Origin of the sequence: Photorhabdus sp. RM322S (assembly GCF_042879395.1) — a bacterium.
Lineage (GTDB): Bacteria > Pseudomonadota > Gammaproteobacteria > Enterobacterales > Enterobacteriaceae > Photorhabdus > Photorhabdus khanii.
The window spans coordinates 1-57,671 of the sequence record NZ_JBHFKW010000005.1 but is presented as its reverse complement, the minus strand read 5'-3'; the positions used below and the strand labels follow the sequence as shown (position 1 = coordinate 57,671).

55 protein-coding genes and 5 pseudogenes are annotated in these 57,671 nt (G+C 42.2%); 33 read left to right on the top strand and 27 right to left on the bottom strand.

Annotated features, from left to right (window positions below):
* Positions 1–267: 267 nt before the first annotated feature.
* On the bottom strand, positions 268–1,128 hold the full coding sequence (locus tag ACGF63_RS04625; RefSeq protein WP_036847490.1) for a MurR/RpiR family transcriptional regulator: 861 nt from the start codon (positions 1,126–1,128) through the stop codon (positions 268–270).
* A gap of 346 nt (positions 1,129–1,474) precedes the next feature.
* Here ACGF63_RS04625 and zwf point away from each other — a divergent pair, with 346 nt between their 5' ends.
* The 4 genes from zwf to ACGF63_RS04605 all read left to right on the top strand — a co-directional run bounded on the left by zwf (position 1,475) and on the right by ACGF63_RS04605 (position 4,868).
* The gene (zwf, locus tag ACGF63_RS04620) at positions 1,475–2,950 is read left to right on the top strand and encodes a glucose-6-phosphate dehydrogenase (RefSeq protein ID WP_036847487.1); all 1,476 of its coding nucleotides are present in this window, start codon (positions 1,475–1,477) and stop codon (positions 2,948–2,950) included.
* Between the two features lie 506 nt (positions 2,951–3,456).
* Complete coding sequence (gene mdtJ, locus ACGF63_RS04615) at positions 3,457–3,873, top strand: multidrug/spermidine efflux SMR transporter subunit MdtJ (protein ID WP_036847484.1); 417 nt, start codon at positions 3,457–3,459, stop codon at positions 3,871–3,873.
* Position 3,874: 1 nt separating this feature from the next.
* A complete protein-coding gene (mdtI, locus tag ACGF63_RS04610; RefSeq protein WP_036847482.1) occupies positions 3,875–4,207 on the top strand; it encodes a multidrug/spermidine efflux SMR transporter subunit MdtI in 333 nt (110 codons plus the stop codon).
* Positions 4,208–4,481: 274 nt separating this feature from the next.
* Positions 4,482–4,868 carry a hypothetical protein gene (locus ACGF63_RS04605; RefSeq protein ID WP_387629093.1) on the top strand — a complete coding sequence of 129 codons (387 nt, stop codon included), beginning with the start codon at positions 4,482–4,484 and terminating at the stop codon, positions 4,866–4,868.
* Positions 4,869–4,985: 117 nt separating this feature from the next.
* Here ACGF63_RS04605 and ACGF63_RS04600 read toward each other — a convergent pair whose 3' ends face one another.
* Positions 4,986–5,117, bottom strand: a complete 132-nt coding sequence (locus ACGF63_RS04600) for a helix-turn-helix domain-containing protein (protein ID WP_387629090.1) — start codon at positions 5,115–5,117, stop codon at positions 4,986–4,988.
* Between the two features lie 94 nt (positions 5,118–5,211).
* Positions 5,212–7,143, bottom strand: coding sequence for an ATP-dependent DNA helicase (locus ACGF63_RS04595; RefSeq protein WP_162524084.1), 1,932 nt, complete (start codon positions 7,141–7,143; stop codon positions 5,212–5,214).
* 99 nt (positions 7,144–7,242) lie between these two features.
* Here ACGF63_RS04595 and ACGF63_RS04590 point away from each other — a divergent pair, with 99 nt between their 5' ends.
* On the top strand, positions 7,243–7,587 hold the full coding sequence (locus ACGF63_RS04590) for a RidA family protein (RefSeq protein ID WP_036847475.1): 345 nt from the start codon (positions 7,243–7,245) through the stop codon (positions 7,585–7,587).
* 448 nt (positions 7,588–8,035) lie between these two features.
* Positions 8,036–8,275 (top strand): annotated as a pseudogene (locus tag ACGF63_RS04585) (transposase); the annotation flags it as partial.
* A gap of 168 nt (positions 8,276–8,443) precedes the next feature.
* Here the strand turns inward: ACGF63_RS04585 and ACGF63_RS04580 are convergent.
* The gene (locus tag ACGF63_RS04580; RefSeq protein ID WP_083335216.1) at positions 8,444–9,391 is read right to left on the bottom strand and encodes an aspartate carbamoyltransferase; all 948 of its coding nucleotides are present in this window, start codon (positions 9,389–9,391) and stop codon (positions 8,444–8,446) included.
* A gap of 3 nt (positions 9,392–9,394) precedes the next feature.
* Entirely contained in the window at positions 9,395–9,763 is a 369-nt protein-coding gene (locus ACGF63_RS04575) for a hypothetical protein (RefSeq protein ID WP_036847467.1), read from the bottom strand.
* A gap of 90 nt (positions 9,764–9,853) precedes the next feature.
* Here ACGF63_RS04575 and ACGF63_RS04570 point away from each other — a divergent pair.
* The 3 genes and pseudogenes from ACGF63_RS04570 to ACGF63_RS04560 form a co-directional block, all read left to right on the top strand.
* Positions 9,854–10,068, top strand: a pseudogene (locus ACGF63_RS04570) (Tn3 family transposase); the annotation flags it as partial.
* A 289-nt stretch (positions 10,069–10,357) separates the two neighbouring features.
* Positions 10,358–11,053, top strand: coding sequence for a tRNA (adenosine(37)-N6)-threonylcarbamoyltransferase complex dimerization subunit type 1 TsaB (tsaB, locus tag ACGF63_RS04565; protein WP_036847464.1), 696 nt, complete (start codon positions 10,358–10,360; stop codon positions 11,051–11,053).
* A gap of 112 nt (positions 11,054–11,165) precedes the next feature.
* Entirely contained in the window at positions 11,166–11,747 is a 582-nt protein-coding gene (locus ACGF63_RS04560) for a Slp family lipoprotein (protein ID WP_036847462.1), read from the top strand.
* Between the two features lie 85 nt (positions 11,748–11,832).
* Here the strand turns inward: ACGF63_RS04560 and ACGF63_RS04555 are convergent, their stop codons facing one another.
* Positions 11,833–12,138: a hypothetical protein gene (locus tag ACGF63_RS04555; RefSeq protein WP_387629085.1), complete on the bottom strand. Its 306-nt coding sequence runs from the start codon at positions 12,136–12,138 to the stop codon at positions 11,833–11,835.
* A gap of 354 nt (positions 12,139–12,492) precedes the next feature.
* On the opposite strand from ACGF63_RS04555, the gene fadD reads away from it, so the two are divergent.
* Positions 12,493–14,181, top strand: coding sequence for a long-chain-fatty-acid--CoA ligase FadD (fadD, locus tag ACGF63_RS04550; RefSeq protein WP_036847457.1), 1,689 nt, complete (start codon positions 12,493–12,495; stop codon positions 14,179–14,181).
* 89 nt (positions 14,182–14,270) lie between these two features.
* Positions 14,271–15,398 carry a ribonuclease D gene (rnd, locus tag ACGF63_RS04545; RefSeq protein WP_036847454.1) on the top strand — a complete coding sequence of 376 codons (1,128 nt, stop codon included), beginning with the start codon at positions 14,271–14,273 and terminating at the stop codon, positions 15,396–15,398.
* Between the two features lie 158 nt (positions 15,399–15,556).
* Here rnd and minE read toward each other — a convergent pair whose 3' ends face one another.
* Genes minE through minC form a run of 3 tightly spaced genes read right to left on the bottom strand, consistent with a single transcriptional unit; the run spans position 15,557 to position 17,349 of the window.
* A complete protein-coding gene (minE, locus tag ACGF63_RS04540; protein WP_023045613.1) occupies positions 15,557–15,826 on the bottom strand; it encodes a cell division topological specificity factor MinE in 270 nt (89 codons plus the stop codon).
* Positions 15,827–15,829: 3 nt separating this feature from the next.
* Positions 15,830–16,642, bottom strand: a complete 813-nt coding sequence (minD, locus tag ACGF63_RS04535) for a septum site-determining protein MinD (protein WP_152962139.1) — start codon at positions 16,640–16,642, stop codon at positions 15,830–15,832.
* 23 nt (positions 16,643–16,665) lie between these two features.
* On the bottom strand, positions 16,666–17,349 hold the full coding sequence (gene minC, locus ACGF63_RS04530) for a septum site-determining protein MinC (protein ID WP_387629081.1): 684 nt from the start codon (positions 17,347–17,349) through the stop codon (positions 16,666–16,668).
* 139 nt (positions 17,350–17,488) lie between these two features.
* Here minC and ACGF63_RS04525 point away from each other — a divergent pair, with 139 nt between their 5' ends.
* The 4 genes from ACGF63_RS04525 to ACGF63_RS04510 all read left to right on the top strand — a co-directional run bounded on the left by ACGF63_RS04525 (position 17,489) and on the right by ACGF63_RS04510 (position 19,888).
* Positions 17,489–17,761 carry a YcgL domain-containing protein gene (locus ACGF63_RS04525; protein ID WP_036847446.1) on the top strand — a complete coding sequence of 91 codons (273 nt, stop codon included), beginning with the start codon at positions 17,489–17,491 and terminating at the stop codon, positions 17,759–17,761.
* Between the two features lie 174 nt (positions 17,762–17,935).
* Positions 17,936–18,592 (top strand): fumarylacetoacetate hydrolase family protein, encoded by a 657-nt coding sequence (locus ACGF63_RS04520; RefSeq protein ID WP_036847443.1) that lies wholly within the window; start codon positions 17,936–17,938, stop codon positions 18,590–18,592.
* 21 nt (positions 18,593–18,613) lie between these two features.
* Positions 18,614–19,048, top strand: coding sequence for a YcgN family cysteine cluster protein (locus ACGF63_RS04515; protein WP_387629077.1), 435 nt, complete (start codon positions 18,614–18,616; stop codon positions 19,046–19,048).
* 201 nt (positions 19,049–19,249) lie between these two features.
* A complete protein-coding gene (locus ACGF63_RS04510; RefSeq protein ID WP_036847440.1) occupies positions 19,250–19,888 on the top strand; it encodes a hypothetical protein in 639 nt (212 codons plus the stop codon).
* A 184-nt stretch (positions 19,889–20,072) separates the two neighbouring features.
* Here ACGF63_RS04510 and hslJ read toward each other — a convergent pair whose 3' ends face one another.
* Positions 20,073–20,498, bottom strand: a complete 426-nt coding sequence (gene hslJ, locus ACGF63_RS04505; RefSeq protein ID WP_036847438.1) for a heat shock protein HslJ — start codon at positions 20,496–20,498, stop codon at positions 20,073–20,075.
* Positions 20,499–20,520: 22 nt separating this feature from the next.
* On the bottom strand, positions 20,521–21,525 hold the full coding sequence (locus ACGF63_RS04500) for a 2-hydroxyacid dehydrogenase (RefSeq protein ID WP_036847436.1): 1,005 nt from the start codon (positions 21,523–21,525) through the stop codon (positions 20,521–20,523).
* A 241-nt stretch (positions 21,526–21,766) separates the two neighbouring features.
* Here ACGF63_RS04500 and ACGF63_RS04495 point away from each other — a divergent pair, with 241 nt between their 5' ends.
* Positions 21,767–21,928 carry a hypothetical protein gene (locus tag ACGF63_RS04495; RefSeq protein WP_152962137.1) on the top strand — a complete coding sequence of 54 codons (162 nt, stop codon included), beginning with the start codon at positions 21,767–21,769 and terminating at the stop codon, positions 21,926–21,928.
* 25 nt (positions 21,929–21,953) lie between these two features.
* On the opposite strand, the gene ACGF63_RS04490 is transcribed toward ACGF63_RS04495, so the two are convergent.
* Entirely contained in the window at positions 21,954–22,556 is a 603-nt protein-coding gene (locus tag ACGF63_RS04490; protein WP_036847435.1) for an FMN-dependent NADH-azoreductase, read from the bottom strand.
* 265 nt (positions 22,557–22,821) lie between these two features.
* Here ACGF63_RS04490 and hrpA point away from each other — a divergent pair.
* Positions 22,822–26,553, top strand: a pseudogene (gene hrpA / locus ACGF63_RS04485) (ATP-dependent RNA helicase HrpA); the annotation flags it as partial.
* Positions 26,554–26,590: 37 nt separating this feature from the next.
* On the opposite strand, the gene ACGF63_RS04480 reads toward hrpA, so the two are convergent.
* The 3 genes from ACGF63_RS04480 to ACGF63_RS04470 are packed head-to-tail and all read right to left on the bottom strand — an operon-like array spanning position 26,591 to position 27,402.
* Entirely contained in the window at positions 26,591–26,746 is a 156-nt protein-coding gene (locus ACGF63_RS04480; RefSeq protein WP_387629073.1) for a hypothetical protein, read from the bottom strand.
* Positions 26,747–26,770: 24 nt separating this feature from the next.
* Complete coding sequence (locus ACGF63_RS04475; protein WP_387629070.1) at positions 26,771–27,115, bottom strand: DUF86 domain-containing protein; 345 nt, start codon at positions 27,113–27,115, stop codon at positions 26,771–26,773.
* Positions 27,112–27,402, bottom strand: a complete 291-nt coding sequence (locus ACGF63_RS04470) for a nucleotidyltransferase family protein (RefSeq protein ID WP_166286180.1) — start codon at positions 27,400–27,402, stop codon at positions 27,112–27,114. Before ACGF63_RS04470 ends, ACGF63_RS04475 begins: the two co-directional genes overlap by 4 nt.
* A 324-nt stretch (positions 27,403–27,726) precedes the next feature.
* Here ACGF63_RS04470 and ACGF63_RS04465 point away from each other — a divergent pair.
* Positions 27,727–27,813: pseudogene (locus ACGF63_RS04465) on the top strand (hypothetical protein); the annotation flags it as partial.
* Positions 27,814–27,872: 59 nt separating this feature from the next.
* On the opposite strand, the gene ACGF63_RS04460 reads toward ACGF63_RS04465, so the two are convergent.
* From ACGF63_RS04460 to ACGF63_RS04445, 4 genes are all read right to left on the bottom strand, one after another.
* Positions 27,873–28,865, bottom strand: a complete 993-nt coding sequence (locus tag ACGF63_RS04460) for a fimbrial protein (protein WP_036847432.1) — start codon at positions 28,863–28,865, stop codon at positions 27,873–27,875.
* A 19-nt stretch (positions 28,866–28,884) separates the two neighbouring features.
* Positions 28,885–31,425 (bottom strand): fimbria/pilus outer membrane usher protein, encoded by a 2,541-nt coding sequence (locus ACGF63_RS04455; protein ID WP_152962135.1) that lies wholly within the window; start codon positions 31,423–31,425, stop codon positions 28,885–28,887.
* Between the two features lie 42 nt (positions 31,426–31,467).
* Positions 31,468–32,142, bottom strand: a complete 675-nt coding sequence (locus ACGF63_RS04450) for a molecular chaperone (protein ID WP_051477405.1) — start codon at positions 32,140–32,142, stop codon at positions 31,468–31,470.
* A 123-nt stretch (positions 32,143–32,265) separates the two neighbouring features.
* A complete protein-coding gene (locus ACGF63_RS04445) occupies positions 32,266–32,796 on the bottom strand; it encodes a fimbrial protein (RefSeq protein WP_036847424.1) in 531 nt (176 codons plus the stop codon).
* 571 nt (positions 32,797–33,367) lie between these two features.
* Here ACGF63_RS04445 and ACGF63_RS04440 point away from each other — a divergent pair.
* Positions 33,368–34,207 (top strand): alpha/beta fold hydrolase, encoded by an 840-nt coding sequence (locus ACGF63_RS04440; protein WP_036847421.1) that lies wholly within the window; start codon positions 33,368–33,370, stop codon positions 34,205–34,207.
* Positions 34,208–34,437: 230 nt separating this feature from the next.
* Here ACGF63_RS04440 and ACGF63_RS04435 read toward each other — a convergent pair whose 3' ends face one another.
* Positions 34,438–35,829, bottom strand: a complete 1,392-nt coding sequence (locus ACGF63_RS04435; RefSeq protein WP_132354837.1) for an amino acid permease — start codon at positions 35,827–35,829, stop codon at positions 34,438–34,440.
* A 939-nt stretch (positions 35,830–36,768) separates the two neighbouring features.
* On the opposite strand from ACGF63_RS04435, the pseudogene stlC reads away from it, so the two are divergent.
* The 3 genes and pseudogenes from stlC (at position 36,769) to stlE (ending at position 39,185) form a co-directional block, all read left to right on the top strand.
* Positions 36,769–37,717, top strand: a pseudogene (gene stlC, locus ACGF63_RS04430) (stilbene biosynthesis aromatase StlC).
* Complete coding sequence (gene stlD / locus ACGF63_RS04425) at positions 37,718–38,866, top strand: beta-ketosynthase StlD (RefSeq protein ID WP_036847412.1); 1,149 nt, start codon at positions 37,718–37,720, stop codon at positions 38,864–38,866.
* A 76-nt stretch (positions 38,867–38,942) separates the two neighbouring features.
* Positions 38,943–39,185 carry a stilbene biosynthesis acyl carrier protein StlE gene (stlE, locus tag ACGF63_RS04420; protein ID WP_036847409.1) on the top strand — a complete coding sequence of 81 codons (243 nt, stop codon included), beginning with the start codon at positions 38,943–38,945 and terminating at the stop codon, positions 39,183–39,185.
* A 78-nt stretch (positions 39,186–39,263) separates the two neighbouring features.
* On the opposite strand, the gene ydgH is transcribed toward stlE, so the two are convergent.
* Complete coding sequence (ydgH, locus tag ACGF63_RS04415) at positions 39,264–40,217, bottom strand: DUF1471 family protein YdgH (RefSeq protein ID WP_387629061.1); 954 nt, start codon at positions 40,215–40,217, stop codon at positions 39,264–39,266.
* A 415-nt stretch (positions 40,218–40,632) separates the two neighbouring features.
* Between ydgH and pntA the strand changes: the two genes are divergently transcribed.
* Together pntA and pntB are read left to right on the top strand one after the other, a co-directional pair.
* The gene (gene pntA, locus ACGF63_RS04410) at positions 40,633–42,162 is read left to right on the top strand and encodes a Re/Si-specific NAD(P)(+) transhydrogenase subunit alpha (protein WP_387629059.1); all 1,530 of its coding nucleotides are present in this window, start codon (positions 40,633–40,635) and stop codon (positions 42,160–42,162) included.
* 10 nt (positions 42,163–42,172) lie between these two features.
* The gene (gene pntB, locus ACGF63_RS04405; protein ID WP_387629056.1) at positions 42,173–43,561 is read left to right on the top strand and encodes a Re/Si-specific NAD(P)(+) transhydrogenase subunit beta; all 1,389 of its coding nucleotides are present in this window, start codon (positions 42,173–42,175) and stop codon (positions 43,559–43,561) included.
* A 151-nt stretch (positions 43,562–43,712) separates the two neighbouring features.
* Here pntB and ACGF63_RS04400 read toward each other — a convergent pair whose 3' ends face one another.
* The 3 genes from ACGF63_RS04400 to ACGF63_RS04390 all read right to left on the bottom strand — a co-directional run bounded on the left by ACGF63_RS04400 (position 43,713) and on the right by ACGF63_RS04390 (position 45,394).
* Complete coding sequence (locus ACGF63_RS04400; protein WP_036847396.1) at positions 43,713–44,009, bottom strand: type II toxin-antitoxin system RelE/ParE family toxin; 297 nt, start codon at positions 44,007–44,009, stop codon at positions 43,713–43,715.
* Positions 43,997–44,281 (bottom strand): CopG family ribbon-helix-helix protein, encoded by a 285-nt coding sequence (locus ACGF63_RS04395; RefSeq protein ID WP_132354843.1) that lies wholly within the window; start codon positions 44,279–44,281, stop codon positions 43,997–43,999. Before ACGF63_RS04395 ends, ACGF63_RS04400 begins: the two co-directional genes overlap by 13 nt.
* A gap of 99 nt (positions 44,282–44,380) precedes the next feature.
* Entirely contained in the window at positions 44,381–45,394 is a 1,014-nt protein-coding gene (locus ACGF63_RS04390; RefSeq protein WP_387629052.1) for a HoxN/HupN/NixA family nickel/cobalt transporter, read from the bottom strand.
* Positions 45,395–45,756: 362 nt separating this feature from the next.
* Between ACGF63_RS04390 and ACGF63_RS04385 the strand changes: the two genes are divergently transcribed.
* The 7 genes from ACGF63_RS04385 to ACGF63_RS04355 all read left to right on the top strand — a co-directional run bounded on the left by ACGF63_RS04385 (position 45,757) and on the right by ACGF63_RS04355 (position 51,326).
* Positions 45,757–46,059 carry an urease subunit gamma gene (locus tag ACGF63_RS04385; RefSeq protein ID WP_011146425.1) on the top strand — a complete coding sequence of 101 codons (303 nt, stop codon included), beginning with the start codon at positions 45,757–45,759 and terminating at the stop codon, positions 46,057–46,059.
* Between the two features lie 92 nt (positions 46,060–46,151).
* On the top strand, positions 46,152–46,541 hold the full coding sequence (locus ACGF63_RS04380; RefSeq protein ID WP_132354845.1) for an urease subunit beta: 390 nt from the start codon (positions 46,152–46,154) through the stop codon (positions 46,539–46,541).
* 84 nt (positions 46,542–46,625) lie between these two features.
* Positions 46,626–48,341, top strand: coding sequence for an urease subunit alpha (locus ACGF63_RS04375; RefSeq protein WP_387629049.1), 1,716 nt, complete (start codon positions 46,626–46,628; stop codon positions 48,339–48,341).
* A gap of 75 nt (positions 48,342–48,416) precedes the next feature.
* Positions 48,417–49,013, top strand: coding sequence for an urease accessory protein UreE (ureE, locus tag ACGF63_RS04370; RefSeq protein WP_387629046.1), 597 nt, complete (start codon positions 48,417–48,419; stop codon positions 49,011–49,013).
* A complete protein-coding gene (locus ACGF63_RS04365; RefSeq protein WP_387629043.1) occupies positions 49,010–49,696 on the top strand; it encodes an urease accessory protein UreF in 687 nt (228 codons plus the stop codon). The genes ureE and ACGF63_RS04365 overlap by 4 nt, the downstream gene beginning before the upstream one ends.
* A gap of 32 nt (positions 49,697–49,728) precedes the next feature.
* Positions 49,729–50,364 (top strand): urease accessory protein UreG, encoded by a 636-nt coding sequence (ureG, locus tag ACGF63_RS04360; RefSeq protein WP_036847376.1) that lies wholly within the window; start codon positions 49,729–49,731, stop codon positions 50,362–50,364.
* Positions 50,361–51,326: an urease accessory protein UreD gene (locus ACGF63_RS04355; protein WP_387629040.1), complete on the top strand. Its 966-nt coding sequence runs from the start codon at positions 50,361–50,363 to the stop codon at positions 51,324–51,326. Before ureG ends, ACGF63_RS04355 begins: the two co-directional genes overlap by 4 nt.
* A 77-nt stretch (positions 51,327–51,403) precedes the next feature.
* Here ACGF63_RS04355 and uspE read toward each other — a convergent pair whose 3' ends face one another.
* The 3 genes from uspE to ACGF63_RS04340 form a co-directional block, all read right to left on the bottom strand.
* Positions 51,404–52,348 carry a universal stress protein UspE gene (gene uspE / locus ACGF63_RS04350; protein ID WP_132354850.1) on the bottom strand — a complete coding sequence of 315 codons (945 nt, stop codon included), beginning with the start codon at positions 52,346–52,348 and terminating at the stop codon, positions 51,404–51,406.
* 252 nt (positions 52,349–52,600) lie between these two features.
* A complete protein-coding gene (locus ACGF63_RS04345) occupies positions 52,601–53,323 on the bottom strand; it encodes a DUF4158 domain-containing protein (protein ID WP_387629036.1) in 723 nt (240 codons plus the stop codon).
* 160 nt (positions 53,324–53,483) lie between these two features.
* Positions 53,484–54,470 (bottom strand): GlxA family transcriptional regulator, encoded by a 987-nt coding sequence (locus tag ACGF63_RS04340; protein WP_387629033.1) that lies wholly within the window; start codon positions 54,468–54,470, stop codon positions 53,484–53,486.
* A gap of 121 nt (positions 54,471–54,591) precedes the next feature.
* On the opposite strand from ACGF63_RS04340, the gene ACGF63_RS04335 reads away from it, so the two are divergent.
* Both ACGF63_RS04335 and ACGF63_RS04330 read left to right on the top strand, forming a co-directional pair.
* Positions 54,592–56,496, top strand: a complete 1,905-nt coding sequence (locus ACGF63_RS04335; protein WP_387629031.1) for a beta-ketoacyl synthase — start codon at positions 54,592–54,594, stop codon at positions 56,494–56,496.
* Positions 56,497–57,205: 709 nt separating this feature from the next.
* Positions 57,206–57,352 (top strand): hypothetical protein, encoded by a 147-nt coding sequence (locus ACGF63_RS04330; RefSeq protein WP_387629342.1) that lies wholly within the window; start codon positions 57,206–57,208, stop codon positions 57,350–57,352.
* The last annotated feature ends 319 nt before the right edge of the window (positions 57,353–57,671 follow it).

Below are 57,671 nucleotides of genomic sequence, written 5' to 3'. Positions count from 1 at the left end.
CTTTTTTTATATAATTGTTGGTAATGAAGATCCTGAGGCTGGGTGGCCGGATAAATATTTGAAAATTATTTCTCACACTATTCATTTTGGTGCTTTTTTCAGGGTGATTATTATTTTATTAGATTAACCCGGTGATATACATTTTTCCTCCCATGACTTTATAATTTCTCTTTTAGGTGATCGTATTAAACAACGTTTCAAAAATAGTAGCTCACTTGAGGTGAGCTCAGTCCAATTTTTGCGATTTATTCAATAGCTATAGGGCTTTCAGATTGGGGGAAAGTCAATTTTATCAAAACGTGAATCTCGCAGCGCTTCTTTAACTCTTTTTAAGTTATCTCTAAACTTTGCGCCACGGCGCAGGGTAAAACCGGTAGCCAGAACATCTATGACGGTTAATTGGGCAATTCTTGATACCATTGGCATGTAAATGTCCGTATCTTCCGGTGCATCCAGAAGTATCGCCAGGGTTGCTTCGCGGGCGAGAGGGGAATTGTGAGAGGTAATGGCGATGACTGCCGCGTCATTTTCCCGCGCAAGCTGCGCCGCTTCAACCAGGCTTTTGGTTCTGCCAGTATGGGATATCAGCACGACCACATCACCTTCGGCACTGTTAATACAGCTCATTCGCTGCATTACGATATCGTCAAAATAGATAACCGGAATGTTGAATCGGAAGAATTTATTCATCGCGTCATGAGCAACGGCGGCAGAAGCCCCTAAACCAAAAAATGAAATTTTCCGCGCCTGAGTCAATAAATCGACAGCTCGGTTAACGGCTGCGATGTCCAAATTGTTTTTTACCGTGTCCAGCGTCGCCATGGCCGATTCAAAGATCTTATTGGTATAGGCACTGACTGTATCGCTCTCTTCAACATTACGGTTTACATAAGGCGTGCCATTGGCAAGGCTTTGGGCCAGGTGGAGTTTGAAGTCAGGAAAACCTTTGGTATCCAGACGGCGGCAAAAACGGTTAACGGTGGGTTCACTGACTTCCGCCATTTTTGCCAGTGTTGCGATACTGGAATGAATGGCAGTTTGTGGTGAAGCCAGGATTATTTGCGCCACTTTTTTTTCTGACTTGCTCAAGTATTCAATACTGTTTTGGACTCGTTCCAGTGTATTCATAAAACGCAGTGACCTGTGATTTTAGCGATTTCATTCAGAGGAGAAATCTATGTAAGTTTTATGAAAATATATTACTAGCAATAAATTGAAGCTGGCAGCGGGAAGTCACAATAATCCAATATTTTTCATAAAAGTATGACAAGTGTCTAATTTTCATATTGGTAACTATATTTCATGTAAGTTGGAAAATTACATAAAATTATCACTAGTTTAGCTGCGGTGGTACAGGTCGCTAACATGAAGGCGAGGGTTATTTGCTATAGCTGTTTACGCGATATAGCCAAAAGGGTACATTATCGGTTAAGGCTGTAACAAAATTACAATATCCCGCAATGAGGAGATACATATGGCGGTTACTTCTACGGCTCAGGCTTGTGATTTAGTTATTTTTGGCGCTAAAGGGGATTTGGCTCGCCGGAAATTATTACCCTCCCTTTATCAGCTTGAGAAAGCGGGTTATATCCACCCAGAAACCCGGATTATTGGTGTTGGCCGGGCTGATTGGGATAAAAAAGCTTATACCCAGGTTGTTGAAGAAGCTCTGAATACATTTTTGCCGGAAAAACTCGATCCAGAATTATGGAAGGCATTGAGCGCGCGTCTGAATTTCTGCAATCTGGATGTTAATCAAAAGGAAGATTTCACCAGACTGAAAAAAATTCTTAAGCAAGATAACCGGCCTGCAATCCACTATTTTGCCATGCCACCGAGTACTTTTGGTTCTGTCTGCCACGGATTGGGGCTGGCGGGGCTGAATAAAGAGCCAAACCGGGTTGTCATGGAAAAGCCTTTAGGTACCGATCTTGAATCATCCAGGGCCATTAATGATGAAGTTGCCAAATATTTTAATGAGTGTCAGGTCTATCGTATTGACCATTATCTGGGTAAAGAAACCGTATTGAATTTGCTGGCACTGCGTTTTGCCAATTCATTGTTTGTGAATAACTGGGATAACCGGACCATTGATCATGTTCAAATTACGGTAGCGGAAGAAGTCGGTATTGAGGGCCGTTGGGGTTATTTTGATCAAGCCGGGCAGATGCGCGATATGATTCAGAATCATCTGTTGCAAATCCTGACGATGATTGCCATGTCTCCTCCGGCAGATCTGACTACGGACCATATCCGTGATGAAAAAGTGAAAGTATTGCGTTCCTTGCGCCGTATTGATCACACCAACGTGCGGGAGAAAACAGTACGTGGTCAATATACTGCCGGTTTTGTTCAGGGGAATAAGGTGCCAGGTTATCTGGAGGAAGAGGGGGCGAACCAATCCAGTAGGACAGAAACTTTTGTCTCTATCCGGGTCGATATTGATGATTGGCGTTGGGCTGGGGTTCCTTTCTATCTGAGAACCGGCAAACGTTTGCCAACTAAATGTTCTGAAGTGGTGGTTTATTTTAAAAAACCAGCGTTGAACCTGTTCTCTGAATCCTATCAGCAACTGCCGCAGAACAAGTTGACGATTCGTCTGCAACCGGATGAAGGTATTGATATTGAAGTGTTGAACAAAGCACCGGGGCTTGAGCATAAACATCGTTTGCAAACAACCAAACTGGATCTGAGTTTCTCTGAAACGTTCAACCATATTCTGCTGGCGGATGCTTATGAGAGATTGTTGCTGGAAGCAATGCGAGGTATTCAGGCGCTGTTTGTTCGTCGTGATGAGGTAGAAGAAGCCTGGAAGTGGGTTGATTCCATTATGAATGCATGGGCTGCGGATAATGATGCGCCTAAGCCTTATCAGGCGGGGACATGGGGGCCGGTTGCTTCTGTTGCCATGATCACCCGTGATGGCCGCTCGTGGAATGAGTTTGAATAACGGGTAATGAGCGTGGGATTGTAAGAGTCCTTATATTGAGGCCCAAGCTGCGTTGTGAGCGGCTTGGGTTGGTGTCATCAAGATATAGAATACCCCAATTTTTTCGCTTATTTGTGCCTTCAGTCAAGAAAAGAATAAAATTGAGCAGTTGCTTTCTATTATTCTATATGGTAGAAGTAATAGGCTAACTAACACTATAACTATGAGGATTCTTAGTATATCGTGCGGAATATCAGTGCGATGAAAGAATGAGATATCATGAACAGCGCCAAAAGCGTCCGGTTTCAAAGATCTACCCACATGCTTTTCCTTTCTGCCATTTTATCCAGTGAGCACTACTGGTGCGGTGCGTTATAGCGTCTTACTCCTGTTAACCGGTTTTCAACCGGCATTTCTATTTCGTCAAAACGTCAGGTTATTTATTTCTCATCTCATTTGCTGATGAGTTCAGTGTTTTTACTGGCTTGCGTCTTGACGTGCGTATTTGCGTGTTCAGGAGAAAGAAAATGATTTACTGGTTATTCCTTGCAATGGCAATCGTCACCGAAGTTATCGGTACTTTGTCGATGAAACATGCCAGCGTTTCAGGTGGGATGGGGGGCATGGCAGTGATGTACATTATGATCGCTACATCCTATATTTTGCTGGCAATGGCGGTGAAAAAAGTTGCGCTGGGTGTTGCGTATGCGTTGTGGGAAGGGATTGGTATCCTGTTTATTACTGTTTTTAGTGTGATGTGGTTTGATGAATCATTGTCGTTGATGAAAGTGGGCGGTCTGGCTCTGCTGGTGACAGGGATTATGTTGATTAAATCCGGGACTAAAAAAGTGGCAGTTAAGAAATCGGCTGAGGCGGTGAAAAAGATGGCAGATAAAGCTGTCAATGCCGCCGTAACTAAAAACAGTAAAATTAAGGAGGCATAACATGTTGCAACAATTTGAATGGTGGCATGCTGCGTTCCTGTTTCTTGCTGTCGTGTTGGAGATTTTAGCGAATATTTTATTGAAATTGTCTGATGGTTTCAGACGCCATTGGATGGGGGTTTTCTCACTGGTTGCTGTTCTTGGGGCGTTTAGTGCGCTTGCCCAGGCAGTGGAGGGAATCGAACTTTCCATCGCTTATGCTTTGTGGGGCGCTTTCGGCATTATCGCCACGATTGCTGCCGGCTGGGTTATGTTTAATCAACGTCTGAATTGTAAAGGTTGGGGCGGTATTGTTTTGTTGTTGCTCGGGATGGTGATGATTAAGATGGCGTAGCCGTAAGAGTGACTTGGATTCTAATTGATTGATTAACTTATAATAATCTGAGCTTTGTTTAAGCGATGTCATTTGCGGACATATCACCCATCGAGCGGATGCCACCTGTATGATTTGCTGATGAGGTTAGCGTTGTTAATCATCTTTTATGTCGGTGAGGAGATTTATCTATAACTTATCAAACAGTTGTAATCCTTAATGACATTAATCTATCACTGATGTATAACAAAATGCTTAACAATTTTATAACTTAATACAGGTAAAATATATATAGATGAAAAAGGTCGGTTTAATCGGTTGGCGGGGAATGGTGGGCTCTGTTTTGTTGCAGCGTATGCTGGAAGAAAGTGATTTTCGAGGTATTGCCCCGCACTTTTATAGTACATCAAGTGCCGGTTCCGCTGGTCCTGTCATTGATGGCATTACTTATCAACTTAAAGACGCCAATTCGGTCAATGCGTTGGCAGAAATGGACATAATCATTACCTGTCAAGGCGGCGATTACACCAAGGCCATTTATCCAGCGTTATCAGTGGCTCTTTGTGCGTGGGTGTCGGCCGTTATAAGAAAATGTCACTTAATGATGAACCAATCTATTCTGTCCTCACCGTCGGTGATCAACTGCTGTGGGGTGCAGCCGAACCGTTGCGCCGTATGTTGAATATTCTGCTTAACCGAGCGTAATCAACAGATAAAAAATGATGCATTGCGGATACAGCTAGGTATTGTTAGGTCACTCAGTGGGACAATAATACCTGATTTTAATGGTAATTCTGGCTCATAAACAGCCCATATCTCTTTTTTCAATTTTTTGCAGTGTAGTTCTGGATATACCCGCACGTTCTGCCAAATTCTTTTCTGACCACCGACGTTGTTTTCTGCCTAGCTTGATTTGTTCTCCGAGTAGCATGGCTGCTTCTTGGGAGAATTTGGGTTGGCTAATTTTTCATCAGACAACCCTAGGATCATAGTTTCATAATTGTTCGCTCAATCAGCAGATATAATTAATCTTTCCTACCGGAGCTTTTCAGAGATTGCCGGGCTTGCAGAAAGGCAACAGCTTTTGCTAAATCGCGGGTGCGTGGTGAAGGCGGCAAACTGTTAAGAAATACTTCGCCATAAGGACGCATCACCAGTCGGTTATCACAAATCACAACCACACCATAATCATCAACATCACGAATAAGCCGCCCGACACCCTGTTTCAGGCTAATAACCGCATCTGGCAACTGAACTTCATTAAATGCATCACCGCCTTTAAGCTGGCAATCTTCAATGCGGGCTTTTAACAGCGGATCATCCGGCGCTGTAAAAGGCAGTTTATCGATAATGACACAGGAAAGCGCATCACCCCGCACATCCACACCCTCCCAAAAACTGCTGGTTGCCACCAATAACGCGTTCCCGGCAGAAATAAACTGAGAAAGTAATTGACCTTTACTGGTTTCACCCTGAACCAAAACCGGTAACGTCATGCTGGCCCGGAACTCTTCGGCCAAACTGCGCATCATCTGGTGTGACGTGCATAAAAAGAAACAACGGCCTTTATTAGTTTCAATCAGCGGCTTAAGCATTCTCGCCAGCCATTTTGCACCACCGGGCTGATTCGGTGACGGTAAATGACGAGGAACACAAAGCAGCGTTTGACGTTGATAATCAAATGGACTTGGCAACAGTAAAGTTTTCGCTTCTTTTAGCCCAAGCCGTTCGGTGAAATGTGAAAGCTGTTCGTTGACGGATAATGTAGCTGACGTGAAAACCCAACAACCTGATTGCTCATTAATAATTTCGCTGAATTTGTCGGAGACAGACAGAGGTGTTAACGCCAAAAGAAAATGGCGACCATAACTTTCAAACCAATAACTGTAACCGGGGATAGTCACATCTTTCAGGCGTTTAAGACGGTTACGGTAAATTGTCGCCCGTTCAAAGGCCGCATCCAGCATAACTGAACGCCCCAGCGACAATTTCACCACGTCATAACAAAGCTCAAGTGCGTCATCAAGAAATACCAGCGCCCGTTGCACCTGCGGATTTTGCAACAATTCCCGCAAATTCCCCCGATAGCCATTCTCCCCCAATGCCAGCCGGAAATCCTGAGTACTTTGACTCAGACGATCCGCGCTCTTCTGTAACTGAGCTTGATCCCGCACTTCCGTGCGGTACGCCATAATAATGTCTCTGGCGAGATCCATCAGCTGGCGACTACTTAACTGCTGACCAAAATATTGGCTGGCAATATCGGGGATCTGGTGCGCTTCATCAAATATCTTCACTTCCGTTTGTGGGATCAACTCACCAAATCCGGTCTCTTTCACGACCATATCCGCCATAAACAGATGATGGTTGACGACAATAACATCCGCATCCATTGCCCGGCGACGCGCTTTCAAAACAAAGCACTCCTGATAGCGCGGACAATCACTGCCAAGGCAATTATCGTTAGTACTGGTGACCAACGGCCAAACCTGGCTGTCTTCCGCTATCTGATGACAGGAGCTGATATCACCCTCTTCAGTTTGTGAAGACCAGTTTCTCAACCGGACGATATCAGACAGAATGTCTGCTTCCAGCTGTCCCCCACCAAAAGAGTTCTGTTCCAGCCGTTCCAGGCAAAGATAATTCGAACGCCCCTTTAACAGCGCCAGTTTACCGGTGAAATTAATTGCTTCAGCGACAGTCGGCAAATCACGATTATAAAGCTGATCCTGCAATGCCTTAGAACCTGTAGAAATAATCACTTTTTGCCCAGAGCGCAATGCAGGTGCCAGATAGGCAAATGTCTTACCTGTTCCTGTGCCTGCTTCTACAACCAATTGTTGATGGTTTTTAATCGCACACTCAATAGCAGTTGCCATTTCTCTTTGAGCATCGCGGGGTTTGAAACCTTTTATTGCTTTGGCAAGGGAACCATTTTTCGCAAAATCGTCTGACACAAACTGTCTCTTTCAATAGAATGGATGGAGATTATGCCAATACTGTGTTCTGATCACCACCCAAAATCAGGCATATGGCAGTTAACTTAAGGAGTATCCATGACAATTGAGCGTATTGATTCACAGGATCGTTGGTCTGAAGCGGTGGTTTACAATAAGACAATTTATTACACCAGCGTACCGGAGAATCTGGATGGTGATATTACTGAGCAGACGGCAGATACACTGGCCGCGATTGATATCATGCTACAACGCCTCGGGTCTGATAAAAGCAAAATTATCGATGCCACTATTTTTCTGGCCGATGGAGAAGACTTTGCCGGAATGAATGCCGCCTGGGATGCATGGGTTGTGGCAGGAAGTGCACCTGTACGCTGCACAGTTGCAGCTAAGTTAATGAACCCAAAATACAAAGTCGAGATAAAAGTTATCGCAGGCATTTAACATTCATTCGGGATATTCTTCTGCTTTTTATAAGTTGAGCACATAGAGGCCATTAAGAACATCCATTGAATTTTTCTCCCATATCTTGCATTTTTAATGACCATGATAATGGTCATTAAAACCATTAAAGACCAAATTAAAACTAATTGAAAAAGGTCATTTTTCGGAGGGATTGAATATGATTAAAAAGTATCGTAGTAATGCGTTTGCTGCAATTCACGAAACGATGGAGGAACTGAGCGAAATAGGGGTTGTCAATGAGAGCATGAAATTGTGTGGGGCACCACATTGGTGTTTATGCTGCTATAGCTAATGTAGAACCATCAACCTTACTCTGGTTAGCTCATTAATTCTGATGCCGGGATACCAACGCTCAAATTGTGCCTTTAGCTCGCCATTTAGAACGGCTGTCCGAGGGATGCACTTAAATGATTGCCCCATGTTTTTTTATGCTCTCGACATCAGCAAGGTGATCTACACCACCAACGCCATCGAATCGCTGAACAGCGTGATCCGGCATGCCATCAAAAAGCGCAAAGTGTTCCCGTCAGACGACTCGGTGAAAAAGGTGGTGTGGCTGGCCATCCTGGCAGCATCGCAGATATGGACGATGCCGCTGAAAGACTGGCGGATGGCGATGAGCCGCTTTATCATTGAGTTCGGTGATCGCCTTGACGGTCACTTCTGAGAAAAGGCGTTTACACAAAATCGTAAATAGGTTCGGATTATTGATTGCAAGCCTCTACATGTACCCTTGCCCTTGCAGCCATCACTAATGCTGCTTGAGTCATCGCCGCCACAGTGAACATCACCTGACCAACTACTACCAAACCCCTTCCTGTTTACGCACGAATCCTTACCGTCCCCCAATAACGTTGAAGTAACCTTGAAGAATTGCCATTCTAACAAAAACTCCGTTCTCAGCCTGAGAAAAATAAGCACAATGTACTGAATTATCTAACTCATAAGGAAGCTCATAACCTCGCGGAAGAGGATGCATAATTATGGCGCGGGGATGTAAGTATGAAAGTAGATCAGGAGTGAGCATCAAATTGGAATCGGGTAAATGATTTGCTGTTTCTTTATAACCCGCTATATAAATAACATCCGCACTATACAACCCCTCTTTTATGTTACGGAGATATTCGTAGGTGACACCAGTTTGACGAAGGTACGCTTCGTCTTCTGGTAAAAGCTTACAATTTTCTTCAGTGCAAAGTAATAATTTTATATTGTGAAACAGGGCTATACAAAAGAGAAGGGAGCGCGCTGATCGGGAAGATGGGTGACAGCATAATAATAAAGTTAATGATTTATGAAGAGGGAAAGATTGATGAATGGTAAAAATATCAAGTAAAGCCTGCGTTGGATGCTCTGCATTTAATCCTTCACCATTTCCCGCATTTATAACGGGAAGGCGGCTTTTTATACAATAGTTATGCACAGGCTCAACTTTGGCATGGCGCATAACGGCAATATCGGCATACGCATTGATCATTTGTGCAGTATCCGTAAATTTTTCATTCCAGCTTGAACCAGAACGGCTTGACTCACCATCAGCAAAACCTATAATTTTTGCACCAAGACGGTTGGCTGCGCTTTCAAAGCTGAGGCGAGTTCTTGTACTGGGCTGAAAAAAAAGTGAAGCAACAAGGATATCTTCATTTCTTTTTTTTATTTTTTTATCAGGTTTTGATACTTTAAAATTCTGAGCCAGCTCTATAATATTCATTATAGTGTCTAAGTCTAATGATTTAATAGAGAGAAGGTTATCTTTTAGAAAAAAATTTTGCACTGATATCATAACTCACCTCCGGACTTTCATATTAATGATAGATATAAAAAGAACGATAATGAAAAAACCACCAAGCAAAATAGTGTAGGCAGAGTGTTGATAGTCCATAGCTGCACTTATAATCGGAACAGTAATAAAACTACCAATCCGCCAAAATAGACCGACATCCTCATTTGCTGTAAGAAGCATGCTATTGTGAAAGTTATTGCTAATATTACAGTTGAACTGAGGTACATTTTTATCAAAAAAACCAACCTTTTTAAGCTCATTTAGAAGGACAAGAGATAAAAAAGAAGACTCCTTATGCTCAATTAATTTTTTTAAATAATCATTATTATCCCAATGAATAGGAGCAATTTCATTAAATGCCTTTCGCGCCAAGTCGGTATATGATTATAGTCACAAAACCCAGCGAGTCAAATCTTCAATGAGGGGGTACTGTTTTGAGTATACCTTCGTATTATTGAACTATTATTCAGTCATTTTATATCCTGTGGAGTCTGGGAGACTGTCTATATTCTTTGCTTTATTACTTAACAAATCCGTCTATCAACCTGATATATTACATGCGGGATACTCAGGGGCAGAGTGAGCCTGTTTTTGCTTTGGCATATCTGCTCGGAATAAAACTTTTTCCCCGAATGAGAAACTGGAGCGATGTAGTATTTTATTGCCCTTCAAAGGAGCATTTTAGTGATTCAGCGAGTATGTCCCGAAGCCGGTCAGGCGAGTTCATTGTCGTGGTATGATAATTAAGGATGTTCCATATTGATGCAGTAGAATTACGTTAAGAAGTGATGGAGGACAGGCAAATTTACTTCTCTTCTGTCTGATAACTCATAAAGACACCGCTACCCTGTGTGTACATGTGGCAAGGAGTAATAGCCTTCTTATGGTTGCCAACTGGGTAAAACAGGCCAGGCTATGATAAGATAGCGCCTTATTTCGAATCATATTTCTTGCCGAGGTTAAGGCATGTCCACACGAATTCTGGCTATTGATACTGCAACGGAAGCCTGTTCTGTTGCTCTTTGGAATAATGGCGCCGTTCTGGCACAGTTTGAAATTTCTCCACGTGAACACACACAACGTATTTTACCTATGGTTCAGTCTGTTTTGGCTGAATCGGGTATTAGCTTACAGCAACTTGATGCTTTGGCTTTTGGCCGTGGGCCAGGTAGTTTTACCGGTGTACGTATTGGTGTTGGTATTGCTCAGGGTTTAGCTCTGGGGGCTGAACTGCCGGTTATTGGGGTTTCAACGCTTAATACAATGGCTCAAGGTGTTTTTCGTCTGACAGGGGTAACTCAGGTATTAACTGCTATTGATGCCCGGATGGGCGAAGTTTACTGGGGACAATATACCTGTGATCAGAAAGGTGAATGGCAAGGGAGTGAAACGGAAGCTGTGCTGAAACCGGAACAGGTTCAGGCGATCATGGCTCCGTTAAATGGTGGGTGGATGATCGCCGGAACCGGTTGGCAGGCTTATCCTCAGTTGATGGAAAGTCACTTAACGCTGACTGACAGCGGGATCATATTACCTCATGCTGAAGATATGTTACCTCTGGCTGTACAGATGTGGCAAAACGGTGAGATGACAGCCGTAGAACATGCTGAACCGATCTATTTGCGTAATGAAGTGACTTGGAAAAAATTACCGGGTCGTTAAGTATCGGTTGATGAAACTTGTAGTAAAAGAAAGTATCAAATAGACATAATTATTTTAAACATATGGTTATTTCAAACATCGTTGTTGGGCCAATTTTCAGGAGAAGGTGGTTATGTTAAGAGTAATAAACTGCCGGACTGGTTTTAAAGCGGCAATTTTGTTAGGTGTTGTTATGCTTACAGGTTGTATCACTATTCCTGATTCGGTCAAGGGAACATCACCAACGCCAGTTCAGGATCTGCTTTCTGTTAAGAATACGCCTGATCTGTTTATCGGCCAGGAAGGGAGATTTGGTGGTAAGGTGCTTGATGTGGTGAATGAAAATAACCGTACCCGCCTGGAAATATCGTCATTACCATTAGCATCTGATGCCAGTCCGAGATTGCATGAGCCTTCCATCGGTCGTATTTATGCTTATGTTAATAATTTCCTTGATCCGAATGACTTTAAAGGAAATTACATTACTGTCGTTGGCTCGGTCATGGGCGTAGAAAAGGGGAAAATTGGCAAGGCGGATTACGCTTATGTTGTGATTAATGTCACGGGTTATCAGCGTTGGAGGATTGCTCAACGGGTATTAATGCCTTCTGGCCCAGGGCCATGGAACTATTACGGTTATCCCTATTATTCAGGTTGGGGATGGGATGGGTATTATCCCGGCCTGGCACCTGTTGAGACTATTTTGATTGAGTAAGGTCATTTCAATACCGAGAGCTGTTGTTTTGTTAATGTGTGGCTTGTGACATTGTAACTTTATTTCTTAGTCGGAGCCGCCGCATTTATGTGGCGGTGATCCATGTAACTATTTCTTTGGTTCTAACGTTAATTTCATCGCAATTCTTGCACCTAAACCCGCAGTAATTTCTTTTCAGGGCAAATCCGACCTGTTTTTGATCAATTTCAGCGATCCAAAGCTGTTGTTCCTGGATGGCTGATTCAATTTCATACAGGGACAGGGTTTTATCATAGAGTGCTTTTGGCAGTAATTCGTCTGGAAAAAGAGAAGCAGCTTGTAGTTCTATATTGTTAATAACAGTACTATCTTCATGGTTTCCCATTCTAACCGTCATGTTGTTTATAGTCATATTTTATTATCCTTAGTTTTTTAATAATGTATTGGAATAGATGAAAGCAATAAATGCTATTCCAAAAATGCTATCTTAAACGAAAAATAAGTAGGTCAATGTATAATCAATAGCAACTAAGTTAAATGTTAACTATGGCAATAATATACTGATTATAAAAAATAATTTACAGACGACACAGTTCTCTTTGTTTTTTGTATGTAAGGATTAACATGAAATTAGTGATGTGTATCTCAACCTGAACAATGTTTCTTTTTTACACTGGTACGCTGAGTTAATAATTTGTTAAAACAAAGCGTGCGTTATTTATTAGGCGAGTGATAACATAGCAATTGAAATTTCAGGAGTACTACCTTGGAGAAAGTCTGGCTAAAACACTATCCGGCGGATGTCCCTGCGGAAATTGACCCGGATCGTTATGCATCATTGGTTGAGATGTTTGAAAATGCTGTAGCGCACTATGCAGATCAGCCTGCGTACATCAACATGGGTGAGGTTATGACCTTCCGTAAGCTGGAAGAGCGTAGTCGGGCGTTTGCTGCTTATTTGCAAAATGGTTTGGGATTAAGTAAAGGGGATCGTGTTGCACTGATGATGCCAAACTTGTTGCAATATCCTGTTGCACTGTTTGGTGTTCTGCGTGCAGGTATGGTTGTCGTAAATGTAAACCCGATGTATACGCCACGCGAACTTGAACATCAGCTTAATGACAGCGGCACTTCAGCTATTGTGATTGTGTCCAACTTTGCCCATACACTGGAAAAGATCGTTTTTAATACCAAAGTTAAGCATGTTATTTTGACGCGTCTGGGCGATCAGCTATCCCGTCCTAAAGGTACGTTGGTTGATTTTGCTGTGAAATATATCAAACGACTGGTACCGAAGTATAATCTGCCTGATGCCATCTCATTCCGTAGTGCGATACACAAAGGCTATCGTATGCAATATGTAAAACCGGATATTAACGGCGCTGATTTGGCCTTTCTGCAATATACTGGCGGCACGACTGGCGTAGCTAAAGGTGCTATGTTGACGCACCGTAATATTCTGGCAAATCTTGAACAGTCAAAAGCGGTTTATTCACCATTACTGCATTCTGGTCAGGAACTGATAGTCACTGCGTTGCCTCTCTATCACATATTTGCATTATTGGTAAACTGTTTGCTACTTATTTACCTAGGGGGATGCAATCTTCTGATCACTAACCCGCGTGATATTGCCGGTACAGCTAAAGAGTTGAGCCGCTACCCGTTCACTTCTGTCACTGGGGTGAATACGTTGTTTAACGCTTGGTTGAATAATGAAGAATTTAGGAAGCTTGATTTCTCCTCATTACGTCTCGTTGTTGGCGGTGGTATGCCAGTACAGAAGGCGGTTGCTGAGAAATGGGCAGAAGTGACAGGAAGGCCTCTGCTAGAAGGCTATGGCCTGACAGAATGTTCACCATTAGTTTCCTGTAATCCTTATAACTCGAAACATTACACTGGCAGTATTGGTTTTCCAGTATCTTCAACTGAAATCAAACTCGTAGATGATGACGGTAATGAGATGCCGATAGGTCAGCAGGGGGAATTGTGGGTCCGTGGCCCACAGGTTATGGTTGGTTACTGGAATCGCCATGATGCGACAGAAGAAGTGTTGAAAGATGGCTGGGTAGCGACAGGTGATATTGCTAATGTTAATGAACAGGGTTTTATTCATATCGTAGACCGCAAAAAAGATATGATTTTGGTTTCTGGTTTCAATGTATATCCTAATGAAGTTGAAGATGTTGTATCAGCTCACCCGAAAGTGCTAGAGTCAGCAGCAGTTGGCATATCAAGTGAAAGTTCCGGTGAAACTGTCAAAGTGTTTGTGGTTCGAAGAGATCCCAGTTTGACCGAGGATGAGCTTAAAACGCATTGCCGTCGTTATCTGACAGGGTATAAAGTACCTAAGATCATTGAGTTCCGGGATGAATTGCCTAAATCTAATGTAGGTAAAATTCTCCGCAGAGAACTGCGCGATGAAGAGAAAAAGGTTAGGAATGCAGCTATAGCCTAACTCTCTTCATAATACTTATAAGTACGACAACGCCGGTTTCAGCCGGCGTTGTCGTGCTTATTACCATGAATGGCTAAGAGAACTATGTTTTGAATTATCAGTTGATCACCACAGATGCTCAGTTGCAACAAGTCTGCGAAAGAGCAAAACAATACTCAAAAGTAGCATTGGATACTGAATTTGTACGCACACGGACGTATTACCCACAATTAGGTTTGATACAACTGTATGATGGCGAACAACTTTCTCTGATAGATCCACTTAATATCACCAACTGGCAACCTTTTCGTGAATTAATTACTCATCCTCAGATATTGAAGCTGTTACATGCTGGCAGTGAGGATTTGGAAGTCTTTCTGAATGCTTTTCAATGCTTGCCGGAACCCATGATTGATACCCAGGTCCTGGCTGCGTTTATCGGACACCCTCTGTCATGTGGTTTTGCCGCGCTGGTGGCTGAATATATCCATGTTGAGTTGGATAAAAGCGAATCTCGCACTGACTGGCTTGCCCGCCCGTTAAGTGAAAAGCAGTGTGAATATGCAGCGGCGGATGTTTATTATCTGCTACCTTTGGCTGATATTCTGATGACTGCGACGGAGCAAGCTGGGTATATGAAGGCTGCGATGGGTGAGTGTGAGCTTATCAGCCGACGTCGCAAAGAGATATTGACACCGGAATGTGCTTATAAACAGATAGGCAATATCTGTCAATTACGTCCTCAACAGCTTGCGTGTTTGAAAAAACTGGCAGCATGGCGTTTGAATCAGGCCAGAGAGCGTGATTTAGCTGTGAACTTTGTTATTCGTGAAGAAAATTTGTGGCAGGTGGCGCGTTATATGCCAACCTCTTTGGCAGAATTGGATGCGCTGGGGTTAAGCGGGCAGGAGATTCGTTGTCATGGACGTCGCCTGTTGGCAATGGTTGCCGAAAGTGGAAATATCCCAGAAAGCGAATGCCCTCCACTGGTGACAAATCTGATTGATCAACCTGGTTATCGTAAAGCGTTTAAGGATATTAAGGCGCTGATTAATCAGGTAAGTGAACAGCATCGGTTTAATTCTGAATTGCTGGCATCTCGTCGTCAGATTAATCAGTTACTCAGTGTTCACTGGAAATTGAAGCAATTAAATGGCAAATCTGAACTGCTTAGTGGATGGCGGGGAGAATTGCTGGCTGGGCCAGTTGCAGAAATTCTGGCGAACTATCCTGATTAACTAAATATCAGATGAGAGCAACTGCTTTAGTCCGATGCCAGACTAAAGTGCGAGAGAGAGTGGGGTTCCCGTTTAGGGTTACCCCATCTCAGACAGTCACATAATGAGCTTGGTTACTTTGATGGTGATTAATGATAAAACAGCACGGTTTACCCACATTACTTTTGAGCTTCTTCTGTCTCAGGTAGTGTTATATTAAGTTCCAGCACAGAAATATCATCACCTTTCTGCTCAAATTGTACAGAGAGCATCTCAGGATCTACCTGTATATACTTACAGATTACCGCCAGGATATCCCGTTTCATGTCAGGCAGGTAAGCTGGTTCAGAATCACCACGGCGACGCTCTGCCACGATGATTTGCAGACGTTCTTTAGCGATATTTGCTGTCGTTTTTTTTCTCGACAGAAAGAAATCTAGCAAGGCCATGTTTTATCCCCCAAATAGGCGTTTTAAGAAGCCCTTCTTCTCTTCTTCAATAAAACGGAAAGGACGTTCTTCCCCCAATAAACGCTCAACAGTATCTGTATACGCTTTTCCTGCATCGGATTCCGTATCCAGAATGACGGGTTCCCCTTGGTTGGATGAACGCAGTACCGATTGATCTTCAGGAATAACACCAAGTAAAGGAATACATAAAATCTCCAGAACATCTTCCATACTGAGCATATCGCCACGGCTTACTCGGCCTGGATTATAGCGAGTCAGTAACAGATGTTCTTTAATGGAATCTTCACCGCGTTCAGCACGTCGTGATTTAGAGGCCAGAATGCCCAGAATACGATCTGAGTCACGTACAGAAGAGACTTCAGGGTTCGTTGTGATAATCGCTTCATCAGCAAAGTAGAGTGCTATCAACGCACCACTTTCAATCCCTGCCGGGGAATCACAGATAATAAAATCAAAACCTTGTTTATCCAGATCGACTAAAACTTTCTCAACACCTTCAGGAGTGAGCGCGTCTTTATCGCGGGTTTGCGATGCTGGTAAGATGTAAAGGTTTTCGGTACGTTTATCTTTGATTAATGCCTGATTAAGCGAGACGTCACCTTGGATAACGTTCACGAAGTCATAAACTACGCGGCGTTCACATCCCATAATCAGATCGAGGTTACGCAGACCGATATCAAAATCGATGACAACGGTTTTTTTACCTCTTTGGGCAAGGCCGGTAGCAATGGCCGCGCTTGAAGTGGTTTTGCCAACGCCACCTTTACCTGATGTAACAACAATAATGCGTGCCATGAAGCGATTCCTTATTAAAAGGGCTAGATTAAAGGTTCAATAGTTAATTCATTATTTACCAGGCTAAGTTTTGCGGCTTTTCCTGCTAATTCAGTCGGGATTTTATCGCCGAGCCAATATTGCCCAGCTATAGAGATGAGCTCAGCGTTTAAATGGGTGCAAAAAACCAAACATTCCTGATCACCAGATGCGCCGGCTAATGCCCGGCCTCGCATCATGCCGTAGATATGAATATTGCCGTCCGCAATCAATTCAGCACCAGCACTAACATTACTGGTGACAATAAGATCACTGCCTTGGGCATAAATTCTTTGTCCTGAGCGAACAGGTAAATTAATTATGCGGGTTTTTTTAACAGTAGGCTCTGTTGGTTTATTTTCCTGTACCGAAGTTTTTTGTTTTTTGCCTTCATTTAGCAATGGTAAGGCGGCTTTTATTACCGCCCTGCGTTGCTGCTCATCACGGCAACCGCTAATTCCAACAACCCGGAATCCTGCTGAATCAATAGCGTGATGCAGTGCTTTCAGATCAGCGCCTGCCGGCAGACCGGAGATATTAATGACAACAGGCGCATTTTTCAGGAAATCCGGTGCTTGTTCCACTTTTTCCTGTAGGGCCTGTAGAATAATTTCTGGTTGGTCATTGTGTAAATGAACAACCGAAAGCGTAAAATTACTGCCTTTTAGCTCAATTGGCGACTGTGACATCTATCCTGACTCAGATTCAGCAAATTTGAGATCCCCCAGAACAACATCTGGGATACGATATTTCGAAATACAATAAGCATGTTATAATTACTAAATTATTCAAGCAAGTCGTGGCCTTAATTTAAAAGAGTTTATTATAATGATTTGTGTGATCTACAGCAGCCCGAAACGGGAGCAAACATATCTTTATGTTGAAAAAAGAGATAATTTTTCTCGTGTTCCTGAGGAGTTACTAAAAAGTTTTGGTCAGCCTCAATACGCAATGATGATCTCCCTGGCAGACAGAAAGAAACTGGCGGGTGCTGATATAGAAAAAGTAAAAATATCGTTAATTGAACAGGGTTTTTACCTGCAAATCCCACCCCCGGCCGAAAATTTAATGAATGCACATCTGGAGCAGATGAAAAAATAAGAAAAATCCGAGGATTTGGTGAGTGGAATTAACCGTTATTGCAGTTTTATTAACCACTGCAATATTAACGGGCGTAGTGTTTTTTTCCCATTGATGTTGAGTTATGGCTGATAGGGTAGTGCAATAAATGCTATAATCAGGGGTATGCCTGATAAACCAGAGTAAGGAATGAGTATGTATCAGCATAGAGACTGGCAGGGCGCATTACTGGATCTTCCCGTCAATAAAGTTGTTTGCGTTGGCAGTAATTACGCTAAACATATTAAAGAAATGGGTTCTCAGCCAGCGGAAGAACCCATTGTTTTTATTAAACCGGAAACTGCATTGTGTGATATACATCAGCCGATTGCGATTCCAAAAGATTTGGGTGCTGTTCATCACGAAGTTGAACTGGCTGTGTTGATTGGTACACAGCTGAAACAAGCAAATCAAGAGCGTGTTGGCATTGCGATCGCCGGTTTTGCTGTTGCATTGGATCTTACTTTGCGTGATTTACAGTCCAAATTCAAGAAAGCAGGTCAGCCGTGGGAAAAAAGTAAGGCGTTTGATGGTTCTTGTCCGATATCTGGGTTCATTCGGATGAGCAGTTTTGGTGATCCACAAAATACCCGGCTCTCATTGACGGTCAATGATGAATTACGGCAGAACGGTGATACCAATGACATGTTGACACCCATCATTCCTCTGATCAGCCATATGTCTCACTTTTTCACTTTGCGGCCGGGAGATGTGATTCTTACCGGGACACCGGAAGGTGTTGGAGTTCTGGAATCCGGTGATGTGTTAAAGATCACTTTGAATGATAATGCGCTCACTACAAGAGTGATTTGAATATAAGGAATAGCAGAAGTTATGTCTCAACCTTTCTGGCAGGTAAAAACCCTGGATCAGATGACAGATGAAGAATGGGAATCGCTATGTGATGGTTGTGGGCAATGCTGTCTGCATAAATTGATGGATGATGATACCGATGAAATTTATTTTACTAACGTTGCCTGTAATCAACTTAATATAAAAACCTGCCAATGCAAAAATTACGAAGACCGTTTCAGATATGAACCGGACTGTATCAAACTGACTCGATACAATTTGCCAACGTTTGAATGGTTGCCAATGACTTGTGCATATCGTTTGCTTGCGGAGGGGAAGGCATTGTTACCTTGGCACCCACTCATTAGAGGCTCCAAATCAGCAATGCATAGCGAAAGAATCTCTGTCAGGCATATCGCTGTACGAGAAATTGATGTTGTGGAATGGGAAGACCATATTATTAATAAACCTGAATAATGATTTAACTAACTGTAATTTAATAAATTATTTTTCTATTACTCTTATTATGTCTTCTCCCAAATGGGATCTGGCCCTAAAACTCAGTTATTCAGTACATGTATCCACCAAAAATGAACTAAAGGTTGATTGTATATAATTGCATCTATACTATTACCTAAAGGTAATTAAACCTGTGGTTTATTAGAGGAAGCATAAAATATGCCAAGACATTCGGAAAACATAGAAAAAATTACCAATGATTTCAGCCACCTGAATGAGCCAGAGCTCAATCGTACCCTGTATGATGTTTTTGATTCCTCTGGTACTGATATTGTGAATGATGTGGATGAACTCATTCTTCCACCAGGCTACCGATTGGTCAGAGTTGATAGTCGGTTAGATTTGGATATAGATGAGCCCCATTTTGAATTGGCGTTACTCAGTGATGACGCTAAGGAAGTTGTTTATTACAACAAAGTTATTGTGATGAATGACTTGGTGCTTAACTGTCGTCCTGCATCTCAGACGCTTGTGTGGAGAACGAAGAAACCAAAACATAAAGCGGCATTAAGTGATTTAGCAGCTAAAATCTTTTTTCACTATCTGATTAGAACACATGATGTCGCTGCTTCAAACGTCAATCAAATAATAGACGATATCTCTTTCTGGCAAGCTCGAATGTATGAAGCATTACAGTTTGGGCTTTATGTTTATGGTTATGATGTTATGACTTGTGAACTGAGAAATATCTTAACTGAGGATGATGTTGGTAAAGAGCAGAGTTGGTTGTGGGGCGATGCAGAATATTATATGGATAGGTTAGCCATTATTTCAAAGATTAAGCTTCCTAATAAATAGTGAATTAATAGAAAACAATTCTAACTTTTTATGGGTTTTGCCACACACGCCGCTTAGTTGCGGCTTTTTTTATTAAATTGACGACATATTGCTGTAGAACAGTTCAGATGGCGAGGTTAATCCAACTGTAGGCTTAAAATGCCGGAAAGCGCTTTCCGGCACCTGAAACTAACTTACTTTCTGATTACTGGACATAATCCTTCAGTTTATAAACCAGTTTATTGCCATGGTTGGACAGGGTCAGCTTTTGATCTTTCAGTGTGACTCTGACGCCATCTTCTAATACCTTACCAATCAAGTGATCCCATCTGTTCAATTTATCATCTGAGCAAAGCATCTGAGTGCTGGCCAGATTTTTAACTGTCAGTACACCATTTTTCAGCTTACCCTGACCCATAAAGTTATTACACATGGAGCCGGAGATATGCAGTTTTTCACCGAATTCAATGGATGGTACGCGACCATCTTGATTTTTAGCGACTTCGCCATTAACGCTCACCAGAACAAATCTGTGATGTAGTAAATCATCGACTGACACGTTTTCTGTCGCTGAAGCCTGAAATGTGGCTAACAATAAAGTGGCTGTTGCCAAAGGTAGTATTTTTTTCATATTTATCTCCTAATATATTATTTTAAGGGTATTTACTAACAATGTTCGGGCAATTTTTCCCGTTGATTAATTGCTGGATATTTCTCAGCGTAGTTTCACTGATACTGGTCAAGGCTTCTTCTGTCAGAAATGCCTGATGACCGGTAAACAGCACGTTATGACATGAAGACAAGCGACGAAAAATATCATCCTGAATCACGTCATTAGATTTGTCTTCAAAGAAGAGGTCGCGTTCATTTTCATAAACGTCCATACCCAGAGCGCCAATTTTTTGCTGTTTTAATGCGTTAATAGCGGCTACGGAATCAATCAGAGCGCCACGGCTGGTATTAACGATCATGACGCCGTTTTTCATTTTGCTGAAAGCAAGTTCATTCAGCAGATGATAGTTTTCTGATGTCAGCGGACAATGAAGGGATATCACATCGGATTGCGCATACAGTGTATCCAGATCGACATATTCAGCACCGAGATCCAAAACAGCTTGATTAGGGTATGGATCACAGGCTAACAGGCGCATGCCGAACCCTTTGAGGATACGTAGAGTTGCGACACCAATCTTACCTGTTCCAATAATTCCCGCTGTACGGTTGTGCATATTGAAACCAATCAGGCCATCAAGAGAAAAATTGGCGTCACGGGTGCGTTGATAAGCCCGATGAATACGGCGGTTTAAACACAGGATTAATCCAATGGTATGTTCAGCAACTGCCTCAGGAGAATAGGCCGGAACCCGAACAACCTGAATGCCCAATTCTTTAGCTGCGTCCAAATCGACATTATTAAAACCTGCACAACGCAGTGCGAGGATTTTTATATTCATTCCAGCCAATTCTTCAAGTACTTCACGATCAGCATTATCGTTAACGAAAATACAAACAGCATCTGCACCGATAGCATTTTTGGCAGTTTTTGAACTGAGAGGAAAATCGAAAAACTCAAAATCATAATCAAACCCGAGCTTTTGATTAACCAGCTCCAGATGTTTATAGTCATACTGTTTGGTACTGTAAACGACTAATTTCATGGAATTATCTCCGTCATAATTTAAGTAGCTAATAAATTGTTTAGGACTTAAATTATTGCTGACGTAAAGGATTAAATAAACCGATAAATTAAGTAACGCTATAAGGGTATTGCTTGTTGTTTTCCTACATGTTCAATTAAATTTACTTAATAATCAATATCTTAGTTTGAGATGTGTCTACTAAATTATGGAATAACAATAGAAGTAACCGATCTAAGGCTTAATAAGGAGAGGCAATAATTTGATAATCAAAAGAGGCATTGTACTGATGCCATTGGTGGTGCTGATGGTATGGTTTTCTATTCCCCATTGGTTATTCAAGGTTTCTGGTTACCTCAGGGAAATGGTTGAAGAAATAAAAGCGCACCGGGAGGTGCGCAAAATGCAGCAATATAATATATAGGTAATGTATGAATAGAGTGTAATTATCAGGCAGTCATTTTTTCCAGAACTTCACGTGCAGTTTGTTGCGCTTGATTTGCGGCATCAGGGCTTAATCCTACACCTTCAGCAAACACAAACTCCACATCAGTAAGACCAATGAATCCGAGGAAAAGGCGCAAATAAGGCACTAACAGATCACTGGGACCGTCTTTATGAATTCCTCCTCGGCTAGTCAGGATAATTGCGCGTTTGCTTTTTACCAGACCTTCAGGGCCATTCTCGGTATAACGGAAGGTGACGCCAGCACGGGCTATCAGGTCAAAATAGTTTTTCAGTTGGGTTGGAATGTGAAAATTGTACATAGGTGCAGTCATAACAATGATGTCATGATCCTGCAATTCCGCAATAAGTTCATCAGATAACGCCAATACCTCTTTCTGACGGGTAGTCATTTCATTACCTTTTGGACGTAATGCATGAACCAGTTCGTTATCCAGAACAGGAATAGGTTGTGCAGCCAGATCACGTATTGTGATGCTGTCGTCAGCATGGTTGGCTTGCCATTTTTCAATAAAGAAATCTGCCATTTGGTTAGTGTGTGAATGCTGCGCCATAATGCTGGATTTCAGAACCAGAACTTTACTCATTTTTATTCCTTAAATTAACTTTTGTTCGTTCACTTGTTAGTCACGATACAGTTATTCTATGAGTTATTATCTTCTGGTAATAGATCAATATTTAGAGATTAGCATTCAAATTTATTGAATAACATTTATCTGTGTTGACTATAGCAGCAGGAATACTCGCTGAAATTATTGCCAATAAATAGGATATGCTACTATGTCATCAGCAAAAACTGGCTAATCAGCAAAGTAAAAAGTCACTAAGGACTAAAATAAGGTGAAAGAGTCTCAGAAAATCATTAATCGTCAGGCCGTTTGTCCAACAATCAAATATCCAGAAAACCTGCCAGTCAGCCAGAAGAAAGATGATATCTACAAAGCTATTCGTGATCATCAGGTTGTGATTATTGCTGGCGAAACCGGTTCGGGTAAAACAACGCAGATCCCCAAAATTTGCCTCGAATTGGGCAGGGGAATAAAAGGATTGATTGGTCATACTCAACCCCGTCGGCTGGCTGCTCGCGCGGTTGCCAATCGCCTGGCGGAAGAGTTGGAAACCTCAGTGGGTTCAGCTGTAGGTTATAAAGTCCGTTTCAGTGATCATGTCAGTGATAATACGCTGGTTAAACTGATGACAGATGGTATTTTGCTGGCGGAACTGCAAAATGACAGACTGCTTAAACAGTATGACACGCTCATTATTGATGAGGCACATGAACGTAGTTTGAATATTGATTTTATTCTGGGCTACTTGCGTCAGTTATTGCCAAAACGCCCTGATCTGAAAGTAATCATCACTTCAGCGACTATCGATCCTGAACGTTTTTCTCGTCATTTTCATCATGCACCCATTATTGAAGTTTCTGGCCGAACTTATCCGGTAGAGATGCGTTATCGGCCTGTAATAGCTGAAGACAGTGATGGAGAGCGGGATCAGCTTGAAGCAATTATTGATGCTGTTGATGAACTGGGCCGTGAAGGGCCTGGGGATATCCTGGTCTTTATGAGTGGTGAGCGGGAAATTCGTGATACAGCCGATGCTTTGAATAAATTGAATTTGCGTCATACCGAAGTATTGCCGCTGTTTGCACGTCTTTCTAATAGTGATCAGAACCGGATTTTTCAATCGCATGCCGGCCGAAGAATTGTGCTGGCCACTAACGTGGCAGAAACGTCTTTGACTGTACCGGGAATTAAATATGTGATTGATACCGGATATGCACGTATCAGTCGTTACAGTTATCGGACGAAAGTCCAGCGATTGCCGATTGAGCCAATATCTCAGGCATCGGCTAATCAGCGGAAAGGACGTTGTGGGCGTGTATCTGACGGGATTTGTATTCGCCTGTATTCAGAAGATGATTTCCTTTCACGGCCAGAGTTTACTGATCCAGAAATTTTGCGGACTAATTTGGCATCGGTCATTTTGCAAATGACATCCATTGGTCTTGGGGATATCGGCGCATTTCCATTTGTGCAACCGCCTGATAAACGTAATATTCAGGATGGTGTCCGGCTTCTGGAAGAGCTTGGGGCGATTGACCAGCACGCAACGGTGAAGGGTAATTACCGTCTGACATTAATAGGGCAGCAACTTGCTCAACTTCCGGTTGATCCCCGGTTGGCACGTATGGTACTGGAAGCCCGTCATCACGGTTGTGTGCGTGAAGTGATGGTAATTACTTCTGCGCTGTCTATTCAGGATCCAAGAGAGAGGCCACTGGAGAAACAGCAGGTTTCTGATGAGAAACATCGTCGGTTTGCCGACAAAGATTCTGACTTTATTGCATTTCTGAAATTATGGGATTTTCTGAAAGAGCAGCAAAAGGAGCTTTCTTCTTCGCAATTCCGCAAGCTTTGCCGTCAGGATTATCTTAACTATCTGAGAGTCAGAGAATGGCAGGACGTATATACCCAGTTACGACAAGTTGTAAAAGAAGTCGGTCTGCCGGTAAATAGTCAGGATGCAGATTATCGCAGTATTCATGTTTCGTTACTTTCTGGGCTGTTATCGCATATCGGCCAAAAAGATACAGATAAGCAGGAATATACTGGTGCGCGCAATGCTCGTTTTTCTATTTTTCCTGGCTCCGGCTTATTCAAAAAGCCACCTAAATGGGCAATGGTTGCGGAACTGGTTGAAACTAATCGTTTGTGGGGGCGTATTGCTGCGCGGATAGAACCTGAGTGGATTGAACCGTTAGCCACACATCTAGTGAAGCACCATTATAGCGAACCGCATTGGCAAAAATCGCAGGGTGCGACAATGGCTAAGGAGAAAGTCACTTTATATGGACTGCCAATTGTGGCGAGTCGTTTGATTAATTACAGTAAAATTGATCCAATGCTTTGCCGTGAATTGTTTATCCGCCATGCGCTGGTGGAAGGCGACTGGCAAACCCGGCATGCATTTTTCCGGGCGAATCTGAAATTACGTGAGGAAATTGAGGAGCTGGAACATAAATCCCGCCGTCGTGACATTCTGGTGGATGATGAAATCCTGTTCAGTTTCTATGATCAACGTATACCTCAGAGTGTGGTTTCTACGGGTCATTTCGATCGCTGGTGGTTGAAGACGAATAGAGCGCAACCGGACCTGCTCAACTTTGAAAAAAATATGTTGATCAAAGGTGATGCGGATAAAATCAGCGCGTTAGATTACCCTAATTATTGGTATCAAGATGCACTGAAATTACGGCTTAGTTATCAGTTTGAGCCGGGCACAGAAGCCGATGGTGTGACGGTTCATATTCCACTGCCGGTACTGAATCAGGTTAAAGATGCAGGGTTTGATTGGCAGATCCCAGGTATTCGCTATGATCTTGTCGTCGCTCTGATTAAATCATTGCCGAAACCGGTGCGGCGTAATTTTGTGCCGGCGCCAAACTATGCTCAGGCATTTATGGAGCGGGTGCCTCAACCCCAATCCACTTTGTTGGATAGTCTTGAGAAAGAATTACGGCGTATGACTGGTGTGACAGTGTCACGTGATGATTGGCAGTTAGCACAAGTGCCCGATCACCTCAAAATGACATTCCGGGTGGCAGGAGAAAAGAATCGGGCTATCGCTGAAGGCAAAGATTTAGCAGCGCTGAAATTACGATTGAAAGAGAAAGTTCAGGAGACGCTTTCAGCTGTTGCCGATGATGGTATTGAACAGAGTGGACTGCATATTTGGAGCTTCGGTGAATTACCGGAACGATATGAGCAAAAACGTGGAGGTTACTCTGTTAAAGCATTTCCGGCGCTGGTGGATGAAAAAGAGAGCATCGGTATCAGATTGTTTGAAACTGAACTGGAACAACAGACTGCCATGTGGGAAGGCACCCGTCGTCTGTTATTGCTAAATATTCCTTCACCCATTAAATATTTACATGAGAAATTGCCGAACAAATCCAAATTGGGGCTTTATTTTAATCCTTATGGCAAGGTATTGGATTTAATTGATGATTGTATCTCTTGTGGCGTTGATAAATTAATAGCGGGGCATGGTGGACCGGCTTGGAATGAACAGACTTTTATTCAACTACAGAATAAGGTTCGGGCTGAGTTGAATGATACCGTTGTGGAAATAGCCAGGCAGGTGGAACAGATACTCACCACTGTTTTTGCGATTAATAAGCGTCTTAAGGGTAGGGTTGATATTTCGCTGGCTCTGGCGTTATCTGATATCAAAGCACAGCTTTCTGGTTTAGTTTTCAGAGGATTTGTCACCGCTAATAGCTGGAAACGTTTACCGGATGTTTTGCGTTATTTGCACGGTATTGACCGTCGCCTTGAAAAATTGGCGATTGACCCACATAGGGATCGGACGCAAATGGGGCGAGTCGAGAATGTTCAGCAGCAGTGGCAACTATGGTTGGCGAAATTATCACTGCAACAGAAGCAGTTACCTGAGGTGCAAGAGATTCGTTGGATGATAGAAGAATTACGGATCAGTTTGTTTGCTCAGCAACTGGGTACGCCATATCCGATCTCTGATAAACGAATTTTGCAGAATATGGAACAGATTGCTTCTTAAATAGTGCAAGGCCACCTCTTTTAGCGGTGGCTTTTTACTAAGATGTATGACCTAGTTGGCAGGTACCTTCCGTATGTTTGGCTTTGTTAGCTCTAATAAAAGCATTAACCATGTCAGTTTTGCTTTCGCGGTTACGATCATAGTCAGCTTGTGTTGTCGTCTTTTTGGTCGCTGTAGCACGTTTTAACAACATAAACGCCTCCTTAAATTCTTTGTGTTACAGAATAATCTCTGACAATTGTTTCAACAGTTCCGGCAGTGCTGTCTGAACGGTTTCCCACACCACATCAAGATTGATGTCAAAATAGCCGTGGGCGATGCGGTTACGCATGCCGCGCATGCTGCGCCACGGCACTTCGGGGTGCGCTTGCGTGAATTCTGTATAGCCGTCCATTACTTTCGTGGCTGCTTCACCGATGATAATGAGGCTCATGATAACGGCTTGTTGGGTACACTTATCTTCAAGAAAATCGATTTTACTCAAACCATCCACGAAGTTGCACGCATCGGTTGCAGCTTGCCGCATATGTTCGAGGTAGTCGGGGAGGCGGTTCTCGCTCATACCGGCTGAGCCTCTGCAAGCACCTTAGCCCGGAATTTCGGTGGCAAGTCGGCAGGGGTTAACAGATCGACGTGTACGCCGAGCAGCGATTCTAGTTCGACTTGCAGACCACCTAAGTCGAACAGTGTTGTACCGGGCAACGCATCGACTAACAGATCGAGGTCACTACCATCTTGGTCGGTGCCATGGAGCACTGAGCCAAAGATGCGCGGGTTTGCTGTGCGAAAGCGACTAGTAGCTTCTCGCACCGCATTTCGTTTGAGCTCAAGAATAACGGATGGTTTCATGGGTACCTTTCCTTAATCGAAGTTCAACTCGTTGTAAAGAATACCTTTCTGGACATACCATTTCAAGAATGATATTCGTAAATTCTAATATTTTGATTTCCCGTATCGTACAAGAGTGCAGGATAGATTTATCTAAAATCTATATATTAAGAAATTTATTTTTAAATCTAACAAACGGTTTTAAAAGCATAATTTTATAATAAAAAGAAATTTTTTATAAATTAATTGATAAAATAAATAACTTAAGAATGGATAGTGGTTACAAAAAGGATAAGGTAAAAATAATATGGTTGAAGAAAAAATCATTTTAAGAAGACCCTTACAACTGATCTGGTAGACGCCGCCCGTAGCCTGAATATGAACTTATCGGCTACGCTGGATGAACTAATTCCCAAGATAGAAATAAAATAATTAAACAATAACACATCAGCTAAAAAATAAAATTTCTATAGCTGATGCAGGTTAATTTATCACTGATAAGTTAATGTCATTGTTGCGGTTGCATTTGCTTGACCGGGGGTAACATTGCGGTCTGTCTGGAAATAGCGGGCTCGTAAAGGAATAGAATACTTCCCACCTGAATAGCTGTTACCGATATTGATTTGTGAGTGAATAATGACTGGTTGGTTGTTATAAAGGATTTGCATACCAACACCGGAAGCCGTTGTGCGATTATAATTCTGATCAAGTGCCCATACATGATTTAAGCTATTCTTTGCTTCTTTGCCATCAAGCATTAATTGAATTTGAACATTATCATCACAATCTAAAATAACCTCGAAATCTTTTCCTCCTGCGGTGCTGTTAACACCAGAAAAATCGCTTTTTTTGATATCGCCCATAGGAACAGTAATATTGGTATCTTTCAGCGAACAGCTTTTGGTAATAATCCGGGTGTTGCCTAAACGATAAGTATGAACGATGCGATCATTTACTCGTGCCTGAATTAATTGATCACTTTTGACCAAACCGGAGCCTGTTGTTGGTGCTATTTTTATCAACTGAATAGTCAGATAACCCCATGTATTACCGCAATACCAACGGTTTGAATGGTCACAACTTACAGGGTTATGAGTAATACGGGGTAGCCAATCCATGCCATAGCCAGGACCCCAGGTATTTATTCTGATACCCACACCGGGAACACCGGATTCGTAAATAGCATCCTTATTGTAATCTGCACTTTTATAGGCTGTATATCCCCATGATGTATTTATTCTTTTATCGCAATAGAAAACATTGCCTTTATTGTCTAATTCATCTGCACGATATTCGTAAATGGTTGTGCCAATAGGTTTATCTCTTGGAACATACAAGGTTCCAAAAGACAAATTAGTGATTTCTGGTTTAAATCCTTTATCAAATTGGCAATTAGTGGCAAAACTATAAGGGATAATTGCCAGACCAGAAAATAAGATGACGGCAACTAACAAACATTTAAACCTATTGTAATTACTGAGCATAGTGTTTTCCTGAAAATCGTTATTTGCAGTGTGCTTCTATTGTATAAATGCCAGATAAAGGGCTTTTTTCTGGCAGTTTGTAATGAGCTAAGCATTCCTGAATATCTTTATAACCCCATTTAACCAGTAACCGTCCACTATCGGGTAAACCAGTGAGATAAACTTGCCCTTCATGGCTGACCATAGCACTGTTTGCTTCATTAATCTCATGCTGTTTTTCTAACGTGACAATAGCACCAAAAGGAATCGGATTTTCTTGATAGTAAATATTTATCAACACCCTGTGGCCTATTCGGGTTTTGAAATTGGCCAGGACCAATGCCCCCTGAGTGGGAATGACTGTTTGGGCATTAGCGTCAATATCGACATTATCAGCTAATGAGTGGGTATCCAGCGCAATTCGGTTTTTACGGTAGCTGCTGACATAAGGAATAACGGCATACCCATTCCGGTCAGTGGTAATACCTACATTATTCTGGATCTTTATTCCTTGAGCGCCATCAGCCCGGACTAATGCCAGTGTATCTCCTAAATGTTGCGAAAGAGTAATGCCATATGGGTGAGCAACAATTCCTCCTTGAAGGCCATAATTCAGCTGGTGGGAATGATTATCATAGCTATAGCCGGCACTAAGCTGACCATAAGATCCTTTATATTCTGTGTGTATATGGCCGCCAGCTCCAGTACCGTGATTAGCATAACTCTGTTGTAAACTATAAATTAAATTATTATCCTCCAGTGCCGTACCACTTAAACCCACTTGGTGGGAAATATCCTTGTTTTTATTCGTATTAAAATTGTAACTGGCCCAGCTATTTTTTAGCCAGCGATCTAATGGAACCTGTATGCTGAATGAGAAAAGCTGTTCATTTTTATTCGTATCGGGGAGTTGATTATAGGTATAATTTAAACTGTAATTAATATTGTTATAATTGATGTTATAGCCTGCGTTGATATTACGTTCATAGCCATGTTGCTGCCAGTAATTTTGTTGAAAAGCAGATAGATATAAACTACCAAAATCCCCAATGGACTGATTAATATGCAATTGCAGTTTGCTTCTTTTATTGGTGCGATAGCGCCAGTCATTTTTATTGGGATTGTCTATATCATTAGCTTCTTTAAAGTCATAAAAGCCACGTGTCGAATAGCGATAACCTGCCAGAGTAAAATTAGTTCCGGTTAATGGAAGATCTTTTGCATATTGAAAGCGGTAAGATTGCCCTTTGGTACTTATATTTGATGGCAAATTGGTATTCGCATGTGTTATGTCAAAAGAGAGAGAACCAAATATACCAAAATTATAACCTGAGCCTAAAGCAACCGATTGATAATCTTTTGAAAAAATAGCCCCTCCATAGGTAGTGATATTATTGGAAAGGCCGTAGATTAGTGCTGCTTGGGAAAAATTAGGTTTTCGCCCACGATTATTTGATGATTGGTACTGACCCAGAGTGACTGAATATTGAATACCTCCTTCTCGTAACATGATAGGTATTGTGGAAAAAGATTGGATAGAGCGATGTTCCTGACCATCGGCTTCTTTAATAATAACTTCCAGGTTTCCACTTGTTGTCGTTGGGAAAAGGTCATTAATGACAAATGGACCCGGTGAAACATAAGTTTGATAAATGATATAACCGCTTTGTCTGATTGTGACCTGTGCATTACTTTGAGCAATTCCCCGGATAGTAGGGGCAAAACCTTTTAAGCTGTCTGGTAACATATTATCGTCAGAAGCTAATTGTAAGCCACGAAATTGGACGCCATCAAAAATATAGGAAGATGTAAAGCTGTCACCCAGCGTTAACTGTCCTTTTAGTGAATGGATATCCCGTTGTAAGTAGGTATTAATACTTTTCCAACTCTTATCGCGGCTGGTATAGGTGGAATAATTGCGCAGACGCCATGCTTGCCAATTAGCACCTGTTCGAAGATTCAGATAGTTGGTTTGTGTAGAGCCAGATGGATTGTCTTGCCAGGTATTGGAACCACTGTAATTGTAGTTAATTAATAATGAAGTTAACCCTTGCTGCCATAATTCAGGTGAAACATAACCTCTTGCCTGATTATTTAACATTGCTTGTGGAATACTGATATCTAACCTTTGTTGACCAAAATTAAAGACAGTGCTTGCTGATGGAATATATTGACCTAAATCAGACAGCTCTGTTTCTGGTGGTAAACTGATTAATTCTGGGAATGTGTCAATTTTTACCCCCATGTTCTGTAATTGCTGAATGGTTAGTTTAGGAAGTAATTTATTATTTACCATAGTAAAGTTCACGTTTCTGGTCTCTATTTTATCTTTATTAAGATAAATATCTACCCAGTAAATGCCAGGGGGTTGGTCATCCTGTGTAAAAATAGAGAGATCAATATCTTTAGGGGAACCAAAATGAGTTCCCACTTCTAACGCATGGATGTTGAAATAATCTTCAGAATAAGTTTTGGCAGAGTAAAAAAGTACTCCAACTGTCATAAATAATGGTAATAAGAGCCATGAATGTTCAATATCATATGATTTCTTATTAGTTTTATGCTGTGAGTACTTTTCCATAATTAACTTTCTAGCATAGAATAAATTTATGTGACTATTTTGTTAAATGATTATTTTTTCTTCGGCAGTGACGCCCCCAAAATCATTAATAACTTTCCAACTTACCTGCTTTATGTTATTTGCAGGCAGAGTCCAGCTTAGTTGACTAAAAGGTCTAATCATTCCCGCAGGTTTTATTTCATGTTGATCTATTTTAAGGTGAGAGAATGAGACAAAGTAAGGGGTAGGGTTTTCTGCGATTAACAAATTATTTTCCATTCTGAATTTGAGTTCTTTGTATGCAGTACTTGATTTTTCTGCCAAATTTGCAGGGCGGTAAAACAATTTAAATTTTGACTTAACTGTAATCTGTAATTGATTTTGATCTGATTTCACCGAGGTAGGAATAGACTTTACATTCAACCAAAAAAGTGATTCCCGATCTTCGGGTAGATTACTCCCTGTTTTTACAATCCGAAGAATATTTTCTTGACCTGCTGCGAGTTTAAATATTGGGGGAGTAACGATAAATGGGGTTTTCATATTATCGCTTTCATCTTGGATCCAAGACTGAATCAGATAAGGTGCATCTTTTTCCGGGTTGTTTATAGAAATGGATGCTTCCTTTTTATCACTTATGTAAATAACACGGGTTCCGCCAATGACGACACCTGCGATAGAAAAATTTATGCTGATAATATATAGAAATATCATAGTTAGTAGGCGTTGGAATTGCACGGTAATCTCTCCATTTTATCGTATTTTTATACGCTATCCTGTGGGATTTATGGGCATCCATGCCTCATACTGCTTTATTAGAAACAAAACGTGAAGGAGTTTTTGTTCTAAGTTTGTTCTGTCTTAGTTATAAACAACAGTAAAGTTAGCGACTGCATCCCCAGATCCTGGGCTAATTGTTTGAGCTGTAGCAATATACTTTGCAATGAATTTCAATTCTGCGGTTTTTTGATCAGTAAAAGCCTGAAGTTTGGAGGCTTTTGCCAAAGGGATCAGGGTTGAATTATCTTCTTCATAGATACCAATAGCAACACCATTGGCGACTGCCTGGCCTTTATCATTGGATAAAGCGAGAAGATTGCTATTTTTATTATCTATTTGCCCATCAAATTTAACTTGTGCATGAGTATATTCTGGTGGGCAATCACTCATCTTAATGCTAAAAGGTGTTGCAGCAGCGGCACTATCTACACCACTAAATGCATTTGAGCTAATTGTCCCCATGTTCACATTTTGATTTGCAGAATCTGTATCGATTTTACAAGCATTAGCGATGATGTTACCTGTAAAATTGATCTTTCCATCTGCCGCGTTTGCTACAGAGATAAACACAGAAGATACAAGTAAGGATGAAATAATCAGTTTAGTGTTCATTGTAAATAGATCCTAACCCTGATGAGTATTACGGCAGGGAAACAGAAACATTGATTGAACTGAGACTGTATAAATGTCAATACAGCATGTAAGTATCTAAAGCTCTTATCCGATAATCAGAAGCATAGGTCAAACGGTGTTTTGTTTGGTATTTCTTATTTAGGATAAAGTGTGGATGATAATAGCGATTAATTCGGAAGAATCCAAAGAATGACTCGGTAATATTCTGCATTTAAGATTTTTATCTATAATTAATGACTAGACAGGATTTTTTTCAAAGTTTATTGTAATTTATCATATGGAATAAACTATTATGCTAACGGATAAGAATATTTATTAATTAATAATTAGTTATAAAATAAATTGTGATTTATATCACGGTTAGTGTATCGCACTGAAAAATTTGTTCTTTTTTTCTATACTGTCGCAGGAAAAAATAGCCTGATGAGATAATCATTTTTAATCGATACTTGGTAAGCTACACCACGCTCTGCCATCTATTCTGGAATGAAACTCTTTTGAACGAAGATAATATGACCCTCAACGTAATCAACATTGTAAGAGAGGAAAAATGAAACAGTTCGTCTTTGGCTTATTGGCCCTTGTGCTCGCAGGCGCGCAGCCCGTTTTGGCCATGGAATCAGAGCAGAAAACCGTCACCAATGGTGTAGCTCAGATCGAATATTCGGTACGCGGGGAGGGGCCGCTGATCATGATACTCGCCTCAACCGGACGGGGAACGGCGGAATTTGCGCCGCTCGCGGACCGACTGGCGGAGCGTGGCTATCGCGTCGCTCTGCCTGAGCCACGTGGAATCTCGGGGTCGACTGGCCCGATGGAGAACGTGACTTTCCACGACTTTGCCGACGATTTTGCGGCGGTGATTGCAGCGGAAGGCAGTAAGGCAATCGTAGTGGGTCACGCTTATGGTCACTGGATCGCCAAGACAATCTCCTCGGATTATCCCGAAATGACGCGTGGCATAGTGCTTTTGGCAGGGGCTGCGAAATCTTGGCCTGCGGAGCTTTCGGATGCGATCACTGTGATCAATGATCCGAAATCCACCCGCGAGGAGCGACTGGCACGGCTTCGGCTTGCCTTCTTCGCGGAAGGTAATGATCCGACACCTTGGCTTGAGGGTTGGCATTCTGATGTCGTAAAAAGCCAGTCCGCGGCGCGTAAGCTGACTAATCGTAAGGATTGGTGGGCTGGTGGGACGGCACCGATCCTCGATCTACAAGCGGGGTCTGACCCGTTCCGACCTAAAGAGTCGCGGATGGAAGCAAAGGACGAGTTCGGCAACCGTGTTACTGTCGCTGTGATCGAAGGGGCCAGCCATGCGTTGCCCGCTGTGAAACCGATTGATACAGCGGATGCGATTGCGGATTGGGCCGACAAACTGAATAACTAAAGAGCGATATCTAGTCTCTGTCAGGGAGGTGCGGATTTTCCAGACAGGGACAGTTCCGATGACCGGCTTTGAGCGGTGGCGACCTAGATCGGCTTTAACGAAGTTAGTTACAACATACTTTGAAAGATAACAACTAAAAAATATGCCAGAACAGTGCAAAAATTAAACAAATTGAAATATAAAAATACAGCAAGCCATTACAGGAGAGTAATGGCCTAGATTTGACGGGATTATTTGATTAACAACCAAGTTGCAGGGATTGTTGCTATCAACAATGTAGCCATAGCGAGCTTTTCAGCCAGATAAAGGTTATTTTTTTGTGGGTTTTGACTGCGAGCATACAGGAAAACAATAACACCCGGAGCATAGAGAACGACAGACAATAACAAATTCATCAAACCGGATGCATAAAGCAGCCATAGGCCATAAGTACAAGCCCCAACAGCAATCAGCAATAATCCTTTGTTACTACGATCAAAAGCGACCTTCAACAGAAATGCGCCAACAAGAAAATAGGGCATTAAAATCATCTCTGATGCAATTGCCAGTAATGAATTGTAATTGCTCCCACTTAACCAAATCAAAACGAGAGAGAGTTGTACGGCTCCATTAGTCAACCACAATGAGGATGAGGGCGCGTTGTTACAGTTTTGTAGGCCAAAAATTTTCGGGAAAGAGCCGTGTTGGGAAGCGATAAATGGAACTTCCGCCGCCATGATTGTCCAGCTTAGATAAGCGCCGCAAACGGAAATAATTAATCCGGCGGCAATAATGATTTCACCTGCCGAACCAATCAGCCCTACCATCAGGTTTGCCATAGATGGATTGCGTATTTCAGCTAACTCAGGCCGCGGAACTAACCCAAGGGAGAGCAGGGTAACTAATATGTATACTCCTAATGCGACGACGACCGCTAGCATAGTCGCAATCCCAACATCTTTACGTTTTTTTGCCCTGGCTGAAACCACAACGGCACCTTCGATACCAATGAAGACCCAAAGGGTGATCAGCATCGTGTCTTTTACTTGTTGCCAGACAGGAACACCCAAGTCGATGCCTGTAAAGTCAAGATCAAAGATATCCATTTTAAATGCGATTGCGGCAAGAATAATGAAAGCGCCTAAAGGCAGCAATTTTGCCATTGTTGCCAGTTTGTTGATTCCAGCTGCGGTTTGAACGCCACGGAGTACCAACCAGTGTACTAACCAGAGTAAAACAGATTCTCCCAATAGGGATTGCCAGGTATTGCCGTCACCAAAGATGACGATGCCTTCTTTATCAGTAAAGAAACTCAGGGCGGCAAAAACGATAACCAGATAAGAAACATTGGCAACTACCGCACATAACCAATATCCCCAGGCAGAACAGAAGCCTATTAGTTCACCAAAGCCTTCTTTAGCATAAGTGAAAATGCCTCCATCAAGATCCGGGCGAAGGCGAGAGAGAAATAGCAGGGCGGTAGCCAGAAACAGGATACCGACACCTGTTATTCCCCAACCAATCATTAACGCAGCCGGGCTGGCAATTTCAGCCATATTTTGCGGTAAGCTGAAAACACCCGCGCCGACCATAGAGCTGAGTACCAGAGCAGTAAGAGCTGTAAGACCTAGTTTTTTTTCCAAAGATATGTTCCTAATATGACATAAACTGCATTGTTAGCCAGTTCATTACCCCGATCACAAAAATGAATTGGGCATTGGGTTTTTGTCGCTTCCAAGCTGTATAGAACGGAAAAACAGACTGGTTAAACCTAGAAATAGAGGGGGATTCTACGGAGGGTATGGACTGGATGCAATGGTTTTCTATGCAGATAACTATAAAATTTATGCATTGTTAGAGTGATGGTTAAGATGTCATTTCATACAATTTATTTTTATAAACTTATATGGGTTATTTTTATAATGCCATTTATTATGCTAAGAGGAGTAAATGATAAATATAAAGCATTGTGATGTTATTACTAATTAAGTAATTTTTATTTTAATTTATCCAATCAATATCAAAGTTTAATGAAAATAATTACAAAAGGTAAACGGGGTGTCTTTAATATTTATTTTCCTATGTAATATTATTACTTGGAAATAATAATCATTTGTTTCCATAGCAGACAGTTAAGTCATTCTTTTTAGTGCGCTGATTTATAATGTTATGAATGTATTATTAAATTAAAATTTCCATATTTATTTTTTAATTAATTGATTTTGTTTGATTATTTTTTGTATTTTAATTGGTTTTGTTAATTTTAGCTTTGAGTTAATATATTTTTCATCAACTATTTTCACCAGTAACAAATTAATGTTCGTTAATGTGACATAAAACTATTCTTATATAAAAATAAAAAAATCATGTTGACAACGACCACTTTGATTTATATTGTTTGTGAAAATATTAACCTGTTATCTATTAATTCATATTCTTGTCGATGCTTTTAGTTTTCAGGAATGATTATATGTATATATGCTAAAAAATTTAGATAGTTAGGCGATAGTTGTTATTCGAATTATTATCTTTTAGGCGCCGACGAATGGCTTAGTATTAAATATTCATAAAGGTTAGAACATATGAAGCGTGTTCTGGTGATATCGTATTCCCAAAGTGGCCAATTGATCGAGGTGGTAAAAAGTTTAATCTCACCTTTGCATGAGTCTGATGAGATATACATTCGTGAAGTGGTTCTGAAACCCATTCCAGAGTATCCATTTCCTTGGTCATTTTCTAAATTTGTTGATGCTTTTCCGGAAACGGTGCAGTTACATCCACCTGAATTAGCACCTTTGCATCTGGAGGATGAAGCACCTTTTGACTTGGTCATATTAGGCTATCAAGTTTGGTATTTGTCACCATCTCCTCCGATAACCGCATTTCTTAAGAGTAAAGAAGGAAAACGATTACTCAATGGTCGACCCGTGGTAACGGTTATTGCTTGTCGAAATATGTGGCTGATGGCCCAGGAAACCGTCAAAAAGCTTTTACATGAAAGTGGGGCGTCCCTGCGCGATAACGTGGTTTTTATTGATAAAGCAAACTTTTTTGCAACATTGTTTACAACCCCGTTGTGGTTAATGACAGGAAAAAAACAACCCATTGCCAGTTTACCGCCGGCCGGGGTATCGAAGGAAGATGTTCAGGGAGCTAAACGTTTCGGGGATGCATTAGTAACAGCGCTTAAAGCGGATAAAGAGAAAGTTGATGCCCCGATGTTGAAAGGGTTAGGAGCCGTATTTGTTGATCAATCTTTTATTTTCGGTGAACGTGCTATACATCGGGGATTTAGATTGTGGTCTGGATTTATTTATCGTGTAGGTAAACGGGGAAAATGGGTAAGGCGTTCTCTATTAACCATGTTTGTGATCTATTTGATACTCATGGCACTGGTTGTCTTACCTATTTCAGTGGTTATTCGCCGTTTGCTGACCGTATTACTGAAAGAACGTCTTAATGAGTTACAAAAATACTATGAACAACCATCTGGTTCTGCCCGCTATGATGATAAAGGAGATAAATAAGTAAATGAGTAACAACGTTTATATCACTAAAGTTTCCGCCTTTATGCCGGGAAACCCAATAGATAATGAGACAATAGAATCTGTTCTTGGTTTTGTTGGTGATCGTCCATCAAGATCTCGTCATATCGTGCTCCGTAATAATGGTATTAAATATCGCCATTATGCGCTGGATCCGGAAACAGGAGAGACAACTTATTCATGTGCTCAATTGGCGGCCGAAGCAGTAAAAGGTTTGGTTGATGAACACTTTTCTTTAGATGATATGCAAAGTCTGGCAGCAAGCAGTGGTATTCCTGATCAAATTATACCGGGTCATGGTGTCATGGTTCATGGAGAGCTCAAGAATAAACCTTGTGAGGTTATCTCAACTTCAGGTGCTTGTGCTGCGGGTATGACAGCGATGAAATATGCTTATCTGTCCGTTCTCTCGGGAACGACAAGTAATGCGGTTTCAACAACGTCGGAAACACCTTCAACGGTACTGCATGCTCGCAATTTCCAGAGTGAAAACGAAGCTCGGGTTGCAGAACTGGAACGACGCCCTGAAATCGCTTTTGAAAAAGATTTTCTGCGTTGGATGCTTTCTGATGGTGCCGGCGCTGCTTTACTTGAAAATAAACCTCGACCTGATGGTGTTTCATTACGAATTGATTGGATAGATATTTACTCTTTTGCTAATGAGCAAGAGACATGTATGTACTCAGGTGGAGAAAAGTTAGCAGATGGCAGTTTGAAAAGCTGGACACAAATGAGTCAGGCTGATTGGCTTGCATATTCTGTTTTCTGCATCAAACAAGATGTCAGATATTTAAATGAGAGGGTCGTTAAATTCACACTTACCGAACCATTGAGGCGGATAGTTGCTGATCGTAACTTATCGGCAGAATCTATTGATTGGTTCTTGCCTCATTATTCATCTGAATATTTCCGCATGAAATTTTCCGAGGGTCTTGAAGATATTAATTTTGGTATTAAACAAGAGCGTTGGTTTACTAACTTAACAATGAAAGGAAATACCGGATCGGCTTCTATTTATATCATGTTGGATGAGCTTATGAAGTCGGGTAAATTGAAGAAAGATCAGCGTCTGTTATGTTTTATCCCTGAAAGTGCCAGATTCACAGGGGCATTCATGCACTTGACTGTTGTGTAAATATTTAACTTCAATTAATGAAAAAGGGGGAAACGACGAGTTTCCCCGAATGTGAGTACATTAGGAAGATAATAGCGTGGAAAATTTAGAGAATCATGTCAAAAATGTTGTTGCAGAACAACTTGGAATACCTGAAACCCAGATTCTTACCACACAGACATTCGAGGAATTGGGTGCCGATTCATTAGATAGTGTCGAGTTGATTATGGCTTTGGAAGAACGTTTCGAGATAACTATTGACGATACAGAGGCGGAAAAAATGGTGACGGTACAAAACGCCATTGATTGTATCCGTTTGAAGTTAGAATCAGCCGGCTGATTTGAAGAATTTTATTATCCTTGCAGTAAAAAAGGCACATATGGTTACCATATGTGCCTTTTTCTTAAATTAAACAGATTATTTGAACAGGTCTGCACTGATAGTAGAGGAGCCACCACTGGATTGCCATTCACGGGTGATATGGTAGTACTTAGCGCCTTTAGCCGCTGCGCGTTTAGCGACTTCATAGGCAACATCAGGCATGCTGTTGTAGTAACCTGAAAAGGTGATGGAATCAAAAGGTACCATCTGGGCAGCACTGATTTTATTTAATTCTTGGATTTTCGTACCATCAGGAAGAGTGACAGTGTAACGCTCACCTTTAGAATATTGGGTTTCAAAGAAGCGGCCAATAGCATTGCTGGTTGAAGTTGAAGAGGCTAAACCAGGAATTTCTACTTTCTTAGCTGCTGTGCCACCTTCTGCTAATGCAGCGCGTCCTGAATCCGAATCAGCAGGGATTACGGCTTCGTTAGCCTGAATTTGGCGTTTTGGCGCATCATCTTTGTAAACATAAGCGGTAACGGTTTGATTACCGCCATCGTTGGTTGAAACCTGACGGACAATAAAGAAAGATGCTGCACCTTTTTTCTTAGCTGCTTTTGCGATTGCCTCATTCAAATCTGGCTCATTAGTGTAAAAACCACGGATGGTTACCGTATCAAATGGTTCCAGTGTCACAGCTTCTGTTTTGGGTAATTCTTTGATACCGCGGAACATACGATATTTAATTGAATTGTCAATTTTCTCTGCATCTTTGTGATACAGATCAGCTACAACGCGCAGGTTGCCACTATTATTCAGATCATCAAGGCTTTGGATATAAAATCCATCTGCGCCCATTTTATCTGCCCGACGGGAAACGGCGTCGGCAGCTTCATAAATAGCATTAAAAGGGCCTGTAACCGTAATACGTTTAAAGGGTTTCAGTTCTGCTGCTTTCTCCGGGGATAATTCCTGAGCTGCCTGAGCAGCGGTAATACCAGTTAATGAGAGCATCGCAGCTGCGATGATCGTTGTTTTCAGCCTCATAAAAAATCCTTCCGCCTTGCGCATTAATTACTTATAACTTGCTGAACATCGTTATGTATCACATAGCCGACGATTATTACATGTAATAATAGCTAATGTCCCACGAATTTATGCTATCAGTATGAATGAATACAAGTTCATAGAAATGGCACCATAAGTTTTCATCAACACGTTTTTATCGACATCGCGTTTTTATCAACATCATAGTAACTGGCACTGAAAAGTGTGAGCCGGTAATACTACTTAGCTATTTTTCTTACTCATTAGTGATGGATCACCAATAATATTTTCGGTCGGTTATCAAAATATTCGTTGATAGATTTTGCTGATAGCAGTAATAAAGTTAATTGAATCGCTAAACTGACCTCAGCAAGTAATAATCATCATTAATCTTAAGCTTTAGGAAGGGAACATTATGCGTATTGGTGTACCGAGAGAACGACTTGCCAATGAAGCACGTGTTGCAGCCACGCCGAGTACTGTGGAACAACTGTTGAAATTGGGATTCGATGTCGTTGTTGAGAATGGAGCAGGGCATTTAGCCAGCTTTGGGGATAGTGCTTACCAACAGGTCGGAGCCGAAATTACCGATCGTAATAATATTTGGGGTTCAGATATCATTCTAAAGGTGAATGCTCCTGAGGATGACGAGATTGCGTTAATGAAGGAAGGGAGTACGTTGGTTAGTTTTGTCTGGCCGGCACAAAACCCTGAGTTAATGCAGAAATTATCAGACCGTAAAGTCACTGTGTTGGCGATGGATTCAGTACCGCGTATTTCCCGTGCACAGTCGCTGGATGCATTGAGCTCTATGGCGAATATTGCAGGTTACCGGGCGATAGTGGAAGCTGCTCATGAATTTGGCCGCTTCTTTACTGGTCAGATTACAGCCGCAGGTAAAGTTCCACCAGCCAAGGTGATGATTATTGGTGCCGGTGTTGCTGGCCTGGCTGCTGTTGGTGCAGCGGGCAGCTTGGGGGCGATTGTCCGTGCGTTTGATACCCGGCCTGAAGTTAAAGAGCAGGTTCAGAGCATGGGAGCGGAGTTTCTCGAACTGGATTTTGAAGAAGAGGCCGGTAGTGGTGACGGATATGCAAAAGTCATGTCCGAAGCTTTCATTAAAGCAGAGATGGCGCTTTTTGCAGCACAGGCGAAAGAAGTTGACATTATTGTGACAACTGCGCTGATTCCAGGGAAACCCGCTCCGCGTCTTATCACCAAAGAGATGGTTGAATCAATGAAACCGGGCAGTGTGATTGTTGACCTGGCGGCTCAGACGGGGGGTAACTGTGAATTAACGCAAGCAGACAAATTAGTTGTGACAGAAAATGGCGTGAAGATTATCGGTTACACCGATTTACCAAGCCGTTTACCAACGCAATCTTCACAACTGTACGGGACTAATTTGGTTAATCTACTCAAGCTATTGTGCAAAGAGAAAAATGGCGAAATCAATATTGATTTTGATGATGTTGTTATTCGTGGCGTGACCGTCGTAAAAGAGGGGGAAGTGACCTGGCCGGCGCCGCCAATTCAAGTTTCTGCACAGCAGACAACAAAACCGGCACCAGTCAAAGCAGAAAAGCCAGAGACTAAACCTGCTTCACCTTGGTTGAAATATGGCTTGCTGGCACTGGCTGTTATTTTGTTCAGCGGGTTAGCCAATGTTGCCCCAAAAGAGTTTTTATCTCACTTTACTGTTTTTGCATTGGCTTGTGTGGTGGGTTACTACGTGGTCTGGAATGTCAGCCATGCTTTACATACACCGCTAATGTCAGTAACTAACGCCATTTCGGGAATTATCGTTGTTGGGGCGTTATTGCAAATTGGTGATGGTGGATGGGTAAGCTTCTTCTCATTTATCGCTATTTTAATTGCCAGCATTAATATCTTCGGTGGCTTTACTGTCACTCAACGTATGCTGAAAATGTTTCGTAAGGACTAAGGGGTAATTGATGTCGAGTGGAGTCGTTATAGCGGCATATATTGTTGCTGCCATCTTATTTATTTTCAGCCTTGCGGGTTTGTCTCGTCACGAAAGTGCCAAACGCGGGAATATTTTGGGTGTCACCGGGATGGCAATCGCATTGGTTGCGACTATCTTCGGGCCTGATACCGGAAATGTTGTTTGGGTTATTCTGGCGATGGTGATCGGTGCGGTTATTGGTATTCGTCTGGCAAACAAAGTTGAAATGACGGAAATGCCAGAATTGGTCGCCATATTGCACAGTTTTGTCGGTTTGGCTGCGGTGCTGGTTGGTTTTAACAGCTTTATTGCTCACGATAGTTTCGCGGAACCTGTGATGGAGAATATCCATCTGACAGAAGTATTCCTGGGTGTTTTCATCGGTGCGGTCACTTTCACCGGTTCTGTTGTGGCATTTGGTAAATTATGCGGAAAGATTTCTTCCAAACCGCTGATGTTGCCGAATCGGCATAAATTAAACCTTGCAGCGCTGGTTATCTCCTTTGTCCTGTTAATTACCTTTGTGAAAACGGAAAGTACGGGCCTGCAAATCTCCACCCTGTTGATCATGACGGCAATCGCATTGGTGTTTGGCTGGCATTTGGTTGCTTCTATCGGTGGCGCGGATATGCCGGTGGTGGTTTCGATGCTGAACTCCTATTCGGGTTGGGCCGCTGCTGCTGCTGGATTCATGCTGAGTAATGACTTGCTGATTGTCACGGGAGCGCTGGTCGGTTCTTCGGGGGCTATTCTGTCTTACATTATGTGTAAGGCAATGAACCGTTCTTTTATCAGTGTGATTGCAGGCGGATTTGGGACGGATGGTTCCTCGACCGGTGATGATCAGGATATGGGCGAATATCGCGAAACCACAGCGGAAGAGGTTGCTGAACTGCTGAAAAACTCAACGTCTGTCATCATCACACCGGGATACGGTATGGCGGTTGCACAGGCGCAGTATCCAGTACATGACATTACTGCCAAACTGCGTGAAAAGGGGATTAAGGTTCGCTTTGGTATCCATCCGGTTGCAGGGCGTTTGCCTGGGCATATGAACGTGCTGTTGGCGGAAGCTAAAGTTCCTTATGACGTTGTTCTGGAAATGGATGAAATCAATGATGATTTCTCTGATACAGACACTGTACTGGTCATCGGTGCCAACGACACCGTTAACCCGGCTGCACAGGAAGATCCAAACAGCCCGATTGCGGGTATGCCAGTACTGGAAGTGTGGAAATCACAGAGTGTTATTGTGTTTAAACGCTCCATGAACACAGGTTACGCTGGTGTACAAAACCCGCTGTTCTTTAAAGACAATAGCCAGATGTTGTTTGGTGATGCGAAAGCGAGTGTCGAAGCAATCCTGCGTGCACTGTAATTCCTTATCGCTATAACTTACAAATCATGATTGGGTTTCTGTCTCTTAGTTATATATCCTGATTAAGAGACAGAACAAGTTTGTGTTTGTAGCTCTTTCAGCTCGGTAAACCAGCCTTCCCACTTTTCCGTTAGGTGTTCATGCTTTGGGGTTAATGCTTATAGTCGGTTTCGCGCTGATGGCGGATAGCCAAAACGTAACGTGTATTACTTCCGGGAGACTCTCTGTATAGCAATACATATCCTGTGCCACCAAAAGGGATGACTAACTCAAAAAGTGGATAAACTTCTGTTGGTCGTCCGACTAATACGTTAGATTTCAGCGCCCGGATGTGCTTACTAATGACACTAGATGCTGATTTTGCAGCAATTGCATCACGTTGACGCAAAAAATCAACAAGGCGTTTTATGTCCCTTACAACTGCTGAAGTGACGACTACAGATGGCATTCGGGTAAATCCTTATCTTCTCCGCGTGCAATAGCGTCCAACCAGTCAGAAAGTTCATCGCCAGTCAAATGTAAGCCGGTAGCTTCGTATTCTAACCAGGCATTTTCAGCATCACGTAAAAATTTTTGTCTGGTCTCCAGAGCATCAATTTCGTTTTCAATTGAACGTACCATGAGTGAATGGGCAGAAATGCCTTGCACGTCAGCCAAAGATTTGATGCGTGATTTTAACCCTTCATCTAAGCGAAGGGTTATTGTTTGTTTTTTCTGCATAGTCTTCCTCATGATGATATCACTAGTAACACAAATGATATCATTGAGTAGTAAGAATGACAATATGTAGCGTTAATTGCAGAAAACAGACTGTTTTTACTACTTAATTTCCAATGTGTGGTATCCCTGCCAGCGATAATTCATCACTGATAATGTCCAGAACAGAATAAAAATCCCGACAACCCAAAAACCAACATTGCCCATATTGTCGTTTAATGCCCCGATGGTGTTCCAGAAAGCACCATGCAGATCCCACTGATCAGCGATAAGGCCGAGTGCTTCCAGCCCACCGATGAACAGCGCCACGGCGACAGAGGCGGCGGTAATGGTCATGTTGTAGTAGAGTTTGCGTGTTGGTTGGGAAAAAGCCCAGCCATAGGCCCCCACCATCACAAAATTATCCAGTGAATCGATTAGCGCCATGCTACTGGCAAATAGCGCCGGGAATACCATCAGCGACCATAAAGGCAGTCCACTAAGAGAGCCGGCGGCAGATATACTCAACAGCCCAACTTCGGTCGCGGTATCGAAACCCAATCCAAACAGGAAACCGACCAGATACATATGCCAGCTTTTGCTGACCAGCCGGAAGACCGAGTGAAACAGGCGGGTCATTACTCCTCCCGGCGTTGTTTCCAGCACAGTTAAATCACTGTTTGCCAACTCTTTTCCACGTTTGATCTCCTGAAACTTCTGATAAACACTTTTCAGTATCAGCAAATTAATTAACGCTATCGCCAACAGAAAGCAGGCAGAAACGAGAGTGCCAATAATGCCGCCATAGTCATGAACCCAGCCCATTTGATCTTTAAAAGCCATTGAAGTCAGGACAATAGCGAGGCAGGCCAGAATGACAATGGTAGAGTGTCCCAGAGAAAAGAAAGCGCCGACGGCAATAGGTGATTTACCCTGTTGCATCAGTTTACGGGTGACGTTATCAATTGCTGCGATATGATCGGCGTCGACCGCATGGCGTAGCCCATAACCGTATGCCAGCAGAGCCGCCCCCATCATGACCGCATGATGGCGGAAAGCGATAAATGCCCAAATCCAGGCAAGTACGTTGGCGGCAATCAGAACAACAAGAAGAGAAAGTGCGTGTTTTTTATTCATATAAGAAACCTGTCAATGTTAAACCCGTTTGCGGATGATTTCTGAAAGACAAAAACGGTAAGCAGCCTCTGTACGCAATAATGTACGGTCTTTTGCTAAATCATAATACTAATTAACTTGTAATATTAACTTAGATAAACTTAAATAAAAGGTAAGAGGACTAACCTGTTGTAAGGGGAGTTACTTAATTGACATATTATAATTCTGGTGTCAAAACTTTTTTACCAAAGGATATATTTTCCAATATTTAAATTGGTAAAAGAGCAAATTTTGAATAAAGTCTGTTGGGAAAAGCGTATTAAGTTATAGCTTATTGACATGACAGTGCGACCGTATGGAATAACCAATTATTAGGGGGTTTTATGCAATTAACGCCAAGGGAAATTGAGAAACTCATGGTATATACACTGGCTGATGTCGCATTAAAGCGTAAGTCCCGCGGCTTAAAACTCAATTACCCTGAAGCCGTTGCTATTATTACCGCGGCTGCGCTGGAAGGGGCCAGAGAGGGGAAAACGCTGGAAGAAGTCATGGATGATTCAAGGCACGTTCTGACTAAAGAAGATGTGATGGATGGTGTAGCTGATCTCATTCCACATGTGCAGGTTGAAGCCATATTTACGGATGGCAGTCGTTTGGTGACTGTGCATGATCCCATCCAATAATTGCTGAAACAAATTATAAATAGCAGGAAAAGTTATCTGGGCAAAATATTAATTTATAGTCTTGGTTCACGTATTAGCGTGGAGATTTTCCGATGAAAGAAAATAATAAAGAAGATATTACTCCGTTGGGGGGATATATTCTTGCTGAAGGTCCGATATCTTTTAATGAAGATTGTCCGGCTATTCAATTAAGGGTTCGCAATTCAGGTGATCGCCCTATCCAGGTGGGATCTCATTTCCATTTTTTTGAGGTGAACAAAGCTCTGCAATTTGATCGTGCGGCTGCGTTTGGCAAACGACTCAATATCACGTCAACAACCGCAATCCGTTTTGAACCCGGTGATGAAATTGAGGTGTCATTAATCCCTGTGGGTGGGAAACAAAACGTTTATGGATTTAATAACTTAGTCGATGGTTGGGCGGGTAAAAGCCGGGTTGCCGCTGAGGAGTACGTAGAAAAGACATGGCTGCACGCCGGGTAATAAAACTAGGGTTATAAAACCATCCAATAAATTCAAGGTAAAGTTAACGAACGTCGGAAAACTATTCGAACAAAGGAATAAACTATGCCAACCATTTCCCGGCAGGAATATGTCGGTCTTTTTGGTCCGACTATCGGAGATAAGATTCGCCTGGCTGATACCAATCTGTTTATTGAAATTGAGAAAGATCTGCGCGGTTATGGTGATGAATCGGTCTATGGCGGAGGTAAATCGCTGCGCGATGGCATGGGTGCCGATAACCGTATGACCAGTGAAAATGTATTGGATTTGGTGATCACCAACGTCACGATTTTGGATGCACGTCAAGGCGTCATTAAAGCCGATGTCGGCATAAAAGAGGGGCGCATCGTCGGGATAGGTAAAAGTGGTAACCCCAGTATGATGAATGGCATTACACCTGGCATGGTGGTTGGTGTCAGTACTGATGCGATATCCGGTGAGCATCTTATCCTCACGGCTGCCGGCATTGATACCCATATTCATTTTATCTCTCCCCAACAGGCTGAACATGCGTTGTCCAATGGTGTGACGACTTTTTTTGGCGGTGGTGTTGGCCCCACTGACGGAACTAACGGCACAACGGTTACCGCCGGTCCGTGGCATATCCATCGTATGTTGCGTGCTTTTGAAGGCTTACCGGTTAACGTCGGTATTTTGGGAAAAGGCCATGCTGCGGTGGCTATGCCGCTGGTAGAACAGATTAAAGCGGGTGTTGCCGGGCTGAAAGTGCATGAAGACTGGGGGGCAACCAATTCTGCATTGCGTCATGCCTTACGTGTAGCGGATGAAATGGATATTCAGGTAGCGGTCCATACCGACAGTTTGAATGAAGGTGGTTATGTTGAAGATACCATCGACGCTTTTGAAGGCCGTACCATTCATACTTTTCATACCGAAGGGGCTGGTGGCGGACATGCGCCGGATATCATCAAAGTTGCCAGCCAGATGAACGTGTTACCCAGTTCAACTAATCCCACGCTGCCTTATGGTATTAATAGCCAAGCGGAACTGTTTGATATGATTATGGTTTGCCATAACCTTAATCCCAAAGTACCGGCTGATGTTGCATTTTCGGAAAGCCGTGTACGCCCGGAGACCATTGCCGCGGAAAATGTTTTGCACGATATGGGAGTGCTGTCGATGTTTTCCAGTGACTCCCAGGCTATGGGGCGGGTAGGCGAAAACTGGTTGCGGGTGATGCAAACGGCCCATGCCATGAAAGCGGCGCGCGGCAAGTTGCCGGAAGACACGGCGCATAACGATAATTTCCGTGTCTTGCGTTATGTTGCCAAAATTACGATTAACCCGGCAATTGCACAGGGGATAAGCCACGTTCTGGGTTCAGTTGAAGTAGGAAAAATGGCCGATCTTGTATTGTGGGAACCCCGTTTCTTTGGTGCAAAACCTAAACTGGTCATCAAAGGCGGTATGATTAACTGGGCGGTGATGGGTGATCCGAATGCTTCATTGCCGACACCACAGCCGACATTTTATCGTCCGATGTTTGGCGCGTTGGGCAAAACCCTTCAGGAAACCTGTGTGACTTTTGTCTCCCAGGCAGCGATGGAACAAGGGGTAAAAGAGAGACTGGGTTTGGAGCGCCAGGTTATGGCGGTGCGCAACTGCCGGGCTATCTCCAAGAAAGATATGGTGCGTAATGCTGAAACGCCAACCATTGAAGTGGATGCCGAAACCTTTGCCGTCAAGGTGAATGGTGAATATGCCACGGTAAAACCCGTCAGGACAGTAGCGCTCAATCAGCGTTATTTCTTTAGTTGATATATTTTTTGCTGTCCGGCCAGAGAATATTTTTCTGGTCGGATTAACCGATCCACGTACTTAGAGGATTATCTTATGATTGTTATTGAACAGATTCTTGGTAATGCCAAAAAAGATGTTTCCTGGCGAGATCGCTTGCAAGGCATCTCGCCGGATATCTTAGTACTTTCGCAATGGGAAGCGCAAAAAAGCCGTTGCCGCAAATCCACGCTTAACGGGTTGGATTTGGGGATTTCTCTTGACCGCAATCAGGTATTGTCGGACGGCGATATTTTGTTGTGGGATGAAGTTAAAGGGCTGGCCGTTATTGTCCAGATGAGCCTGCGTGATGTAATGGTTATTCATTTGAAGTCATTATTGTCGTTGGATTCAGAGACAGTAATGAAAACCAGTTTTGAACTTGGTCATGCTTTAGGCAACCAGCATTGGAAGTCAGTGATTAAAAATAATCAGATCTATATTCCGCTGACAGTATCAACCAAGGTGATGGATTCGGTAATGAAAACGCATGGTTTTCATGCGTTGCCTTATTCCTTTGTCAAGGGTGAAGAGATCTTGCTTTACCTTAACAACGCCGAGGCACGCTTATTATTTGGCGGTGCAGAGGATTCCGCGACACATGTTCATGTTGATAACACGTTTCTGAACCAGCATGTGATCAAATTAAAATGAATGCACTCCGCTTAATCAGAATCATGCAGTTTGCTGATTCCGTGTTGCCTGTTGGCGCGTTTTCTTTTTCAAACGGTCTGGAATCCGCTATTCAGAGTAAAATCGTGCATGACGTGGCAACGTTAAGCGATTTTACCCGGACGGCGTTGTTACAGGCGGTTAGCGGTGATGGACGGGCAGTGGTTGCGGCTTGTCAGGCATTGAATAGTGGACAGCGTGACACCGCCATCTCCCATGATTGGGCAGTATTTAACCGCAAATTAAATGAAGAAAGTCGCACTATGGTGACGCGGATGGGGAAAAAGTTAGCGGAAATGGCGGTTGAGGTAACCGGTGAGTCGTTGATTGCATGGTGGCTGGCGCAAATAAAGAGCGATATTGCCGCAGGGACTTATCCGATTACCCTGGCAGTCGTCATGAGTGCATTAGGGGCGGCTCCACGTGAAATCATTGTTATGCATCAATATGGTGTCGCGATGACGATACTCAGTGCAGCCATACGTCTGATGCGCATCACCCACATTGAAATTCAGCGTATCTTGTTCTCACTGAATCAGGATATTGAACGGTTTTGTGATGAAGCGGAAAAGGGCGGAATTGAGCAGATGACATCTTATGCACCTGTGACCGATGTATTGGCTGTATTGCACGTCGGTGCGTTTACCCGGTTGTTCAGTAATTAACAACCATGTCTTAATCGAGAGAGGAAATTTCTGTGAAAAAAATTACCCGAATTGGTATTGGCGGCCCGGTAGGTTCAGGTAAGACGGCGGTTATTGAAGTGATCACGCCTATTTTGATTCAGCGCGGAATAAAACCCCTGATTATCACCAATGACATTGTTACCACTGAGGATGCTAAACAGGTCAAACGGACACTGAAAGGTATTTTGGATGAGGAGAAGATACTCGGGGTGGAAACCGGCGCTTGTCCGCACACAGCAGTGCGCGAAGATCCCAGTATGAATATTTCCGCGGTCGAGGAAATGGAGGCTCGTTTTCCTGACACGGATGTTGTGTTAATTGAAAGTGGTGGGGATAACCTGACACTCACGTTTAGCCCGGCATTGGCGGACTTTTATATTTATGTGATTGATGTGGCTGACGGGGAAAAAATTCCGCGCAAGAACGGGCCTGGACTGGTACAGGCGGATATTCTGGTGATCAATAAAATCGATTTGGCGCCTTATGTCGGCGCTAGCTTGGCGGTGATGGAGAGTGACACCCAAGTCGTGCGTGGTCAGCGTCCTTATATCCTCACCAACTGCAAGACGGGTGAAGGTGTTGAAACGCTGGTAAATATGATCATGCGAGATTTCTTATTTACTCACTCGTTACAGGCGACACAATGACCTCGACCTGCTCGCAGAGCATCATTGGTGAAGCACATAAACGGGTTAGCGAGCTTGGTATCAACGCGCCGGAACTTGCCCTGTTTCAGGATGAACCTCCCCAGATGGCAAGCGGTGATATCGGTAAAAGCGGCTATCTGCGATTGGGGTTTGCCCGGCGTGGTGGCCGCAGTATTCTGGCCCGCATGGAACGCCGGGTTCCTTATTTGGTGCAACGGGCGCTGTATTGGGATGAAGCACTGCCGCAGATGCCGTGTGTATTTATGATCTCCACGTCGGGATGTCTATTGCAGGGGGACAGGCTGGCGCTTGACATTCATGTTGCTCAAGATGCGTTTGGCCATGTCACCACCCAATCAGCGACGAAGATTCATTCAATGGTGAATAACTATGCGGCGCAGGTACAAACTATTCAGATAGAGCAGGGAGGCTATTTGGAAATGATGCCCGATCCGGTTATACCTCATAGTGGTTCCCGGTTTATTACTGATACCCAGATAACCATTCATCCAACTGCCACGTTAATTTATTCCGAGATAATCATGTCTGGTCGCAAATACCATCCCGCCGATCAGGGGTTTAAATTTGATGTTTACTCATCACGGATTACGGCAATGGATTTCGAAGACAAAATATTATTTGCTGAACGTTATGTATTGGAGCCCAAAAAACAACCGTTGAACAGTGTTGGGGTGATGGGGCCATTTCATGTGTTTGGTAACGTGATCTTACTGACACCTTCGGTTCACCATGATCATATTCTGGCACGCATCACGCCTCAATACGATGCAGAAACCGGCATAGCCAGCGGTGCTAGCCGCTTACCTAATCAATGCGGCCTAATCTTCAAAGTATTGGGAAAAGAAACGCATCAAGTTAAAGCGGGTATTCGTCTTTTCTGGCGCATAGCACGCGAGGAGATCCTTGGCGTTACATTGCCTGAACCGTTTATCTGGCGTTAAAACTCTTGTCAATAAACCCGGGACATAAAATCTGCTCCGGGTTTAACACCAAATGGATACTTATCATTTTGTTACTGTTACTCTTTAGCCGCTTTGACCGGACATACAAAACCATCAGGTTTGATAGCCAGCAGGTCACATTTTAGATGGTCGATCACATGTTCTGCGGTGTTTCCCAGAAAAGCAGCAGACAACCCTGTTCTGCCCAAAATACCAAAAACGACAATACCTGCGTTCATCTCATCACACATTTCAGGAATAACATTCCCCGGTAACCCTTCATGGATATGAGTGTATTTCTCATCAATGCAGAATTTCTGGCGAAGCTCTTTCATTGAAATCAGATGTTGACCACGCAGCGCATGGTTATAAATGCTTGGGTCGAAATCCGGTAGTTCAATAGCAATATTCAGTGGTGCGACAGGATAAGCGCTGACCAAATGAATTTCGGGATCTGGCATTATCTGGTGTGCCAGTTCTTGGGTTTCCCTGACCAGTTTTAGGTTCAGTTCATGATGGTACGATTCTTCATTAGACAAATTAACCGCAACGAGAACAGAACCCTGATCTGGCCATATCTGATCTTTTACCATCCATACCGGACATGGGCATTTGCGTAGTAACTGCCAGTCAAGCGGGGTGAAAATCAAGGACCCCAACTTGTCATGCTTATGTGTCATCTTCAGAAGCAAATCGTGTTCACCCGTAATGACCTCTTGGATAATGGCTTCATAAGGCCGATTGTGCCATATCACTTTTATTTCAATATCAATCCCGGCTTTCAGATAGTAGTGCGCTTGCTGTTTAAGCCAGGCAGTGCGCTGGCTGGTAACACCTTTACGCATAGCACTGGCTTCTTCAGGGGAGAGTAAGGTTGTCATTTCATAGGAGAGATCATAAATAGGTAAAAAAGCTTTAATCCGGCCACCGCTACGTTGCACGATATAAACTGCACGTCTTAATGCCGGCTGATCGTCCTGACTTGGATCAATTGCAACTAAAAGGTTTTGATAGTTTGCCATACATAGTACCCTCACAGAGGCTAGACAAAATACGCTTCAATACTAAAGATAAACCAATATAGGCAAACCGGACAGGTCAGAGGAGGAGCAAATCGACAAATTAAATTGACTACACTCCTCCCTGGAAGGAAGAAAATGCTATGTAGAGTTGAGATGTGGCGCGGTAACTGTGGTCTGGCATATTCTGTTCCTGCAAGCGCGTTTTTGCTCAACAGATATTTCAGGCCTTTATCGCAGGAAACAACAATGTGATCATATAAAGTCGGTCGAGCTTGGCTTCGAGCAGAAGTGGAAACGGTATCCAAATAAATGGAGTAATGCAAAGTTCACCCGATTAATGCTGTGCATATCACCGGAAATATAAGCTATTTCAACGTCGGACTGATTATCTAATTGGCTTCGAATCGTCGGTTCGATTTTGGCATAAAAATTATTATTTAATCTCTGTTGTTCTTGGCGAAGTGCGCAAGAAACAATGTTCTGCATTGTTGAGTAAGCTGGACGTAATAGATTGTTATTTAAACAGTAATCTAATAGCTCTTGAAGGATAAATTTAGGTAAAGCGTGGCGTTTGACTAGTGATTTGGTTTCTTTCTCTAATTGACTAATAATCACGTTATTTATGTCAATTACGCCATATTTGTTTATCACAAAACGTCGATTGTTATAGTGATATTTTCTCGCTATTTGCTTTTTAGGGAAAGTTTCATCAGGAAAATAACGTTTTAAGATAAAAAGGACATCAGACTTTCTTTTTTGGAAACTAAATTGGAAAAAGTAATTGGTCGATTTATAGTATCCTAATTGAAGTATGTAATTAATTTTCTGAGATATATTTTTTATTGAATTAAGGTATTTTCTGTCTTCAGCGTCTAACTCAAACAAAAATTCTCTTTCTTCGTCATTAATATCAGGGATTTCATAAAGGGAATGAATTTCTTCATCGGTAAGAATGGATAAACGCGGAGACGCCATCTGAGAGTTCCATATCAGTGAAAATTAGACTTAAAAACTGACGGAAAACAAGTGATTTCCGTCAGGCTGAAAATCGCTTAGCGGGTGTTATTGCAGAAATGACCACGGAACCCCTAATTCTGTCACATTACTAATAAAAATCATGGTAATGATGCTCTAATTAAAGTGTAAAGAGCTTCTTTCGGACCATTTGTCGATATTCTGTCGGGCTTAAATCAAAATGTTGCTTGAACACTTTACTAAGGTAAGCCTGGCTCTCATATCCGGCTGCTACAGATATTTCATGTACAGTTAAATTAGTCTTGGCAAGAAGATCTTTTGCCATATTTAAACTTATCCCTTGTATATATTTTTTAGTAGATAATCCTGTAGAGCTTTTGAATCGTCGGGTCAATGTCCGTGGTGAAATAGAAAAGTAAGCGGCTAATCTATTAAGATTCATGTTTTCATTAATGTTATCTTTTAACCAAAATTGAATATCGCTTATTAACTCATCTGGGTGTCGATCTACTGCACCGTCGAGGTACCGTTGTTCTTCGTATGGCCGTCGTATTTCATGAGAAAAATTGCGTTGTACATTTTTAGCTGCTTTCCTGCCATAAAGGAGGGAAACTAAATGAACCATAATATCTGCTAGTGCATTGAGGCTAGCTGCACAGTAGATTCTATTTGATTGAGTAATGAAAAATTCTGACTTTAAGTTTACCTTGGGATAGTCTTTTTTAAATTGTTTGGAGTAATGCCAATGAGTCGTTGCAGCAAGGCCATCTAATAGACCTGACTCCGCTAACAAGCATACTCCAGTACCAACAGCAACTATTGTTGCTCCATTTTTCCACTGATTTAATAAATAGCTTAAGATATCCCTACTTTTTTTTATAATAGGTCTTGGGTTTCGCCAAATACTAGGAACAATTATTAAATCTGCGTAGGGGGCAGAATTAGCAGATGAATCTGGCTTAATATTAAAATTTTCATGCAACGAAATATCATAACCCTTGTCTGAGATATAATTGATACTGATGTTATTGCTTTTATTTTCTATCTGTGATGAGGCTAAACCAGCATGAAGCATTTCAATAGGTAAGGTAATGCTGCTAGTCAGGAGATTAGGAAAAATAACAATGTGTACATTTTTTATCTTCATATATTATCAGTTATTGATTGGCCGAAAAATATAAAATATTGGCTTTTTTTTCATAATGAAACATTTTAAATTGAATTAGAATATTCATCAACTAATTATTTTTCATAGGAATTAAAATCATATGCTTGCTTTGCCCGTTATCGTTGGCTCTGGTGGTATAAACGCTGCAGGGAGAACGTCATTTCATCAAGGATTTCGTCGTATTGTTATTGATAAATTAAGCCAAGAAGCGCGCCAAGAGACTTTTTGGGGTCTCGCGACGTTAATGAACTTAGTTTCAATTGGTAAAAATGGCTTTATCGATCACGAAGGTCAACCAATCATGTTGCATGAGATTGAATCCAAGTATGGTGAAGAAATATTGCAAGGGACGTTGATTCGTAAAATAGATAAGTCTCATTTTGATGTAGATGCCACACACTGGCAGAAGAAGATGACATTAAGTGCGAAAAAAGGGGATAGATTGGTTTTTGAAACTGAAAAATCTTCTTTGCCTGCTCCAGTACCTCGAAATTGGGAAGTTACCTCGCTCGAAAATAATCGAGTGGAAGTTACAGTACATGGCGATCTTTGTGTCAAGCATGATGCTTATTTTGACAATAGAATTAAAGCTGCAGGTCAATTACCTAAGGGGTTTGAACTCGAAGAATTATATAAAAGTCGTAGCCACCCTCGAGGATTACAAGCGACTATTTTTGCAGCTACCGATGCTATAAAATCATGTGGGTTAGATTGGGACGAAGTTCTATCTTTGGTAGAGCCAGACAAAATTGGTACTTACTCAGCTTCTTTAACTGGTCAAATGCAAAAGGAAGGGTTTGGTGGGATAATGGGAAATCGTCTCAGAGGTGAGAGAAGTAATAGTAAGAATTTGGCATTAGGGCTAAATTCTATGTCTACAGACTTTATAAATGCTTACGTTATTGGAAGTGTAGGCACAACTTTTTCAACGACTGGTGCATGTGCAACATTTCTTTATAATTTGAAAGCTGCAGTAAACGATATACAAGGAGGGCGTACTCGCGTCGCTATTGTGGGAAGTGCAGACTGTGCAATTACGCCAGAAATTGTCGAGGGCTTTGCGAATATGGGTGCTTTGGCTGACCTTGATAGTCTTAAAAAGTTAGACGGTGTGGATGAAGCAAATATAGATTTAAGTCGAGTGAGCCGGCCATTTGGAAATAATTGCGGCTTTACAATAGGTGAAAGTGCTCAATTTATTGTGCTAATGGACGATGCTTTAGCTATTTCTTTGGGAGCACATATCATGGCTGCTGTCCCTGACGTTTTTGTAAATGCGGACGGGATTAAAAAGTCCATTACTGCCCCAGGTGCGGGTAATTATATTACCATGACTAAGGCTGTATCATTGGCAGCCAACATCACCAGCAAAGATTCTGTTCGAAATCGGAGCTGTATTATTGCACACGGTTCAAGTACACCGCAAAATCGAGTGACTGAATCGCAAGTATTTGACTGTGTAGCAAAAGCGTTTCGTATTTCAAATTGGAAAGTAACTGCTCCAAAAGCTTATCTTGGCCATACTTTAGCAGCGTCAAGCGGTGATCAGCTAGCAGTCGCGCTTGGTATATTTAGCCACAATATAGTTCCTGGTATCTCTACTATAGAAAAAGTCGCCGATGATGTTTATGCAGAGCACCTTGACATTAGAACATCGAACTATCATACCGAGGCAATTGACATAGCATTTGTCAACTCGAAAGGGTTTGGTGGCAATAATGCAACTGCTCCACTTTTGTCTCCAAGCGTGGTGCTTAGCATGATTGCTAAACGTCATGGTATCGAAGCTGTTGAATCTTATTATGATAAAAATCTTAAGATTAAAGCTAACCAAGCTAACTATAGTAAAAAAGTTAACTCGGGTGAGTTTGATTTAATATATAGATTTGGCGAGGATGTGATAAATGAAGAAAATATTAATATAAATGAAGAGGAAATTTATTTGCCAGGCTACGAATTACCTATTGTTTTGTCAAAAAATAACCCTTTTAAAGATATGTGTTAATAAATGATATTTTAACTATGTTTTGTTTTTATAATGTTATTTTATTTGAATTATATCATGTAAATTTATTGCTTGATATATCTAGGTATCTGTTAACAAAATTATTAGGCCAATAATGTTTCAGATTTTGATTAGTTTTATAGAATTTTTTTCCAAATCACTGACTGCAAGTATTGTACTTTCTTTGATTCATAGGCTAAAAGAGGCCAAACTATACCGTAATGAAGAGAGTATAATGTCAAAGTCAAAGCGAAGTTCGTTGACTGTTAATTCTAAAAAGATCAAATGTTATAGCTGGTATTGCATTTGATATGCCGGGACATGGTGAGTCTGAAGGTAATGGGGCGACTATATTAGACGTAAACTTTATTCTAAAGAGCTACAGAATAAAAGCGCTCTGACCGGCATACCATGCGCATCCACGGCCAAATGTATCAATCAGAAGATAAGGCATTGTCACCGGCAGAGAGGTTTTATCGATTAGCTGCATAAAATACAACGAACCCCACATTGACTCAGATTTTCTCTGTTAATGCGACAGAACCCTTAAAATCACAACTGACTCTCATTTACAGTTAATTTTAGTCTGAACCCGATTTCAACGGGATCAGTAGCGCGACTAAAGGTATAGAATAAATTTGTAAGTCATGCTGGTAATTTTAGAACCAAAGGAGAGTACCCTGTACTCTAACGTGAAGGAGATTTGCCAGTGAGTCATGCGATAGAGCTTATCGAGTCCCCAGAGAAAGGTGATCTAATACGTGGTACTGGGGGGTTACGTAAAATCAGAATGGCTATAGGGGGTCGTTTGGCGAAAGGGAAATTAAAGTACGCTAAGCAAAAAGTGTCAGGTTAAACTATACCCATACAATCCAATAGATTGGTTTAAGCGGAAAATTTCGCAGAGTAGCCAGAGACAGTTACCTGTCTCCAGCCCTCTAAGAACCGTGCGTGCGCCTTTCAGCGCACACGGCTCAAGCCTTACTAAGGCCTGATAATGACCCGGTAACCCAACGTGCTTTACTCCTGGATAAATCCCTTCCCTTATGCTCCGCTTCGGGCTATCTGATCCGCGCACGACGCTCAAAGTACTGTCGGTATGTCGGATCATAAGGGGTCGCATTGGCTCTGATCTTGATGTGGCGGATGATCGGGGTACTCGCCATTGAGAACAG

Bases quoted from the DNA above. Each gene is read 5' to 3' on its own strand.
- ACGF63_RS04625 (WP_036847490.1), bottom strand. From the start codon at position 1,128: ATGAATACACTGGAACGAGTCCAAAACAGTATTGAATACTTGAGCAAG.
- zwf (WP_036847487.1), top strand. From the start codon at position 1,475: ATGGCGGTTACTTCTACGGCTCAGGCTTGTGATTTAGTTATTTTTGGC.
- mdtJ (WP_036847484.1), top strand. From the start codon at position 3,457: ATGATTTACTGGTTATTCCTTGCAATGGCAATCGTCACCGAAGTTATC.
- mdtI (WP_036847482.1), top strand. From the start codon at position 3,875: ATGTTGCAACAATTTGAATGGTGGCATGCTGCGTTCCTGTTTCTTGCT.
- ACGF63_RS04605 (WP_387629093.1), top strand. From the start codon at position 4,482: ATGAAAAAGGTCGGTTTAATCGGTTGGCGGGGAATGGTGGGCTCTGTT.
- ACGF63_RS04600 (WP_387629090.1), bottom strand. From the start codon at position 5,117: ATGCTACTCGGAGAACAAATCAAGCTAGGCAGAAAACAACGTCGGTGG.
- ACGF63_RS04590 (WP_036847475.1), top strand. From the start codon at position 7,243: ATGACAATTGAGCGTATTGATTCACAGGATCGTTGGTCTGAAGCGGTG.
- ACGF63_RS04580 (WP_083335216.1), bottom strand. From the start codon at position 9,391: ATGATATCAGTGCAAAATTTTTTTCTAAAAGATAACCTTCTCTCTATT.
- tsaB (WP_036847464.1), top strand. From the start codon at position 10,358: ATGTCCACACGAATTCTGGCTATTGATACTGCAACGGAAGCCTGTTCT.
- ACGF63_RS04560 (WP_036847462.1), top strand. From the start codon at position 11,166: ATGTTAAGAGTAATAAACTGCCGGACTGGTTTTAAAGCGGCAATTTTG.
- ACGF63_RS04555 (WP_387629085.1), bottom strand. From the start codon at position 12,138: ATGACTATAAACAACATGACGGTTAGAATGGGAAACCATGAAGATAGT.
- minE (WP_023045613.1), bottom strand. From the start codon at position 15,826: ATGGCCTTGCTAGATTTCTTTCTGTCGAGAAAAAAAACGACAGCAAAT.
- minD (WP_152962139.1), bottom strand. From the start codon at position 16,642: ATGGCACGCATTATTGTTGTTACATCAGGTAAAGGTGGCGTTGGCAAA.
- minC (WP_387629081.1), bottom strand. From the start codon at position 17,349: ATGTCACAGTCGCCAATTGAGCTAAAAGGCAGTAATTTTACGCTTTCG.
- ACGF63_RS04525 (WP_036847446.1), top strand. From the start codon at position 17,489: ATGATTTGTGTGATCTACAGCAGCCCGAAACGGGAGCAAACATATCTT.
- ACGF63_RS04520 (WP_036847443.1), top strand. From the start codon at position 17,936: ATGTATCAGCATAGAGACTGGCAGGGCGCATTACTGGATCTTCCCGTC.
- ACGF63_RS04515 (WP_387629077.1), top strand. From the start codon at position 18,614: ATGTCTCAACCTTTCTGGCAGGTAAAAACCCTGGATCAGATGACAGAT.
- ACGF63_RS04510 (WP_036847440.1), top strand. From the start codon at position 19,250: ATGCCAAGACATTCGGAAAACATAGAAAAAATTACCAATGATTTCAGC.
- hslJ (WP_036847438.1), bottom strand. From the start codon at position 20,498: ATGAAAAAAATACTACCTTTGGCAACAGCCACTTTATTGTTAGCCACA.
- ACGF63_RS04500 (WP_036847436.1), bottom strand. From the start codon at position 21,525: ATGAAATTAGTCGTTTACAGTACCAAACAGTATGACTATAAACATCTG.
- ACGF63_RS04490 (WP_036847435.1), bottom strand. From the start codon at position 22,556: ATGAGTAAAGTTCTGGTTCTGAAATCCAGCATTATGGCGCAGCATTCA.
- ACGF63_RS04480 (WP_387629073.1), bottom strand. From the start codon at position 26,746: ATGTTGTTAAAACGTGCTACAGCGACCAAAAAGACGACAACACAAGCT.
- ACGF63_RS04475 (WP_387629070.1), bottom strand. From the start codon at position 27,115: ATGAGCGAGAACCGCCTCCCCGACTACCTCGAACATATGCGGCAAGCT.
- ACGF63_RS04470 (WP_166286180.1), bottom strand. From the start codon at position 27,402: ATGAAACCATCCGTTATTCTTGAGCTCAAACGAAATGCGGTGCGAGAA.
- ACGF63_RS04460 (WP_036847432.1), bottom strand. From the start codon at position 28,865: ATGCTCAGTAATTACAATAGGTTTAAATGTTTGTTAGTTGCCGTCATC.
- ACGF63_RS04455 (WP_152962135.1), bottom strand. From the start codon at position 31,425: ATGGAAAAGTACTCACAGCATAAAACTAATAAGAAATCATATGATATT.
- ACGF63_RS04445 (WP_036847424.1), bottom strand. From the start codon at position 32,796: ATGAACACTAAACTGATTATTTCATCCTTACTTGTATCTTCTGTGTTT.
- ACGF63_RS04440 (WP_036847421.1), top strand. From the start codon at position 33,368: ATGAAACAGTTCGTCTTTGGCTTATTGGCCCTTGTGCTCGCAGGCGCG.
- stlD (WP_036847412.1), top strand. From the start codon at position 37,718: ATGAGTAACAACGTTTATATCACTAAAGTTTCCGCCTTTATGCCGGGA.
- ydgH (WP_387629061.1), bottom strand. From the start codon at position 40,217: ATGAGGCTGAAAACAACGATCATCGCAGCTGCGATGCTCTCATTAACT.
- pntA (WP_387629059.1), top strand. From the start codon at position 40,633: ATGCGTATTGGTGTACCGAGAGAACGACTTGCCAATGAAGCACGTGTT.
- pntB (WP_387629056.1), top strand. From the start codon at position 42,173: ATGTCGAGTGGAGTCGTTATAGCGGCATATATTGTTGCTGCCATCTTA.
- ACGF63_RS04400 (WP_036847396.1), bottom strand. From the start codon at position 44,009: ATGCCATCTGTAGTCGTCACTTCAGCAGTTGTAAGGGACATAAAACGC.
- ACGF63_RS04395 (WP_132354843.1), bottom strand. From the start codon at position 44,281: ATGCAGAAAAAACAAACAATAACCCTTCGCTTAGATGAAGGGTTAAAA.
- ACGF63_RS04390 (WP_387629052.1), bottom strand. From the start codon at position 45,394: ATGAATAAAAAACACGCACTTTCTCTTCTTGTTGTTCTGATTGCCGCC.
- ACGF63_RS04385 (WP_011146425.1), top strand. From the start codon at position 45,757: ATGCAATTAACGCCAAGGGAAATTGAGAAACTCATGGTATATACACTG.
- ACGF63_RS04380 (WP_132354845.1), top strand. From the start codon at position 46,152: ATGAAAGAAAATAATAAAGAAGATATTACTCCGTTGGGGGGATATATT.
- ACGF63_RS04375 (WP_387629049.1), top strand. From the start codon at position 46,626: ATGCCAACCATTTCCCGGCAGGAATATGTCGGTCTTTTTGGTCCGACT.
- ureE (WP_387629046.1), top strand. From the start codon at position 48,417: ATGATTGTTATTGAACAGATTCTTGGTAATGCCAAAAAAGATGTTTCC.
- ACGF63_RS04365 (WP_387629043.1), top strand. From the start codon at position 49,010: ATGAATGCACTCCGCTTAATCAGAATCATGCAGTTTGCTGATTCCGTG.
- ACGF63_RS04355 (WP_387629040.1), top strand. From the start codon at position 50,361: ATGACCTCGACCTGCTCGCAGAGCATCATTGGTGAAGCACATAAACGG.
- uspE (WP_132354850.1), bottom strand. From the start codon at position 52,348: ATGGCAAACTATCAAAACCTTTTAGTTGCAATTGATCCAAGTCAGGAC.
- ACGF63_RS04345 (WP_387629036.1), bottom strand. From the start codon at position 53,323: ATGGCGTCTCCGCGTTTATCCATTCTTACCGATGAAGAAATTCATTCC.
- ACGF63_RS04340 (WP_387629033.1), bottom strand. From the start codon at position 54,470: ATGAAGATAAAAAATGTACACATTGTTATTTTTCCTAATCTCCTGACT.
- ACGF63_RS04335 (WP_387629031.1), top strand. From the start codon at position 54,592: ATGCTTGCTTTGCCCGTTATCGTTGGCTCTGGTGGTATAAACGCTGCA.